The following is a 57,671-nucleotide window of genomic DNA, read 5'->3' as shown; positions in this document are numbered from 1 at the left end:
GTTCCGGGTTCATCTCGCCCAGACCTTTATAACGCTGGATAGCGAGACCGCGACGAGACTCTTTCTGCAGCCATTCCAGCGCCTGCTCAAAGCTGGCCACCGGTTGGCGGCGCTCGCCACGTTCGATAAACGCATCATCTTCGATCAGCCCGCGCAGCTTCTCACCGAGCGTACAAATACGATGGTACTCGCCACCGGTCACAAACTCATGCTCCAATGGATAGTCGGTATCGACACCGTGGGTACGCACTCGGATCACCGGTTCGAACAGGTTCAGTTCAGCGTCTTTACGCACGAAGCTGTTCCAGGTGCTGCCGTGCATTTCGTTTTCATTAAGCACGTTCACCAACTGGGAAACCCAGGCCGTAACTTTCGCTTCATCAGCCAGATCGCCTTCAGCCAGCGTCGGCTGATAAACCAGCTCTTTCAGCAGCGCTTTCGGGAAACGACGCTCCATACGGCCAATCATTTTCTGCGTCGCGTTGTATTCAGAAACCAGTTTTTCTAACGCCTCACCCGCCAGGGCTGGTGCGCTAGCGTTGGTGTGCAGCGTGGCGCCATCCAGAGCGATAGAGATCTGGTATTGATCCATCGCTTCATCGTCTTTGATGTACTGTTCCTGCTTGCCTTTCTTCACTTTGTACAGCGGCGGCTGCGCAATGTAGACATGGCCACGTTCAACAATTTCCGGCATCTGACGATAGAAGAAGGTCAACAGCAGCGTACGGATGTGCGAGCCGTCGACGTCAGCATCGGTCATGATGATGATGCTGTGGTAGCGCAGTTTGTCCGGGTTGTACTCGTCACGACCGATACCACAGCCCAGCGCGGTGATCAGCGTTGCCACTTCCTGAGAGGAGAGCATTTTGTCGAAACGCGCTTTCTCGACGTTAAGGATTTTACCCTTCAGCGGCAGAATCGCCTGGTTCTTACGGTTACGCCCCTGCTTCGCAGAGCCGCCCGCGGAGTCCCCTTCCACCAGGTACAGTTCAGACAGCGCCGGGTCGCGTTCCTGACAGTCCGCCAGCTTGCCCGGCAGACCGGCTAAGTCCAGCGCGCCTTTACGACGGGTCATTTCACGCGCGCGACGTGCTGCTTCACGGGCACGGGCCGCATCGATAATCTTGCCGACGACGATTTTTGCGTCAGACGGGTTTTCCAGCAGGTATTCGCTCAGCAGTTCGTTCATCTGCTGTTCAACCGCCGATTTCACCTCAGAGGAGACCAGTTTGTCTTTGGTCTGCGAGGAGAATTTTGGGTCCGGCACTTTCACGGAAACCACCGCAATCAGGCCTTCACGGGCATCGTCACCGGTGGCGCTGACTTTGGCTTTTTTGCTGTAACCTTCTTTGTCCATGTAGGCGTTCAGGGTACGGGTCATCGCCGCACGGAAGCCTGCAAGGTGAGTCCCGCCGTCACGCTGCGGAATGTTGTTGGTGAAGCAGTAGATGTTTTCCTGGAAACCGTCGTTCCACTGCAGCGCCACTTCAACGCCGATACCGTCTTTTTCGGTGGAGAAGTAGAAGATATTCGGGTGGATCGGTGTTTTGTTTTTGTTGAGATATTCAACAAACGCCTTGATGCCGCCTTCGTAATGGAAATGATCTTCTTTGCCGTCACGCTTGTCGCGCAGACGAATAGAGACACCGGAGTTCAGGAACGACAGTTCGCGCAGGCGCTTCGCCAGGATGTCGTATTCGAACTCGGTCACGTTAGTGAAGGTTTCGTGGCTTGGCCAGAAACGCACCTGGGTCCCCGTAACCTCTGTTTCGCCCGTTACCGCCAGCGGCGCCTGCGGCACACCGTGCACATAAGTTTGCTGATGCACTTTGCCTTCACGACGAATCACCAGCTCCAGTTTCTGCGACAGGGCGTTAACGACGGAGACACCTACGCCGTGCAAACCACCGGAAACTTTATAGGAGTTATCATCGAATTTACCGCCTGCGTGCAGAACGGTCATGATAACTTCCGCCGCCGAAACGCCCTCTTCCGGATGAATACCGGTTGGGATACCACGGCCATCGTCAGTAACAGACACGGAGTTATCAGCGTGAATCGTTACCACGATATCTTTACAGTGACCCGCGAGCGCTTCGTCGATAGCGTTATCTACCACCTCGAATACCATGTGGTGCAGACCGGTGCCGTCATCCGTGTCGCCGATATACATACCCGGGCGCTTACGCACCGCATCCAGCCCTTTCAGGACTTTGATACTGGAGGAGTCATAAGAATTCGACATCAACGTTTCTCGCTCATTTTATCTTGGGTTAATCCGTTATTTTACCCTTTTCCACGGTAAACATCTTCGAATTTTCATCGGACATGTCTATAACGTGTTCAGCGCTGATTGCGCTGACAAAGACCTGTGATTGCGTGGCTTTTAAGCGGCTGGCCAGCAGCCCGCGACGCGCATCATCCAGTTCAGAGGCAAAATCATCTATCAGGTACAGGCAGCGCCGTCCGCTTTCACGGGTCAGGAACTCCCCTTGCGCCAGACGTAAGGCGCACATTAGCAGTTTTAGCTGCCCACGCGACAACGTGTCTTCTACCGGCGCACCGTCGGCACGAATGCGGAAATCCGCCTTATGCGGGCCGTGTGCGGTGTAGGTCAACATGCGATCGCGTTCAAAACTGCGTTCCAGCACCTCGGCATAATCTGTCTCCTTCTCCCAACCACGCTGGAAAGAAAACGAGAGAGAAAACTCGGGAAGAAACTGCTGGCAGGTATCCGCCATATCCTGCGCGATACCCGCGCTGTACTCCGCGCGCCAGGTGCTGATTTGTTCCGCCAGCGGGATAAGTTCTCTATCCCACGGGCGCAGTTGTTCATAACGACTCACCTGACGCAGTGCCGCATTGCGCTGCTTGAGCAGTCGCTTCAGGTTGCTCCAGGCGGTGAAAAATCCGGCTTCATTGTGAAAGCATCCCCAGTCAAGAAATGCTCTTCTGTATTTGGGGCCGCCGTTGAGTAAAGTAAACCCCTCTGGCGTGATCAGCTGCATCGGCATCAGGTGCGCCAGTTCAGCGACCTTGTGCCCGTCAGTGCCATCAATGCGCACTTTGCTGTCGCCCAGTTTGTCTTTCGTCAGACCAATCGACGTCTCACGCTCTTCTCCCTGCAAACGTCCGTGTAAAACAAACGACTCCTGCTCGTGGCGAATCACGCGGCCAATCTGCAAACTGCGAAACGCCCGGCCATGGCCGAGCGTATAGATGGCTTCCAGCACACTGGTTTTGCCGCTGCCGTTCGCGCCAACCAGGAAGTTAAAGCCAGGGGATAAAGCGAGATCCGCGCTTTCGATATTGCGAAAATCGCGGATCAACAGGCGGGTGAGCGACATTACAGTCTCATTGGCATAACAACATAGGCAGCCGACTGTGATGCGGCATCTTCAATCTGTACGCTCGATACGGAATCAGTCAGCAGAATACGCACGTTCTCGCACTTCAGCGCGTTCAGAACGTCCAGCACGTAGCTAACGTTAAAACCGATTTCCAGTTCCGTACCAGGATAGGAGACATCCAGAATTTCTTCTGCTTCTTCCTGCTCCGGGTTGTTGGCGGTGATTTTAAGCTGATTTTCGCTGACATACAGACGCACGCCGCGGAATTTCTCGTTCGAGAGGATCGCCGCACGGGCAAACGCCTGCTTGAGGATATCGCAACCGGCTTCCAGATGTTTGTCCGGATTTTTCGGCAATACGCGGCGATAATCCGGGAAACGACCGTCTACCAGCTTGGAGGTGAAGATGAAATCCCCCACGTGCGCACGAATATTGTTGCTGCCAATCTGCACGCGCAGCGGGTTGTCACCGCCGTCAAGCATACGCATCAGTTCAATCACACCTTTACGCGGTACGATCACCGAATGGCTGGGCAACGGCTGACCGACAGGCATTGAACAAACCGCCAGACGGTGACCGTCGGTCGCCACAGTACGCAGCTCTTCCCCTTCGGTTTCAAACAGCATGCCGTTTAAGTAGTAACGCACATCCTGATGCGCCATCGAAAACTGCGTGGCTTCAATCAGGCGCTTCATTGTGGCCTGCGGCAGGGTGAATTCGACTTCGCTCTGCCAGTCATCCAGATTAGGGAAGTCGGCGGCAGGAAGCGTGGACAGCGAGAAACGGCTGCGACCAGAGCGTACCAGCATGCGGTCGCCTTCCAGTTGAACGGCTATTTCCGCGCCTTCCGGCAACCCGCGGCAAATGTCGAAGAATTTACGTGCCGGAACGGTGGTCGCACCAGGTTCATGGGGCTGGATCAACGCCACGCGCGCCACCATCTCCATTTCGAGATCGGTACCGGTCAGAGAAAGCGCACCGTCAGCGACCTGCAGCAGCAGGTTTCCGAGGATCGGCAGTGTAGGACGTCCACCCAGCGGGCCGCTGACCTGCTGAAGCGGTTTTAATAAATGTTCACGTTCAACGGTAAATTTCATAGCGTCACGAAGATAATGTTCTGATTAAATTGGAGAAATCTTCTTTAATATCATGGCTTTCTTCACGCAACTGCTCAATCTTGCGGCAGGCATGAAGCACGGTAGTATGGTCACGCCCACCAAACGCGTCGCCAATTTCCGGCAGACTGTGGTTGGTGAGCTCTTTTGCCAGCGCCATCGCCATCTGGCGCGGACGAGCTACCGAGCGAGATCGACGCTTTGACAGCAGATCCGCAATTTTGATTTTGTAATACTCCGCCACCGTCTTCTGAATATTGTCGATGGTGACCAGCTTTTCCTGCAAAGCCAACAGATCGCGCAGCGCTTCGCGCACGAAATCGATGGTAATCGCCCGGCCGGTAAAATTGGCGTTGGCGATCACGCGGTTCAGTGCGCCTTCCAGTTCACGCACGTTAGAGCGTAGACGCTTGGCAATAAAGAACGCCACTTCCCCCGGCAGACGAATGTCGTTTTCGTCGGCTTTTTTCATCAGGATCGCCACGCGTGTTTCCAGCTCTGGCGGTTCGATCGCAACAGTCAGCCCCCAGCCGAAGCGGGATTTCAGTCGATCTTCAACACCATTGATCTCCTTCGGATAACGATCCGACGTCAGGATGATCTGCTGATTACCTTCCAGCAGGGCGTTGAAGGTGTGGAAGAATTCTTCCTGTGAGCGCTCTTTGTTGGCAAAGAACTGGATGTCATCGATCAGCAGCGCGTCGACGGAGCGGTAGTAGCGTTTAAACTCTTCGATCGCATTGTTTTGCAGAGCTTTAACCATGTCCTGCACAAAACGCTCGGAGTGCATATACACCACTTTCGCGTTCGGTTTACGCGCCATAATGCCGTTACCGACAGCATGCAACAGGTGGGTTTTACCCAGACCCGTACCACCATAAAGGAATAACGGATTGTAGGCGCCGCCAGGGTTGTCCGCCACCTGACGTGCCGCCGCGCGCGCCAGTTGGTTAGATTTACCTTCAACGAAGTTATCAAACGTATGTTTAACGTTGACGTTAGAGCGATAGGTAGGTTCTGCCGGCGCCGGGACGTTGTCCCAACCAGGGCGCGCCGCAGGAGCAGCACGTTGCGGTTGTACCTGTTGCGCCACATGGGCAGGCGCGACAACATTATTTACCGGCGTCTTCAGCGTTTGCGTGACGGGTTTAGTTCCGACCTCAAAACGCAGCTGTGGGGCATCCGCTCCACAGAAGTTATTTAGTAATCCATTAATATTATTAAGGTATTTGTCCCTTACCCAATCGAGCACAAAACGGTTTGGCGCATACAAAGCCAGCGTGTTATCGCTCAGTTCCGCCTGCAACGGGCGTATCCACATACTGAATTCTGTGGCTGGTAACTCATCCTGCAATCGGGCAAGACACTGCTGCCAAAGCGAAAGTGACACGGCGGACTCCACTCGAACAAAAGTCGATAAATGACAAAGGCTGAAACATTCATGATTGTTGACGCACACCGACAAGACCCTATGCAAAGGGTGACGTGCGAATTGCTATCTGCAATTTTTCCCCGATCAGGATCCATTGAAACGATCGGGACCGCGGATCATAGCGTAAACTGAGAAAGAGATCTTCTGTTTCTCACAGATTCTTCCCGATTTATCCACAGGATGATCCAGAATCGGCTAAGTGTAAACGATCCTGGAGAAGTGCTGCAGGTTTTAGCGCGCATATTGAAAAAATTAATGAGTAAAGATGCTTTACTGCTTAAACGATCTAATAAAGATCCCGGGCGATCCTTGCGCTTTATCCACCAGCCCGTATAATTCTTACCCCCAGCGAGTAACGGTCGCCTTACGGCGTCAACGCTGCCTGTTTTTCACACAAAACCTTGTGGAAAAAAGCGGGAAATAAGGAAAGAGAATTGACTCCGGAGTGTACAATTATTACAATCCGGCCTCTTTAATCACCCACACTGTGGCGTAAGTCGTTCGAAACTCGTTCGGGTATACGCAAAAGTCAGTGAATTTATTCAAGTTTAGGTAGAAATCGCCATGAAACGCACTTTTCAACCGTCTGTACTGAAGCGCAACCGTTCTCACGGCTTCCGTGCTCGTATGGCTAATAAAAATGGTCGTCAGGTTCTGGCACGTCGTCGTGCTAAAGGCCGTTCTCGTCTGACCGTTTCTAAGTAATAAAAGCTAGCCCCTGAGTGGTTAAGCTCGCATTTCCCAGGGAGTTACGTTTGTTAACTCCCACTCATTTCACATTCGTCTTCCAGCAGCCACAACGGGCTGGCACGCCGCAAATCACCATCCTCGGCCGCCTGAATTCGCTGGGGCATCCCCGTATCGGTCTTACCGTCGCCAAGAAAAATGTTAAACGTGCGCATGAACGCAATCGGATTAAACGTCTGACGCGTGAAAGCTTCCGTTTACGTCAGCACGAACTTCCCGCAATGGATTTCGTGGTGGTGGCGAAAAAAGGGGTTGCTGACCTCGATAACCGTGCTCTCTCGGAAGCGTTGGAAAAATTATGGCGTCGCCATTGTCGCCTGGCTCGCGGGTCCTGATAGCCCTCATTCGGGTCTATCAACGCCTGATCAGTCCGCTGCTTGGGCCGCATTGCCGTTTCACTCCAACCTGTTCGAGCTACGGAATTGAGGCATTGCGCAGGTTTGGAGTGATAAAAGGCAGTTGGTTGACGGTGAAACGCGTATTAAAATGCCACCCTTTACACCCTGGTGGTGACGATCCCGTCCCGCCCGGACCATTTGATACCAGAGAACACTAACGATGGATTCGCAACGCAATCTTTTAGTCATCGCTTTGCTGTTCGTGTCTTTCATGATCTGGCAAGCCTGGGAGCAGGATAAAAACCCGCAACCTCAGGCCCAACAGACCACGCAGACAACGACCACCGCAGCGGGTAGCGCCGCAGACCAGGGCGTACCGGCCAGTGGCCAGGGGAAACTGATTACGGTTAAGACTGACGTGCTTGATCTGACCATCAACACCCGTGGTGGTGATGTGGAACAGGCTTCGCTGCCAGCTTACCCGAAAGAACTTGGTTCTACCGAACCGTTCCAGTTACTGGAAACTACGCCACAGTTCATCTACCAGGCACAGAGTGGCCTGACCGGTCGTGACGGCCCGGATAACCCGGCTAACGGCCCACGTCCGCTGTACAACGTCGAAAAAGACGCATTTGTACTGGCAGACGGTCAGAACGAACTGCAGATCCCGATGACCTATACTGACGCAGCGGGTAACACGTTCACTAAAACGTTTGTCCTCAAGCGTGGTGAATATGCTGTCAACGTTAACTACAGCGTGCAGAACGCCGGCGAAAAACCGCTGGAAATCTCCACCTTTGGTCAGCTGAAGCAATCCATCAATCTGCCATCTCATCGCGACACCGGTAGCAGCAACTTTGCGCTGCACACCTTCCGTGGCGCGGCCTACTCCACGCCGGATGAGAAGTATGAGAAATACAAATTCGACACCATTGCTGAAAACGAAAACCTGAACGTCAACGCTAAAGACGGTTGGGTCGCAATGCTGCAACAGTATTTCGCAACGGCATGGGTTCCGCGTAACGACGGTACCAACAACTTCTATACCGCTAACCTGGGTAACGGCATTGCCGCTATCGGCTATAAATCACAGCCGGTACTGGTACAGCCAGGCCAGACTGGTGCGATGACCAGCACCCTGTGGGTCGGCCCGGAAATTCAGGATAAAATGGCGGCCGTTGCACCGCACCTGGATCTGACCGTGGATTACGGCTGGTTGTGGTTCATCTCTCAGCCGCTGTTTAAACTGCTGAAATGGATCCATAGCTTCCTGGGTAACTGGGGCTTCTCCATCATCGTTATCACCTTTATCGTTCGTGGCATCATGTACCCGCTGACCAAAGCGCAGTACACCTCCATGGCGAAGATGCGTATGCTGCAGCCGAAGATTCAGGCTATGCGTGAGCGTCTGGGCGATGACAAACAGCGTCAGAGCCAGGAAATGATGGCCCTGTACAAAGCTGAGAAGGTTAACCCGCTGGGCGGCTGCTTCCCGCTGATCATCCAGATGCCAATCTTCCTGGCGTTGTACTACATGCTGATGGGCTCCATTGAACTGCGCCATGCGCCGTTCGCGCTGTGGATCCATGACCTGTCTGCACAGGACCCGTACTACATTCTGCCGATCCTGATGGGCGTGACGATGTTCTTCATTCAGAAGATGTCTCCGACCACCGTGACCGACCCGATGCAGCAGAAGATCATGACCTTTATGCCGGTCATCTTCACCGTGTTCTTCCTGTGGTTCCCGTCAGGTCTGGTGCTGTACTATATCGTCAGCAACCTGGTAACCATTATTCAGCAGCAGCTGATTTACCGTGGTCTGGAGAAGCGTGGGCTGCATAGCCGCGAGAAGAAAAACTCCTGATTCGGTGTAGGCCGGATTAGGCGAAGCCGCCATCCGGCAAACGGAACATAACGTAAAGGGCGGTCATTAGACCGCCTTTTTTATTGCATCACAAAGAGACATATCATGAGCCATAACGACACCATCGTCGCTCAGGCCACGCCACCGGGACGTGGTGGCGTGGGTATCCTGCGTATCTCCGGCCTGAAGGCACGTGAGGTCGCAGAAACCGTGCTGGGCAAACTGCCAAAACCACGTTATGCCGACTATCTGCCGTTTAAAGACGCGGATGGCAGCGCGCTGGATCAAGGAATTGCCCTGTGGTTCCCCGGTCCAAACTCCTTTACCGGTGAAGACGTTTTAGAACTGCAGGGTCACGGCGGTCCGGTGATTCTCGATCTGCTGTTAAAACGTATTCTGACCATTCCCGGGCTGCGCATTGCCAGACCCGGTGAATTCTCCGAGCGCGCGTTTCTCAATGATAAGCTCGATTTAGCCCAGGCCGAGGCGATTGCCGACCTGATCGATGCCAGCTCGGAGCAAGCGGCTCGCTCAGCGCTGAACTCGTTGCAAGGCGCCTTTTCCGCACGGGTAAATCATCTTGTGGAAGCGCTCACTCACTTGCGCATCTACGTGGAAGCGGCGATTGATTTCCCGGATGAAGAAATCGACTTCCTGTCTGACGGCAAGATTGAAGCGCAGCTCAATAGCGTTATCAGCAACCTTGATGCTGTACGTGCCGAAGCGCGTCAGGGCAGCCTGCTGCGCGAAGGGATGAAGGTGGTGATTGCTGGTCGCCCGAACGCCGGGAAATCAAGCCTGCTAAACGCCCTGGCAGGCCGCGAAGCGGCTATTGTCACCGACATCGCCGGTACCACCCGCGACGTCCTGCGCGAGCATATCCATATCGACGGCATGCCGCTGCACATCATCGACACCGCCGGTCTGCGCGACGCTAACGATGAAGTGGAACGCATTGGGATCGAGCGCGCGTGGCAGGAAATTGAGCAGGCCGACCGCGTGCTGTTTATGGTTGATGGCACCACCACTGACGCTACCGACCCGGCTGACATCTGGCCCGACTTTATTGCCCGTCTGCCCGCCAAACTGCCGATTACCGTGGTGCGTAACAAAGCGGATATTACCGGTGAAACGCTGGGTCTTAGCGAAGTAAATGGCCACTCACTGGTTCGTCTCTCCGCACGTACCGGTGAAGGCGTTGACGTGCTGCGCAATCATCTCAAGCAGAGCATGGGCTTTGAAACCAATATGGAAGGCGGCTTCCTGGCGCGTCGTCGTCACCTACAGGCGCTGGCAGAAGCGGCGGAGCATCTCGAGCAGGGCAAAGCTCAATTGCTCGGAGCATGGGCTGGGGAACTGCTGGCAGAGGAGCTACGCCTGGCTCAGCAGAACCTCAGTGAGATCACCGGTGAATTTACCTCCGACGATCTGCTGGGACGGATTTTCTCCAGCTTCTGTATCGGTAAGTAACCTTGTGTTGCCCGGTAGCGCGATGCTAACCGGGCCTACAGGCCCCGTAGGCCGGAGAAGGCGTTTACGCCGCCACCCGGCAACAACAATTTCCCATGTGGAAATCACTGTTGTCCAAATGGCAACTCGTGCAGTTGACTCTCTGCCCGTATGCTTAGCGCCACATTCCTCATGAGGTCGCTATGACACGCTTTCTAATCTGCAGTTTCGCCCTGGTTCTTCTTTATCCTGCCGGTATTGATATGTATCTGGTGGGGCTGCCCCGCATTGCGGCCGATCTACAGGCCAGCGAGGCGCAACTGCATATTGCGTTTTCGGTTTATCTGGCGGGAATGGCGACGGCGATGCTTTTCGCCGGTAAAATTGCCGACCAGTCAGGCCGCAAACCGGTCGCCATAGTCGGCGCACTCATCTTTATTTTCGCCTCTGCGCTATGTTCTTTCGCCGAGAGCGGTACGCCGTTCCTGGTAGGCCGCTTTATTCAGGGAGTGGGCGCTGGCTGCTGCTATGTGGTGGCTTTCGCTATTCTGCGCGATACGCTCGACGATCGCCGCCGGGCAAAAGTGCTGTCGCTGTTGAACGGAATCACCTGTATCGTACCGGTGCTGGCTCCGGTCATGGGGCATCTGATTATGCTCAAATATCCGTGGCAAAGCCTGTTCTACACGATGATGGGTATGGGTGTAGTCGTATGCCTGCTGTCGGTATTTATCCTGCGAGAATCGCGCCCAGCGACCCTCACGACGTCTACACCAAAGAACCACACCAACGAGTCTTTGGTGAACCGTTTTTTCTTAAGCCGCCTGGCCATAACCACCCTCAGTGTGTCGGTGATCCTGACCTTCGTGAATACCTCTCCGGTGCTGCTGATGGAAGTGATGGGCTTCGACCGTGGTGAATACGCCACGACGATGGCTATGACCGCAGGCATCAGTATGGCGGTCTCTTTCTCGACGCCGTTCGCCCTCAGTGTATTCAAGCCTCGCGTTCTGATGCTGACTTCACAGGCGTTATTTCTGGCAGCGGGCGTAGTGTTAACCCTTGCCGCCTCACACGCAGTAACGCTGTTTGGGCTGACTTTAATCTGCGCCGGGTTCTCGGTTGGTTTTGGTGTCGCCATGAGTCAGGCGCTGGGACCGTTCTCGCTGCGTGCAGGGGTTGCCAGCTCGGCGTTAGGTATTGCGCAGGTTTGCGGTTCATCACTATGGATTTGGCTGGCAGCGGTCCTCGGCCTTGATGCGCTGAATATGCTGATCGGGATTCTGATTGGCTGTAGCATAGTGAGTATCATGCTGATTATCATTGTTGCCCCTAACCGGTCCGCGCCAACTCATGAAGAAATCCCTCAGCAGTCTCGATCTTAATTTGTTGCTCTGCCTGCAACTATTGATGCAGGAACGCAGCGTTACCAAAACCGCCAAACGGATGAACGTCACGCCGTCGGCGGTGAGTAAGTCGCTGTCGAAACTGCGGACCTGGTTTGACGACCCGCTGTTTGTAAATACCCCGCTGGGACTTACGCCGACGCCATTAATGGTCAGCATGGAGCAGAATCTGGCAGAGTGGATGCAGATGAGCAATCAATTGCTGGATAAGCCGCACCATGAGGCTCCGCGCGGGTTGAAGTTTGATCTGGTGGCCGAAACGCCGTTGGTCATGATCATGTTTAACGCCCTCTCCCGGCAGATCTATCAGCGTTATCCCCAGGCGACGATCAAAATACGCAACTGGGACTATGATTCGCTGGATGCGATTATTCGCGGCGAGGTGGATATCGGCTTCACCGGCCGCGAAAGCCATCCGCGTTCGCGAGAACTGCTGAGCCTACTGCCGTTGTCGATCGACCATGAAGTGTTGTTTTCCGATCTCCCTTGCGTCTGGCTACGTGAAGATCATCCGGCATTGCAGGAAGAGTGGAGTCTGGATACATTTCTGCGCTATCCCCACATCAGTATTAGCTGGGAGCAAAGCGATACCTGGGCGCTGGACGATGTGCTTCAGGAGATGGGGCGCACACGCAATATCGCGTTATGCCTGCCAGGTTTTGAGCAGTCGCTGTTTATGGCCGCCCAGCCGGATCATGCGCTGATAGCCACAGCGCCGGTCTATTGTCAGCGTTATAACCAACTCCACCAGCTTCCGCTAGTGGCGCGTCCTATGCCATTTGATGCTGCGCAGTTAGAGAAAATGCGCGTACCGTTCACCCTCCTTTGGCATAAACGTAACAGCCATAATCCGAAGATCGTCTGGCTGAAAGAAACGATCAAGGCTCTGTATCGCGATATGTCCTGACGATCCGCCGCCACAGTGTTGCTTAAATGACCATTCTGGCAACAGAAATGTAAATGTCGCGTAATGTATTCCATTTCCGTTTATTTTTTAGCCGGTAAAACCTGCCTGAACGCCGTGTAAATGTTACTCTGGTTATAATCACGGACCATTAATCACGGAGCGAAAAATGGCGACACATTTTGCCAGAGGGATTCTTACGGAGGGACACCTGGTTTCAGTTCGTCTCCCTACTCCATATCACATTGAAGCAAGTAATCTACCCGCTCACCGTCGAACACGCTTCCTGGCCTCCCGAAGTCTTCTCGCAGAACTAATGTTCATGCTTTACGGCACCAGCACGTTGCCTGAGATTGTTACTGAGGCGAAAGGTAAGCCCGTTTTTCGCGATAAAAACCTGCCGGGATTTTCGATTTCTTATGCCGGAAATATTGTTGGCGTTGCACTGACAACAGAAGGTGTTTGCGGCCTGGATATGGAGCTTCAGCGAGCGACACGCGGTTTTCACAATCCGAATTCAACACAAACCTGGCGCTTCTCCAGTAACGAAAATCTGTGGATCAATAACCAAAACGACCCTAACGAAGCGCGTGCGCAGCTCATTACGTTGCGCCAGAGCGTTCTCAAACTCACCGGCGATGTGTGTAATGACGATCCGCGCGAACTCCAGCTTTTACCCGGCGCAGGGCGTCTGAAATGTGCCCATGTTGCACAGGTTGAAGCCATTTGCGATGCGGAAGATGTGCTGGTGTGGTCGGTTGCGGTTACGCCAACCATTGAAAAACTCAAGGTTTGGGAGTTTGATGGTAAACAGGACTGGAAAAGTTTGCCTGATATCCAGACTCGCGCCAATGAGCCAACGGGTCGCCTGATCCGGTTCTCTCAATTATGCGCAGCGAAAAGCCATACGCTTAACTGATTTAACCTTCATGATGAAACAGGAGTCACCATGTCTGAAACATTGAATGTTGTTACGTTACTGGGAAGTCTGCGCAAAGGTTCGTTTAACGGCATGGTTGCCCGCACGCTGCCTAAAATTGCGCCCGCAGGAATGGAAGTGAGCGCGTTACCGTCGATTGGTGATATCCCGCTGTATGATGCCGACCTCCAGCAGGAAGAAGGTTTCCCGGCCAGCGTAGAAGCGCTGGCAGAGCAAATCAGGAAAGCTGATGGTGTTGTTATCGTGACACCAGAATATAACTATTCTGTTCCTGGCGGACTGAAAAACGCCATCGACTGGCTGTCCCGCCTGCCCGATCAGCCATTATCTGGCAAGCCGGTACTGATTCAGACCAGCTCAATGGGCGCTATTGGCGGCGCGCGCTGTCAGTACCATCTGCGTCAGATCCTGGTGTTCCTCGACGCCATGGTGATGAACAAGCCGGAATTTATGGGCGGCGTCATTCAGAACAAGGTGGACCCGCAGACGGGTGAAGTCATCGACCAAAGCACGCTGGACCATCTTACCGGTCAACTGACCGCATTTGGCGAGTATATTCAGCGCGTGAAAGCGTAAACGAAAAAGCCCGGCGATTTGCCGGGCTTGTCTTTCTAAAACCAAATAAACAGCGATCAGTGCGCGTCGATAAACACAATCTTCAGCACAAACAGCAGCGCGACAACGATGACGCACGGGCTGAGATCGCGCAAACGTCCGGTCCCGATTTTCATCACGCAGTAGGAAATAAAGCCCAGCGCGATACCTTCGGTAATCGAGAAGCTAAACGGCATCATCACGGCGGTAATGAACGCAGGAACCGCTTCTGTCAGGTCATCCCACTTCACGCGCGACAGGCTTGATGTCATCAGCACACCGACGTAAATCAGCGCACCGGCCGCGGCATAGCCCGGCACCATTCCCGCCAGCGGCGACAGGAAGATAACCAGCAGGAACAGCAGGCCGACAACCACGGCGGTAAGCCCAGTACGTCCGCCGACAGAAACCCCGGAAGAAGATTCAATATACGCGGTAACGGAAGAAGTACCGATAAACGCGCCAGTGACAGATGACACGCTATCTACATACAACGCCTGCTTCATACGCGGGAACTTGCCCTTCGCATCCGCCAGACCGGCTTTATCCGTAACGCCAATCAGCGTACCGGAAGAGTCGAACAGGTTGACCAGCATGAATGAGAAAATCACCCCCGCCAGGCCAATATTAAACGAACCGGCCAGATCGACATGGCCAATAACGGACATCACGCTCGGTGGCGCAGAGACGATACCGTTGTAATGAACATCGCCCAGCATCCAGCCCAGTAGCGTGGTCACAATGATGGAGATCAGCACCGCCGCATGAATGTTGCGTGACGCCAGAATCGCGATGATAAAGAAGCCCAGAATACCGAGCAGCACGCTGTGAGACGTCAGGTTGCCGATGGACACCAGCGTGTCTTTGTTCGCCACGATAACACCGGCGTTTTTCAGCCCCATCATGCCGATGAACAGACCAATACCGCTGGTGATCCCCACGCGCAGGCTAACCGGGATATTAGCAATCATCCAGTAACGCACGCGGAAAATCGTCAGCAGCAGCAGACCTACTGCGCCCCAGAAGATAGCGCCCATACCAATCTGCCAGGAGAGGCCCATCGCGCCGACGACCACGAAAGCAAAGAATGCGTTCAGGCCCATTGCAGGCGCAAGTGCGACCGGCAGGTTGGCAAACAGGCCCATCAGGATGCTACCAAAAGCAGCAATAAGACAGGTGGTAACAAAGACGGCGCTGGTATCCATGCCAGCTACGCCAAGAATTTGCGGGTTAACAAAAACGATATACACCATCGTCAGGAAGGTCGTTAAACCGGCGATCACTTCGGTCCGTGCCGTCGTGCCATGTTCGCGCAGTTTGAACACGCGTTCCAGCATCCCCTGGCCAGAAGCCTGGGTTGTGTGTTGTTGACTCATTATCAATTTCCGAACAAGGAGGGAAAATTCGTCGCTATCCTATACCAAAATGCGACAATAGGGTTGGGTTATGAGCAACTTTTTTCATTGATTTTGCTTATACGGCAACGATTGCGTGGCCCAATAATGCATTACGAAAACGTTAAACTTGTTAAAATGGAAATGACATGTCCCAGATAGAAGCCGTATTTTTTGACTGTGACGGTACCCTTGTAGACAGTGAAGTGATTTGTTCTCGCGCGTATATCAGCATGTTCCAGGCGTTCGGCATTACGCTCGATCTTGAAGAAATTTTTAAACGCTTCAAAGGGGTAAAGCTGTACGAGATCATCGACATTATCAACGAAGAGCACGGTGTCGAACTGGCAAAAGCCGATTTAGAACCGGTTTACCGCGCTGAGGTCGCACGTCTGTTCGATACGGAACTGGAAGTGATCGCTGGCGCTAATGCGCTACTGGACAGTATGACGGTGCCCATGTGTGTAGTGTCCAACGGTCCAGTCAGTAAAATGCAGCATTCGCTGGGTAAGCTGGGCATGTTGCACCATTTTCCTGATTTATTGTTCAGCGGTTACGATATTCAACGCTGGAAGCCCGATCCGGACCTGATGTTCCATGCGGCAAAAGCGATGGACGTCAACGTTGAGAACTGCATTCTGGTCGATGATTCCAGTGCCGGCGCGCAGGCGGGGATTGCTGCGGGAATGGAAGTATTCTATTTCTGCGCCGATCCGCACAACAAACCGATCGATCATCCAAAAGTGACGACTTTTACCGATTTGGCACAGTTGCCGGAATTGTGGAAAGCGCGCGGATGGGATATTACGCGTTAACTGAAATGCCGGATGGCGCTAACGCTGATCCGGCCTAGTTTCTACGTTTTTATTACTCTTTCGGATCTTTGCCCGCCAGCAGCTTATCCAGTTCATCTCCACCTACGTGACGGAAATCTTGTCCCTTCACGAAGTAGAAGATGTATTCGCAGATATTCTGGCAACGGTCACCGATACGCTCGATGGAACGGGCGCAAAACAGCGCGGTCAGCACGCTTGGGATAGTACGCGGATCTTCCATCATATAAGTCATCAGCTGACGCACGATGCCTTCATATTCCTGGTCAACTTTCTTATCTTCACGATAAATACGTACCGCTTCGTCCAGATCCATACGCGCAAACGCATCCAGCACGTCATGCAGCATCTGCACAGTGTGGCGGCCCAGTGATTCCAGGCTGACCAGCAGCGGCTGATGCTGATGCGAGAATTTCTCCAGCGCGGTGCGACAAATTTTGTCCGCCACGTCGCCAATACGCTCCAGCTCGGCGATGGTTTTGATAATCGCCATCACCAGGCGCAGGTCGCTGGCGGTCGGCTGACGTTTGGCAATGATACGCACACAGGCTTCGTCGATCGCCACTTCCATCATGTTGACGTTCTTATCGCCTTCAATGACGCGCTTCGCCAGTTCGCTGTCCTGGTTATGCATGGCGGTAATCGCATCAGAAAGCTGCTGCTCGACCATGCCGCCCATGGTCATCACCTGGGTACGGATGCTTTCCAGTTCAGCATTGAACTGGCCGGAAATATGTTTATTAAGGTTAAGGTTATCCACAACAAGCTCCTGAATCAGCCGTAACGACCGGTGATGTAGTCTTCAGTTTGTTTCTTCGCGGGCTTGGTGAACAGATCGTCCGTGTTGCTGAACTCAATCAACTCGCCCAGGTACATAAATGCCGTGTGATCGGAACAACGTGCCGCCTGCTGCATGTTGTGGGTCACGATAACAACGGTGTAATCCTCTTTCAGTTCCGTGATCAGCTCTTCGATACGCCCGGTAGAGATCGGGTCGAGCGCTGAACATGGCTCATCCAGCAGAAGCACTTCCGGGCGAATGGCGATGCCACGCGCAATGCACAGACGCTGCTGCTGACCACCAGAGAGAGAGTACCCACTCTGATGTAATTTATCTTTGGTTTCGTTCCACAATGCGGCCTTGGTCAATGCCCACTGCACACGCTCGTCCATATCCGCACGAGAGAGCTTCTCAAACAGACGCACGCCAAACGCGATGTTGTCGTAGATGGACATCGGGAACGGCGTCGGCTTCTGGAATACCATCCCCACTTTGGCACGCAGCAGCGCGATATCCTGGGTATTGGTGAGAATATTGTCGCCATCCAGCAGGATTTCACCTTCCGCACGCTGTTCCGGGTACAGCTCAAACATTTTGTTGAACGTACGAAGCAGCGTCGATTTACCACAGCCTGACGGCCCGATAAACGCCGTAACCTGGTTTTTAGCAATATCCAGGTTGATGTTCTTCAGGGCATGGAATTTGCCATAGTAGAAGTTCAAATCACGAACCTGAATCTTACCCGGAGCAGTATCAACCATACTCATTTCAATCTATTCCTCATCCGGCGCCGCATCAGCCACGCCGTAAAAATTAACCGTGTTTCTTCTTCGCGAAAATGACGCGCGCCAGAATGTTCAGCAGCAGTACGCACAGGGTAATAATCAGTACCCCAGCCCAGGCCAGTTGCTGCCACTCAGCAAACGGGCTCATCGCAAACTTAAAGATAGTGACCGGCAGGTTGGCGATAGGCTGCATCATGTCGGTGCTCCAGAACTGATTGGAGAGCGATGTAAACAGCAGCGGAGCAGTTTCACCGGCAATACGCGCAATGGCCAGCAGGACACCTGTAATAATGCCCGAGACAGATGCCTTCAGGGTGATCGCAGAAATCATCTTCCACTTCGGTGTACCCAGCGCATAGGCAGCTTCACGCAGGCTGTCCGGCACCAGTTTGAGCATGTTCTCCGTGGTACGAATCACAATGGGCACCTGCAGCAGCGCCAGCGCGATAACGCCCGCCCAGCCGGAGAAGTGTTCCATTTTTGCGACCACAATGGTGTAAACGAACAGACCGACCACAATTGATGGCGCAGAAAGCAGGATGTCATTGATAAAGCGGATGACCTCAGCCAGCCAGGACTTACGCCCGTACTCAGCCAGGTAGATGCCCGCCATAATACCCAGCGGGGTGCCAAACACGGTCGCCCACAGGATCAACAGTCCGCTACCGGCCAGAGCGTTCGCCAGACCACCACCAGCCGTATTCGGCGGCGGCGTCATTTCGGTGAACAGCGCCAGAGACATACCGTCAATACCACGGGTAATCGTGGACATCAGGATCCAGATCAGCCAAAACAGACCAAACGCCATGGTCGCCATAGAGAGCGTGAGCGCGATGCGGTTCTTCAGGCGGCGGCGCGCCTGCATTTTACGGCGGGATTCCGCAAGCGCAGTGGTGTTTTGCATTTCAAGCGTAGCCATTAGCGTGCCCCCTCGTTCTTCGCAAGGCGCATGATCATGAACTTAGACGCAGCCAGTACGATGAAGGTGATCACAAACAGAATCAGCCCCAACTCCATCAACGCAGCAACGTGCAGCCCTGATTCCGCTTCGGCAAATTCATTCGCCAACGCAGAGGTAATACTGTTGCCCGGCATATACAGCGATGCACTGTCGAGCTGATAGGTGTTACCGATGATAAAGGTCACCGCCATGGTCTCACCAAGTGCGCGACCCAGACCCAACATCACGCCGCCGATCACGCCATTTTTGGTGAACGGGAGGACGATGCGCCAGATAACTTCCCAGGTGGTACAACCGATGCCGTAGGCTGACTCTTTCATCAGCACTGGCGTTTGTTCGAACACGTCGCGCATAACCGCCGCAATGTAAGGAATAATCATGATGGCGAGGATCACACCCGCAGCCAGAATCCCAATACCAAACGCCGGACCAGCAAACAGCGCGCCAACAAACGGAATGTTGGAAAGGATGTTACCGACCGGTTCCTGGAAATAAGTCGCAAACAACGGAGCAAAGATAAACAGGCCCCACATGCCGTACACGATACTTGGAATTGCCGCCAGCAGCTCAATGGCGATCCCCAGCGGGCGACGCAGCCAGCCGGGCGCAAGTTCAGTCAGGAACAAGGCAATGCCGAAACTCACCGGAACGGCAATCAGCAGTGCGATAAGCGAGGTGACCAGCGTACCGTAAATCGGTACTAATGCACCGTAGATATCGTTTGGCGCATCCCATTCTTTGGTCCACAGGAAGGAGAAACCAAATTTCTGAATGCTTGGCCAGGAGGAGATAACCAGAGAGACAATGATGCCACCCAACATCAATAGCACAATCAGCGCAGCCAGTTTTACCAGCGCGCTGAATATCATGTCACCCTTTTTACCCGGGGGGTTAAAAGCAGGCTTTGTTGCAGCCATAAATCACTCTTTAAGTTTGGGCCAGGAAGCAAGCATTTTATCGTGCTTCCCGGCTAACGTAATGCCATACCCTAAATAATCCGAGTTGCAGCAAGGCGGCAAGCTTGTGAATCCCCAGAAGCATAGATTCACTATGTGACTGGGGTGAACAAGCACAGCCAACACAGCTGCGGCTCGAAGTATGACGGGTATTTAGTACAGCGCTTTACCGCTGCTGTCTTTCACGTTGGTTTTCCATGCAGCACGAACCTGCTCAACCACGCTGTCCGGCAGGCTGGCATAATCCAGGTCATTAGCCTGTTTGCCGCCATTTTTGTACGCCCAGTCGAAGAACTTCAGCACTTCAGCGCCCTGCTCAGGTTTCTTCTGCTCTTTATGCACCAGGATGAAGGTGGTGGAAGTGATTGGCCACGCATCGTCACCTTTCTGGTTGGTTAGATCCTGAGCGAAGGTTTTGCTCCAGTCAGCACCTTTCGCAGCGTTAGCAAAGTTCTCTTCGGTCGGGCTTACCGGTTTGCCATCGGCAGAAACCAGTTTGGTGTAAGCCAGGTTGTTCTGCTTAGCGTAAGCGTACTCAACGTAGCCGATAGAGCCAGGCAGACGTTGTACGAATGCGGCGATACCGTCATTCCCTTTACCGCCCAGGCCGGTCGGCCAGTTAACGGTAGAACCGGAACCAATTTTCGATTTCCACTCTTCATTCACTTTTGCCAGGTAGCTGGTGAAAACGAACGAAGTACCTGAACCGTCAGCACGGCGCACAACGGCGATATTCTGCGAAGGCAGCTTCAGACCCGGGTTCAGTTTGGTGATGGCTTCATCATCCCACTTCTTAATTTTGCCGAGGTAGATGTCACCCAGCGTTTTGCCGTCAAGCACCAGCTCGCCGGATTTCAGGCCAGGGATATTCACCGCCAGCACTACACCGCCGATCACGGTCGGGAACTGGAACAGGCCTTCTTGATTGAGTTTTTCGTCAGACAGCGGCGCATCTGAGGCACCAAAATCAACGGTATTCGCAGTGATTTGTTTTACACCACCGGAGGAGCCGATACCCTGGTAGTTTACTTTGCTACCGGTCTCTTTCTGATAGGTATCTGCCCATTTGGCATACACTGGCGCAGGAAAAGTTGCACCTGCACCCGTCAGGCTCGCTGCGGCAAAGGCAGAGAACGCGCTCATGGATAAGGTCGCGGCGACAACAGTTGCGACAGTGGTACGCATAACTTTCATAATGTCTCCTGCACGGTTTTCGTAAATTGTTGTTTGAGTTGCTACTGTGAGCAAAATAGGACAAACAGGTGACAGTTAAATGTACGAAATATGACAGTTTTATGACAGATAAAATTAACTTACAACTATTTGAATTTTAAAGATATTTTTAAACATGAAAAACAGAGATGTTAAAGACGTATGACAGCGACTGTCACAAAACAGTCGCCAGGAGATCGGTGTGTGAACGCAATTGTTATTTTGTATATTCAATCGTAAATTCGGAGTCAGCGTTGGCGGTGCCCGGCATGATGGTATCGCTGATAGCAATGTAGCGAGCCATAAATTGCATATCTGCCGTTCCGGCAACAGGATCAATATCAGCGCTCTTAGACGTTGTGTACAATGGCACCTGTGAACCATCGCCCAGATTATAAATGCGGATAGCCACCCCCGACGCGGCAACGGCCTGGCCAGTCCCCGTATAATCGCCAGGGCTTGCCCCAGCAACCGGAGTACCAATCGCCAGATCGCCATTACCGTTAGCCGCTTCTGTACCGTCAAAACGAACCGCCGCTTTATTATAGGTATCAGGGCATTTCTCAAGACGGATATGAAATTCGGTCTGCATCGCGGTAGAACCTATACCTGAAAATGCGGTTCTGTTGACTTTACCTAATGCCACATTCTGATTAGCGGTATCTGCAGTTACTTCACAGGCGCTGTCAATAACTTCACCGAGAAAATGTACGGTGCCATCAGAAGCCAGCGTATTTCCTGCCATAAAAAATGAAGATACCACTAGCGTCGTTTTTAGTATTCCTTTCATCATGTTGATTCCCGTTATTAATAAAATAGGATTAGATTAGTTCGTTATTTCCAGCGTGATCGTTGCGTAGGCTTCAAATGTACCAGGTTGAGGCCGTGCTCCCGTCGCGCTGGCAGGCGCGGCAGAAAAAGTCAAAGAGTTAGTCTCGGCGCCGGCATTATTGACGCCCATATCCATATCCATTTTTCCGCCTGTCACCTTAACCATCTGATCCCATTTGTCATAAATCATAATTCCGACATCATCATTACCCAGGACTTTCATCATATTTGCGCTGGAATCAACGGGATCCGCATTAAATGTTGAATAGACGATATTCTCATCCAACATTCCGGTACATTTCACCTGAACCGTTTTGGTCACTTTATGGCCTGCAGCAGCGGTGCCTTGCGTTGTCGAAAAATCCGCTACGGGGATCTTACCGAAATTCACCTCTATCACCTGGCCGGAATCAATTTCACAACTCTGCGGCGCCACGATATCGCCAACAATTCTGATTTCTGCCAGTTTGTCGGTGCTGGCAACGGAGGAGTTGGCATCAAGCCCCCCGTATAAATTAGCCACAATCGAGCCAGGAATGGCGACCTGACCGACAAACGGTTTATTGATAAGGAAAGAGACAGTGACCTCCGACCCGGTATCTAACGTTGCGAAGCCCCCCTCAACGGTATCGGTATAACATTCGGTCCCCACTTGTACCACATTAGATTCAGCTTCAAAGGGAACCGCAATAAGGCCTCGCCCATGAACCTTAACCGAGGTTGCAATACTTAGGTTATCGTTAAGCGTATAGTACGTGTAACCGTTTTTGGTAGTATCAATGCTCAAAGGCGAACGGGCGGTATAATAGACATTACGAAAAGTCGATGAAAAGTGGGTCAAGCAATCACAACTAATTTCATACGTTTGTGATGATGTTAAATCCTTTAGATCTCTGACTTCAGTACCGGCTTTATTAGCCTCAGCCGGAATCTTGGCACCATTAAGATTAAGATCATAAGTATAAACACCATATCTTGTATGGCAAATACCATCGCCAGCCCGGCAAACAGGCGAAATAAGAACCATAAAGCAAGAAGATAATATTATTGTCCATAAACGCATAATTAAATTCCTTATTGGCAAGTGACGGCTTGCTGCACCAGTTCAGCATTCTCTGGTTTATTACCCAGCGTATAATTAACGGCACATGTTGTTGCTTTATCACCGCCCCAGCTTAGGGTGAAACGACCGTTTTCCGGCATCCCCGACAAATAGAGTTCGCCATTATCGCCGACAATCCCGGTTACCGTTCCGGAATCCAGCTCCGCCGACGCCATCGCGCCAAACGGCGCAGGTTTGCCATTCGCCTGCATCACATTAAACAACACGCGATAACCGACATGCGTCACAAACGCCGCCTTCACCACGGCGCCGCGCGTTGGCACCAGATTGACTACAGTGCTATCCAGCTCAATATTGGCTTTGGCAAAATAGTTGCTGTCAATTGCCACGCGGTTTTCGTCGTACGGGTTAAGCTGCGTTTTCACCGTATAGCCCCGCCAGTCTGTAGCAACCCCAGTCGTGTTTTCTACGGTAAGGCCATCAGCGCCCGGCGCTTCCACCAGCGCGACGGTTTCCCCCAACTCCTGCGAGAAGGTCACACCGCCGCTGTGAACCAGGATGCCGCCGCGCGCACCATAGTTCAGCGTCTGTGAATCACGGCTCCAGGCATAACCGCCGTTTACTGAACTATAAGTACCGTCATATCCCATGCTGGCATTCCCGCTATAGGTATCTTCCGGTGAGCTGGTCCAGGATTCCTGCACGTTATAGGAAAGATTGTGGCCCTCCAGCAACGTGCCGCCAACGCCAGCCTGCATTGTGCTGTCGTTATGATTATTTTGCGTCATCGAGTAGTTAACGTAGCTGCTCTCCATCGCCCCTGAAAGCGGGATGGAAACCGTCAGCATGAATATCTGTTCGTGATCGCTGTCATCGTTGTCGTTTTTATTATTGCTACCGGAAGAACGATTCGCAGAGTCGGTATAGTTCCACGACGCGTTCCACGAAATTCGCCGCCAGCTGTTGCTATAGCCAAACTGCACCAGGCGCTCGACTTCATCCGTTTGCCAGTATTGCTGACGGCTTAATGTCAGATAAATATTGCCAAAACCGGGGCCAAATGATTGCGTCCAGGTTCCTTCCAGGCGGCTACGGCGGTTGCCCGTTACCCAGAAATCAGAGCTGTTGTCCTGCCGCGATGCCCACTCGCCGAGAGTGTAATAGCCTTCCGTGGAATAACGGTACCCCACCAGACGGAAACTGGTGTCGGTATCATCAAAACGTTTGGAGTAGAGAAAACGCCAGGACTGGCCGCTTTCATTATCACCATCGTCAAAGTGTGAACGGGCGTGGGTCACATCAAACGATACGGCCCCGATCGACCCCATATCTTTACCCATACCAAGCGCGGCGGAAGCATAATCTTCCGCAACCTGCGTGCCGCCATAGAGCGTTAATCCCCATGGCAGGCCATGCAACACCTGCGCCTGAACGACGTTAGGGGTAAATCCGCTTTCATCGCGCATTTCACCGACGCTAATATCAAAATCGGTCTGGCCTTCACGCTTCAGTATCGCCAGCGACGCGTACGGCTGGGTAAAGTGCTGCTCGCTACCGTCTTCTTCTTTTATGGTGACATCAAGATCGCCGCCGCCGCTGGTGGTGTTCAGGTCGGTGATCTCGAAAGCGCCCTGCGGCACGGCTGACTGATAAATGACATATTTATTCTGCCGGATGATAACAGTGGCGTTACTTTTCGCCACCCCGCGAACCACTGGCGCAAACCCGTTCTGGCTCGACGGTAGCATGTCATCGTCGGTATAGAGTCTGACCCCGCGGATCTGGGCGCTGTCAAAGACATCACTCGCCGTCCAGGTGTCGCCGACCATAATCTGGGTGCGCAGCGCGGCGATATCGCGCTGGACATAGCTACTGATGGAGTGATATTCCGTGTCGCTGCCAGTAGCGCTTAGCGTACTGTAGTTACGCAACCGCCATGCCCCCAGGTTAATCCCATTACGCAGGTTCAGATAATAAGAGTCATCGTTCCCATTGTCGTAATTAGACTTTACCGTGTGCGATCCGGAAAAATCATAATTGACCATCATCGCATTGATGCCCTCATCCCAGCGTGATGGGCTGATATAGTCATAGGCCGCCGTGTTCAGATAGATCTGTGGAACAGATATATTTAACGCCAGCTTATTTGCATCTAATAACCAGGTAGAGCCACCAATTAACGGAACGGGATTCACGCAGGCTGTATTATCGACATCCTGCAAACCTTTCACTGCGTCTACCTTGACACCATACGACGACAATACCTCCTTAACCGCGACAAAGCAGGGATGCAGGTCGGCATCCGGTTGATCCTGCACAAAGGTCACATCCCGTCGTTCAAACAGTTTCCCGTTAATGACGATATCGACCTTATAATCGCCCGGCGGCAACGCGTTGGAACGGTTAAACTGATGAATATCCACGTCCACGGGGTGATCGATTTCCAGCAAACCAGGGTTAAACAGCGTTTCACTGGCCATTGTCGGGAAAGCGATACTTATATATGCACCTGAAATCAAGACGAGGCAAAGACGAGGGTGAATCATCAAGATATCCTTATCGCAAAACTAAAGCGCTTGCTTAACAGGGCTACTAATCGCGCCATAATCATTAATAAAACGCCAGACTAAAGAGTGACCCGCAACACCAGCAGGTAAATCCAGCGTTAATTTTTCAAAAGGCTTTATCATATTCAATGGAATATCTTTACCATCTACAGAGACATCCATGATATTCATATGAATAGGACTATTATTTTCTACAACCAGTTTACTTCCCTGCCGATACCATTTGACTTTAGCTACCGCTTTTTCAGGGATAAGCGTAATAGAGGCCGGGCGCCAGAATAACTTGATACGCGTTTTAATTGCGATCTCAAGCGTACTGCTATCTTTATTTTTACTGGATGGCGGAATGTTTTTCACGTTAAACCAAAAAACAGATTCACGATCCTTTGGCAACTCACCTGCTGTTTTAATAATGCGCAGCACTTTTTCCTGACTCGGCTCAAGACGAGAAACAGGCGGAATTACGGTAAAAGGTGGTTTGCTCTTATCATCCTTACTGAAAGGATCAACCCATACTTGTATTAGATAAGGCAAATCAACTTCTTTATTGTAAATAGAAATAGTAGAGTCAGGCTCGCTGCCATGAAAGATGACGCGAGTTCCACCGACAACAATACCTGCCAAAGCAGAGGGAAGATTAAGGCACAGGAGTGCCAGAATAAATATTTTTATTCCACGAGCAAACATAAACATACTCATCCCTGGATAAAAAAGACGCCAGACATTTATACAACCACAGTTGTTCATAATGACAGGCGTCAATAAATTAATAAAAGACGATTAAAAAGAACGAATCTTATTTTTGATATTCAACCGTAAACTGAGAATCTGCGTTAGCAGTACCCGCTGTGACGGTTGCGTTAGTGGCAATATAACGAGCGATAAACTTCATGGAAGCCGTACCCGCTGTGGTATCAATCGTGCTGTATGCAGAATCGTTGTACAGTTTAACCTGAGAGTTATCCGCGCGGTTGTAAATACGGATCGCTACGCCAGATGCCGCGATGGCTGCGCCAGTACCTGTGTAATCACCAGGGGTAGAGCCATTAGCTGGGTTACCGATAGCCAGGTCGCCATTACCGTCAGAAGCTTCATTACCATCAAAACGAACGGCAGCCTTGGTATACGTGGCCGGGCACCCGGTCAGATCGATATGGAATTCGGTAGGTGCAGCGGTACTTCCCACGCCAGCAAATGCCGTTTTGTTAACTTTGCCTAAATTAACGTTTTGATCAGCGGTTTGTGGCGTGACCTGACAGGTGCTGTCAACTACTTCGCCAAGGAAGTGAACGGTACCGTCAGATGCAAGAACATTACCAGCAAATACTGTGGAAGACAGAACCAGCGCACCTGCAATTAAATTAAGTTTCATTATAACCCCATTAATAATATTATATCCCTGTGCTTTACTTATATTTCAATAATAAAACACACCATCCTTACGGCGGCGAAGATTACACTTAAGAATAAGGATTACAATAAATTTATTATCAATCCGGGCTGTTATAAATCAATAAATAAATATAAACAATACATCATTTATTAAATATTATTTTTCATGATATACAAAAATGGCTATTTTAAATACATCAGTCTATAAAATTAAGAATTCATCAATATCATTATTCTGCAACAACCTAAAAATGATTATTTCTTGCGCACTTTAACAAATAAAATACATTCACCAGATAAACGCAATTAAGTATAAAGTTATCTAGGCAAATAAATATAAAAAACAGGATGTTTGTAACAAAAAATGACAGGGGAGACAAAGAAATATGACAGACAGATATAAAAAAAGCTGCTGATTTCTCAGCAGCTTTTGTTGGTGAACAATTACTCTACGGTAACCGACTTCGCCAGGTTACGCGGCTGGTCCACGTCGGTACCTTTAATCAGCGCCACGTGATACGCCAGCAGTTGCAGTGGAACGGTGTAGAAGATCGGCGCAATTACCTCTTCCACATGCGGCATCTCGATGATGTGCATGTTTTCGCTACTGGTAAAGCCAGCATCCTGATCGGCAAAGACGTACAGCTGACCGCCACGGGCACGAACTTCTTCAATGTTGGATTTCAGTTTTTCCAGCAGTTCGTTGTTCGGTGCGACCACGATAACCGGCATATCGGCATCGATCAGCGCCAGGGGACCATGCTTCAGTTCGCCCGCAGCATAAGCTTCAGCGTGAATATAAGAGATCTCTTTCAGCTTCAGCGCGCCTTCCAGCGCAATCGGATACTGATCGCCACGGCCCAGGAACAGCGCATGGTGCTTGTCAGAGAAACCTTCCGCCAGAGCGGCAATGCGTTTGTCCTGGGAGAGCATCTGCTCAATACGGCTCGGCAGCGCCTGCAGACCATGAAAGATCTCCTGCTCAATAGACGCATCCAGGCCTTTCAGACGAGACAGTTTCGCCACCAGCATCAGCAGAACGGTCAACTGAGTGGTAAAGGCTTTCGTGGAGGCCACACCGATTTCGGTACCGGCATTGGTCATCATCGCCAGGTCGGATTCGCGCACCAGAGAAGATCCCGGTACGTTACAGATTGCCAGCGAGCCCAGATAGCCCAGCTCTTTAGACAAACGCAGACCCGCCAGGGTATCCGCCGTTTCACCAGACTGGGAAAGGGTGATCATCAGGCTGTTACGACGCACGGCAGATTTGCGATAGCGGAATTCGGAGGCGATTTCGACATCACAAGGAATACCCGCCAGCGATTCAAACCAGTAACGGGACACCATACCGGAGTTGTATGACGTACCACAGGCGATAATCTGGATATGCTCAACCTGAGACAGCAGCTCGTTGGCACGCGAGCCCAGCTCGCTTAAATCCACTTCACCGTGGCTTATGCGCCCGGTCAGCGTATTTTTAATCGCGTTCGGCTGTTCGTAGATCTCTTTCTGCATATAGTGGCGATAAATACCTTTTTCGCCCGCATCGTATTGCAGATTAGATTCGATATCCTGACGTTTCACTTCCGCGCCAGACTTGTCGAAAATAGAGACCGAACGACGGGTCACTTCCGCGATGTCGCCCTCTTCCAGGAAGATAAAGCGACGGGTTACCGGCAGCAGCGCCAGCTGATCGGAAGCGATAAAGTTCTCACCCATACCCAGCCCAATCACCAGCGGGCTACCAGAACGAGCAGCCAGCAGCGTTTCCGGGTTACGGGTATCCATGATCACCGTGCCGTAGGCACCACGCAGTTGCGGAATAGTACGCAGTACGGCTTCACGCAGCGTACCACCCTGTTCCAGCTCCCAGTGCACCAGGTGAGCAATCACTTCGGTGTCGGTTTCAGAAACAAAGGTGTAACCACGCGTTTTCAGCAGTTCACGCAGCGGTTCATGGTTTTCAATGATGCCGTTATGCACCACGACAATGTGTTCAGAAACATGGGGATGCGCGTTCGCTTCTGAAGGTTCTCCGTGGGTCGCCCAACGGGTATGAGCGATACCGGTACCGCCATGCAGCGGATGTTCTTCCGCCGCTGCAGTCAGCATCTGCACTTTACCCAGACGACGCAGGCGAGTCATATTGCCTTCAGCATCGACAACGGCCAGACCAGCAGAGTCATAACCACGATATTCCAGACGACGTAAACCTTCGAGAAGGATTTCAGCTACATCACGCTGCGCGATAGCGCCAACAATTCCACACATATTTTTTGATTCCGAATTTAGGCATTAGCCTGTCGTTGTCGCTGACCTGTTTCCCCTTCGTCTTTCACTCCGTAGCTACGTTGGCTACGCTTGCTCACTAAGGTCACTTACTTTAGTAAGCTCCCGTAGATTCCCAAGCTTGCCGCCTTGCTACAGCGCGAAATACTTTGGGTAATACCCGTATTCCGGGCGCCCCGAGCCTTGTAGAGAGTGGGGTTATTTTTATGGTACTGCTTGTTGAGCGGAGGATTATGTTATCCCCTCGTCTCTTGTCTGCCTGATGGCGCTCACGCTTATCAGGCCTACAGAACGTCACCGCACGCAGGCCACCATCCGGCAAAAACTGAATTACTTTTTCTTCACCGGGCGCTGCCAGCCTTGTTTATGAACCTGAGGCACACGGCTTAATACCAGTTCGTTATCGGCAACATCGCGCGTTACGGTCGTCCCCGCCGCGATGGTGGCGCCTTTACCCACGGTGACAGGTGCCACCAGCTGAGTATCGGAACCGACAAACACATCATCGCCAATAATGGTTTTAAATTTATTCGCGCCATCGTAATTGCAGGTGATCGTACCCGCGCCGATGTTCACGTTATCGCCAATTTCCGCATCGCCCAGATAGGTCAGGTGACCTGCTTTAGAGCCTTTACCCAGACGCGCTTTTTTCATTTCGACGAAGTTACCCACGTGTGCGCCTTCCTGCAGCTCTGCACCAGGGCGCAGACGCGCGAAAGGACCGATGGTGCATGCTGCTTCCAGATGCGCATCTTCCACCACGCTGTACGGACTTAGCTCACAACCATCACCAATCACGCTGTTTTTGATGATGCAGCCAGCGCCAATCTTGACGCGATCCCCAACAGTTACGTTACCTTCAATGATAACGTTAGTATCAATTTCGACATCGCGCCCGTGAATAAGCGTACCGCGAAGATCAAAACGTGCCGGATCGCGCAGCATCACGCCCGCCAGCAGCAGTTTTTCTGCCTGCTCGGACTGATAAACACGCTCTAGACGAGAGAGCTGAAGACGGTTGTTCACCCCTTCCGTTTCACTGATTCGTGCCGGATGTACCGCAGCAATTTCACGCCCTTCCTGATACGCCATCGCAATGATATCGGTGATGTAGTATTCACCCTGCACATTGTTGTTGGTCAGTTTGGACAGCCAACGCTTCAGGTCTGCGCCGTTGGCAATCAGGATGCCGGTGTTGATTTCCTGGATTTGACGCTGCTCGTCAGTGGCATCTTTATGTTCAACAATGCCTGTGACTTTACCGTTATCACGGGTAATACGCCCATAACCGGATGGGTCGTCCAGTTTTACCGTTAACAAGCCGATGCCCCCCTGCGGTTTAGCATCACGCAGGCGACGTAGTGTTTCGGTGGAGATCAGCGGCACATCGCCATAGAGCATTAAAATGTCTTCGTCATCACTAAAGAATGGTGCCGCCTGTTGCATAGCATGACCGGTACCCAACTGCTCGGCCTGCAGGACCCAGTTCAGGTTGCCATCTTTCAGCGTCTGCTTAAGCAAATCACCACCGTGTCCGTAGACCAGATGTACGTGAGTCGCGCCTAATTCATTAGCGGCATCAATGACATGCTGCACCATCGGTTTTCCTGCGAGGGTATGCAGCACTTTAGGGAGATCGGAATACATACGCGTGCCTTTGCCTGCGGCAAGGATCACGACGCTCATAGCATTATTCAACATACACGTCCTGACTGTAATTTGAGAACGAATTTATACCGTTTCACATTGAAAATACTACATTTTTTTCATCGTGAAATGGACCGAAGATAAAACGTTCAATCGGGGAAATTCCCCATCTGATAACTGTCTATTTTCGTCTATATCTACGTATTTTGTCTCCCCAAAACCAGCAGTCTGCTCTTATTAAAGCCTTAGGTGGATGTTTTTGCTATTTTTTTGCCGCATAAATAAAGAATGACATTAGCGAAGGTATGATTTTAGGCATGCGATTCAGTGGGAAGCTGAAAAGGCAAACACGACAATAACGATGTGAGAGAAAAGAGCAGGGGGGAATTTAACAAATGGCGCTAGCTGATAAACCGCATTTCGCATCGCGCCACAGAGCAGGCAGGGAAAGACTAAAAACTCATATTGCTGAACAGGGCGATGATTTTGTTGATCAATTTCATATTGGTATCTCTTTTTTATCTGATTTTATTATGTGATTTACGTCACAAAAAAAGAGTCTACGCCTCATTTTTTAACCAATCAATATTTTTTTGATCTAAATCACGAAATAATAAAACTGCTTTTTATTTTCATTTTTCCTGAAATAAAGCCATAAAAAAAGCCAGCCTGGAAACCAGACTGGCCTTGTGTTTTTCAAGCCGGTGTTACATCGCTTTTTTGGTCAACTCGATAACGCGCAGTTTCGCGATCGCTTTGGCCAGTTCCGCAGATGCCTGAGCGTAATCCACGTCACCATGAGAGCTCTTGATATGCTCTTCAGCCTTACGCTTCGCTTCCAGGGCTCTCGCTTCATCGAGATCCTGTCCGCGAATCGCGGTATCAGCCAGTACGGTCACGCTGCCAGGCTGCACTTCGAGAATGCCGCCGGACAGATAGATAAACTCTTCATGACCGAACTGTTTAACGATGCGGATCATACCAGGCTTAATGGCGGTGAGCAGCGGAGCGTGACCCGGGAAAATACCCAGTTCACCTTCACTACCCGTTACCTGGATTTTTTCGACCAGACCAGAGAACATTTGTTGCTCTGCGCTGACGACGTCCAGGTGGTAAGTCATTGCCATATCACCCTCCGATTAAGGCGTTAAAGTTTTTTGGCTTTTTCCACAGCTTCTTCGATGGAACCAACCATGTAGAACGCCTGCTCTGGCAGGTGGTCGTATTCGCCTTCCATGATGCCTTTAAAGCCACGGATGGTGTCTTTCAGGGAAACGTATTTACCTGGAGAACCGGTGAATACTTCCGCAACGAAGAACGGCTGGGACAGGAAGCGCTGGATCTTACGCGCACGTGCTACCACCAGTTTATCTTCTTCAGACAGTTCATCCATACCCAGGATGGCGATGATGTCTTTCAGTTCCTGATAACGCTGCAGCAGGGACTGTACGCCACGAGCGGTGTCGTAGTGTTCCTGACCAACAACCAGCGGATCCAGCTGACGGCTGGTGGAATCCAGCGGGTCAACGGCCGGGTAGATACCCAGGGATGCGATCTGACGGCTCAGTACCACGGTTGCATCTAAGTGCGCAAAGGTGGTTGCTGGAGATGGGTCAGTCAAGTCATCCGCAGGTACGTATACCGCCTGAACGGAGGTGATAGAACCGGTTTTGGTAGAGGTGATACGTTCCTGCAGAACACCCATCTCTTCCGCCAGGGTTGGCTGGTAGCCTACCGCTGATGGCATACGACCCAGCAGTGCAGATACTTCAGTACCGGCCAGGGTGTAACGATAGATGTTATCAACGAACAGCAGAACGTCACGACCTTCGTCACGGAACTTCTCAGCCATGGTCAGACCGGTCAGCGCAACGCGCAGACGGTTTCCCGGCGGCTCGTTCATCTGGCCATATACCAGGGATACTTTGTCCAGAACGTTGGAGTCGGTCATTTCGTGGTAGAAGTCGTTACCCTCACGAGTACGTTCACCAACGCCCGCAAACACTGAGTAACCGGAGTGTTCGATCGCGATGTTACGGATCAGCTCCATCATGTTTACGGTTTTACCTACACCCGCACCACCGAACAGACCAACTTTACCGCCCTTCGCGAACGGACACATCAGGTCGATAACTTTGATGCCGGTTTCCAGCAGTTCCTGAGAACTGGACAGTTCTTCATAGGTAGGTGCTGCGCGGTGGATAGCCCAACGCTCTTCTTCACCGATATCGCCTTTCATGTCGATCGGATGACCCAGGACGTTCATGATACGACCCAGGGTTGCTTTACCTACCGGGACTTCGATCGGGTGCTCAAGGTCTTTAACTTCCAGACCACGACGCAGACCGTCGGAAGAACCCATGGCGATGGTACGTACGATACCGCCGCCGAGCTGCTGCTGAACTTCCAGCACCAGGCTCTCTTTACCATTCATAACCTCAAGAGCATCGTACACGCGCGGTACGGCATCCTGAGGGAATTCGACGTCAACCACGGCGCCGATTACCTGGACAATTTTTCCAGTAGCCATCTTGAATCCTCTACGAATTAACCTGGTTATACCGCGGATGCACCACCGACGATCTCGGTGAGTTCCTGAGTAATGCTGGCCTGACGAGCTTTGTTGTATACCAACTGCAGCTCTTTAATCAGGCTGCCGCCATTGTCGGTCGCGGCTTTCATCGCCACCATACGTGCGGCCTGCTCGCTGGCCAGGTTTTCTACCACGCCCTGATAAACCTGAGACTCGACATAACGACGCAGCAAGGTATCCAGCAGCGCTTTCGGGTCTGGCTCATACAGGTAATCCCAGGATTTACGCTTCAATTCATCATCATCTGATGCCGGCAGAGGCAGCAGTTGAGTGATGGTTGGCGTCTGAGACATGGTGTTAATAAATTTGTTGCTGACAACGTACAGTTTGTCCAGACGACCTTCGTCGTAGGCCTGCAGCATCACTTTAACCGGACCGATCAGTTCGGACAGGGAAGGGTTGTCCCCCATACCGGTTACCTGAGCAATCACGTTACCACCAACGGAATTAAAGAAAGACACGCCCTTAGAGCCGATCATTGCGATATCGCACTGAACGCCTTTATCGGACCATGTTTTCATATCCGCCAGCAGCTTTTTGAACAGGTTAATGTTCAAGCCGCCGCACAGACCACGGTCGGTCGACACCACCAGGTAGCCCACGCGCTTAACGTCGCGTTCTTCCAGGTAAGGGTGCTTATATTCCAGATTACCGTTCGCAAGGTGACCAATCACTTTGCGCATGGTCTCTGCATAAGGACGGCTGGCCGCCATGCGATCCTGCGATTTACGCATTTTGGAAGCGGCGACCATCTCCATCGCTTTAGTGATCTTCTGCGTGTTCTGGACGCTTGCGATCTTACTACGTATCTCTTTTGCGCCGGCCATGAGCTTCTCCTCAATGCCTTGCGGTCCGCCCTAGGACAGACCGCCAGACGTTACCAGGACTGGGTTGCCTTGAAGGAATCGAGGATAGCTTTCAGCTTGCCTTCGATTTCATCGTTATAGCCACCGGACTGGTTGATCTCTTGCATCAGCGGAGCGTGGTCACGGTCGACGTAAGCCAGCAGAGCGGCTTCGAAGCTACCGATTTTCGCCAGTTCCACATCTTCGAGGTAACCGCGTTCAGCCGCAAACAGCACCACACCCTGCTGTGCAACAGACATTGGCGCATACTGTTTCTGCTTCAGCAGTTCAGTTACTTTCTGACCGTGGCTCAGCTGCTTACGCGTAGCTTCATCCAGGTCGGAAGCGAACTGAGAAAACGCTGCCAGTTCACGATACTGCGCCAGCGCGGTACGAATACCACCGGACAGTTTCTTGATGATCTTGGTCTGCGCTGCGCCACCTACACGAGATACGGAGATACCCGGGTTAACTGCCGGACGAATACCGGAGTTGAACAGGTTGGTTTCCAGGAAGATCTGACCATCGGTAATGGAGATTACGTTGGTCGGAACGAACGCAGAAACGTCACCCGCCTGGGTTTCGATAATCGGCAGGGCGGTCAGGGAGCCGGTTTTACCTTTAACTTCACCGTTGGTGAACTTCTCTACGTATTCCGCGTTTACGCGGGATGCGCGTTCCAGCAGACGGGAGTGGAGGTAAAATACGTCGCCCGGGAATGCTTCACGTCCTGGCGGACGACGGAGCAGCAGGGAAACCTGACGATAAGCAACAGCCTGTTTAGACAGGTCGTCGTAAACGATCAGTGCATCTTCACCGCGGTCACGGAAGTATTCGCCCATTGCGCAACCAGCATATGGCGCCAGGTATTGCAGTGCAGCAGATTCAGACGCGGTCGCCACAACAACGATGGTGTTGGACAGTGCGCCGTGTTCTTCCAGTTTACGAACTACGTTAGAAATGGTGGACGCTTTCTGGCCGATAGCCACGTACACACATTTGATGCCGGAATCACGCTGGTTGATGATGGCATCGATTGCCATCGCGGTTTTACCTGTCTGACGGTCACCGATGATCAGCTCACGCTGGCCACGACCGATTGGGATCATGGCATCAACAGATTTATAACCAGTCTGCACTGGCTGGTCGACGGACTGACGTTCGATTACGCCCGGTGCGATAACTTCGATTGGCGAGAAGCCATCGTTATCAACCGGACCTTTACCGTCAATCGGGGAACCCAGAGTGTTCACCACACGACCCAGCAGGCCACGGCCAACCGGAACTTCCAGAATACGACCCGTACACTTAACCTTCATGCCTTCGGCGAGGTCAGCGTATGGACCCATCACAACAGCACCTACAGAGTCGCGCTCCAGGTTCAGTGCGATAGCGTAACGGTTACCCGGCAGGGAAATCATCTCACCCTGCATACAATCGGCCAGGCCGTGAATGCGGATAACACCGTCACTTACAGAAACAATAGTACCTTCGTTGTGAGCTTCGCTCACAACACTGAACTGAGCAATGCGCTGCTTGATCAGTTCGCTGATTTCGGTGGAATTCAGTTGCATGCTCCAGTCCCCTTAAGACTGCAAGACGTCTGCAAGGCGCTCAAGACGGCCGCGTACGCTGCCATCAATGACCATATCACCCGCTCGGATGATTACGCCTGCCATTACAGACTTATCGATTTTGCAATTCAGCTTAACTTTGCGTGACAGACGTTTTTCCATCGCTGCACTAATCTTCGTAAGCTGTTCATCACTCAGTGCATTGGCAGAAGTGACTTCTACCTCAGAGATAGCCTCACTGGCTGCACGCAGATGAATAAACTGCTCAAGAACATCCGGGAGCGCATTCAGACGGTTATTTTCAGCCATTACCCTAATCAGGTTTTGGCCGCTTTCGTCCAGCTGCTCACCGCACACGGCGATAAACGACTCAGCGAGCGTTTCTGGCGCCAACGCGCCAGAGAGAAGCTCTGCCATTTGTTCGTTTTTCGTCACCTCAGCGGCGAAAGTCAGCATATCCTGCCAACGGTCAACGCTTTGGTGCTCAACGGCAAAGTCAAAAGCTGCTTTGGCGTAGGGGCGAGCTACCGTAATAAATTCAGACATCAGCCCCTCCCTCCTTACAGTTCAGCGACAAGTTTGTCCACGATGTCGCTATTAGCAGCTTCATCCACGGAACGTTCGATGATCTTCTCGGCGCCAGCAACAGCCAGGATAGCAACTTGCTTACGCAGCTCTTCGCGAGCACGTTTACGCTCGGCTTCAATTTCCGCCTGCGCCTGTGCCACGATTTTAGTACGTTCCTGCTCTGCTTCAGTTTTAGCTTCGTCCAGGATCTGAGCACGGCGTTTGTTCGCCTGCTCGATGATTACCTGAGCTTCCGCCTTCGCTTTTTTCAGCTGGTCGGTCGCGCTGGCCTTTGCAAGGTCAAGATCCTTATGTGCTCGTTCTGCAGAAGCAAGGCCGTCAGCAATTTCTTTTTGACGTTTTTCGATGGCAGCCATTAACGGCGGCCATACATACTTCATGCAGAACAGAACGAACAGGACAAACGCGATGGCCTGGCCGAGGATTGTTGCGTTAAGATTCACAGCACAATGCCTCTATCTAGTTAACGTTCTGATATTGCTCTTAATTCAAGCAACGCTTACTACGCGACAGCAAACATCACGTACAGACCCAGACCTACAGCGATCATTGGGATTGCATCCACCAGACCCATAACGATAAAGAACTGAGTACGCAGCAGAGGAATCAGATCCGGTTGACGCGCTGCGCCTTCCAGGAATTTACCCCCGAGGATGCCGATACCGATCGCAGCACCGATTGCCGCCAGACCCATCATCACAGCGGCAGCAATGTACAGCAGATCCATATTCAGGTTTTCCATGACAGTCTCCAGTTTGTTTCAGTTAAAACGTAGTAGTGTTGGTAAATTAATGCTCTTCAGATGCCATCGACAGATAGACAATCGTCAGAACCATAAATATGAAGGCTTGCAGCGTGATAATCAGTATGTGGAAAATGGCCCACGGCACATTCAGAATCCACTGTGACCACCACGGCAACAGACCAGCAATCAGAATGAAAATCAGCTCACCAGCGTACATGTTACCGAACAGTCGCAGACCAAGAGAGATTGGTTTGGACAGCAGGCTTACCCCTTCAAGGATTAAGTTGATAGGGATGAACGCCCAGTGATTGAACGGCTGCAGCGTCAACTCTTTCGCGAAGCCACCGATGCCTTTCATTTTGATGCTGTAGAACAGAATAAGGATAAATACGCCCAGCGCCATCGACAGGGTGATGTTCACGTCAGCGGACGGAACCACACGCAGAGCCGGCAGGCCAAAGATATGCTCACCGATGTACGGCAGCAGGTCGATAGGCAGCAAATCCATAAAGTTCATCAGGAATACCCAGACGAAAATCGTCAGGGCCAGCGGAGCAATCAGCTTGCTTTTGCCATGGTACATGTCTTTCACGCTACCATGCACAAAGCCGATTATCAGCTCAATCGCAGTCTGAAATTTACCTGGTACGCCACTGGTCGCCTTTTTGGCAACACTACGGAACATTAACAGGAACAACAGACCCAGAACCACCGAGAAGAAAATGGAGTCAATATTGAGCGTCCAGAAGGTGGCTGGGGGGTTGTGCGGATCCACCAGCGAGAATGTACGTAGGTCCAACTGAAGGTTATTCAGATGGTGTCCTATGTAATCCTGCGGCGTCATATTTTCTGAAGCCATGATGCCTTTACCCTTTGTTGTTAATTACAGCCGGCGCCAGTATCTGAACCACCAGCACCAAAACCCACGTAACGATCAGCGGCACGAATACCGCTTTCAAAACAGCCAACGCCACCACCAGCAACACCAGCATCGCTAACACCTTGAAGGCTTCGCCGAAAGCGAATGTCCAGGCTACCCGACCTTTCGCTGGTGTATGCACCTGGTGACGCCAGGCGAATATCATAAACAACACGTTGGGCAGTAACACTGCCAATCCTCCGCACAGTGCGGAGATGCCCCAGAAGGGGTCTTTGAGGCTAAACAGCAATCCACTTGCTATTACCGCCAGAAGCTGTGTGAGCAAAAGCTTACGAGCAACGTTTCGACTCAAGAGCGACATAGACATCACGTGTTTACTCCTGCTCCCTTCGAGGTATGCCGCGTGTCGTATAAAACGTTCTTTATGGCTTAGAGTCAAGCATCAAAAAGCGGTCAAATTATACGGTGCGCCTTCGTGATTTCAAACAATAAGTAGCTAAAAAGTGAATAAATGTTTAAATATTTTTCGCTGCGCCACATTTATTACTTTTTGGCAAACTGTGAACGATCATGCAAAACTGCAAATGCCGCGAAAACACTGGCGTTAAAGCGTGCACCAGATCACATATTGAACATATTCCCCTTCGCATAATTTATTTACGTGGCAAATGGTGCCATTTCATCTTTTTGATATTTAAGCGTAAAAAGCGACACTATTTCAAAAACAACGCCTAACAACAAAAGAACCACTGATTGACATTTATAATAAAAAATTAACACAAGCGGTGGTTCTTAGGTTCTATTTTTAGCAGACTGATATTTTCACAGTTGACTTGTTTCGCTTTTAACAAAAAACGGTACGTTATAGTTATGATGCAAAACCGTAAGGTAGAGGTGAAATGTGACAGCATTTCGCCACACTACCCTCTATAACTTTTAACACCTGAATAGACGTTTTTTCTCTATTTTTTTTGATAAAAATTAAATTTTGTTTGGCTTAATAACCACCAAATGACGTTCGCCATCCAGTTGCGGAACGCGCAATTTTTCAACTGACTCGACGCAAAATTCTGCAGGCAACGAGGCTATTTCATCTTCAGGCAACTGCCCTTTGAGTGCATAAAAGCGTCCGTTCTGGCCAGGCAAGTGATGACACCAGCTCACCATATCATTGAGGGACGCGAAAGCACGGCTAATCACCCCATCAAATGGCGGCTCTGAAGGAAATTCTTCAACCCGACTTTGCACAGGCGTGATGTTAGTAAGGCCAAGCTCATGCTGCACCTGACGTAAGAAACGGACCCGTTTTCCCAGGCTATCCAACAGTGTGAAATGCGCTTCAGGCCGCACGATAGAGAGTGGAATTCCCGGCAGACCCGGTCCCGTGCCAACATCAATAAAGCGCTCGCCCTTCAGATAAGGCGCAACAACAATGCTGTCCAGAATATGGCGCACCAACATTTCGTTGGGATCCCGCACCGACGTCAGGTTGTATGCTTTATTCCATTTATGCAGCATATCGACATACGCAATCAGCTGATTTTTCTGGTGATCGGTAAGAGAAATACCGGCATCAGCCAGAAGACGAGAGAGTTTGTTGAGCACGGTCATTACCTGTTAATAATCAAATGCCCGATGCGCTTTCGCTTATCGGGCCTACAAATTTGTAGGGCGGGTAAGCGAAGCGCCCCCGCCAAATTAGTGTTATCAAGCGCTGCGACGCAGCATGCCTTGTTTTTTCAGCCATACCAGCAGAATGGAAATGGCGGCAGGCGTTACGCCAGAAATGCGCGATGCCTGGCCGATCGATACCGGTTTGTGATCGTTCAGTTTGGCGATGACTTCATTCGACAAGCCCGAGACCTGGCGATAATCCAGCGTTGCAGGCAACAGGGTATTCTCATTACGCTGTTGTCTTTCGATTTCTTCCTGCTGACGAGCGATATACCCTTCGTATTTCACCTGAATCTCAACCTGTTCTGCGGCCTGAGCATCGTCAAGCGCCGGTGCGAATGCAGATAAAGAGGTCAACTGAGCATAGGTCATATCCGGGCGACGCAACAGATCCTCACCGCTGGCCTCACGAGATAAAGGTGTTGCCAGGTGAGCGTTCACTTCTGCTGCAGATTCCGCTAATGGGTTTACCCAGGTTGATTTGAGACGCTGGCGTTCCTGTTCGATGCGCTCCAGCTTCTCGTTGAAGCGAGCCCAACGCTCATCGTCCACCAGACCGAGTTCACGGCCAATTTCGGTCAGACGCAGGTCGGCGTTATCTTCACGCAGCATCAAGCGATATTCAGCGCGTGAGGTAAACATGCGGTACGGTTCTTTGGTTCCCAGGGTGCAGAGATCGTCAACCAGCACGCCAAGGTAAGCCTGATCGCGACGCGGCGCCCAGCCGTCTTTCTCAGCAGACAAGCGTGCGGCGTTGAGACCTGCCAGCATGCCTTGCGCGGCGGCTTCTTCGTAACCGGTTGTACCGTTGATCTGGCCAGCAAAGAACAGACCGCGGATGAATTTGCTTTCCAGCGTCGGTTTCAGGTCGCGCGGATCGAAGAAATCGTACTCAATCGCATAGCCAGGACGGACGATTTTCGCGTTTTCCATCCCTTCCATTGAACGAACAATTTGCATCTGCACATCGAACGGCAGGCTGGTGGATATACCGTTCGGATAAATTTCGTTAGAAGTTAGTCCTTCCGGTTCGAGGAAGATCTGATGCTGGTTGCGATCGGCAAAGCGCATTACTTTGTCTTCGATCGACGGGCAGTAGCGCGGGCCAATACCTTCGATCACGCCAGCGTACATTGGGCTACGATCGAGGTTATTGCGGATCACGTCATGGGTTTTCTCATTGGTATGCGTGATGTAGCACGGCATCTGGCGCGGATGCTGAGAAGCGTCGCCCAGGAATGAGAAGACCGGCATTGGGTTGTCGCTGTTTTGCTGACCCAGAACGCTGAAATCAATCGTGCGTGCATCAATACGCGGCGGCGTACCGGTTTTCAGGCGGCTGACGCGCAGCGGCAGTTCACGCAGACGGCGTGACAGCGGAATAGACGGCGGATCGCCAGCACGGCCGCCGCTGTAGTTGTCCAGACCAATATGAATTTTTCCGTCGAGGAAAGTCCCCACGGTTAATACGACCGCTTTGGCACGGAACTTCAGTCCCATTTGGGTTACCGCACCCACAACACGATCGTTTTCAACAATCAGATCTTCAACCGCCTGCTGGAAGATCATCAGGTTGGGTTGATTCTCCAGCGCGGTGCGTACCGCCTGACGATAAAGCACACGATCGGCCTGAGCTCGGGTAGCGCGAACGGCTGGCCCTTTGCTTGCGTTTAGTATCCTAAACTGAATGCCGGCATGGTCGATCGCTTTTGCCATCAATCCACCAAGCGCATCCACTTCTTTTACCAGGTGTCCCTTCCCAATACCGCCAATCGCCGGGTTGCAGCTCATCTGCCCCAGAGTATCGATATTGTGTGTCAAAAGCAGGGTTTGTTGTCCCATTCGCGCCGCGGCCATTGCGGCTTCGGTGCCTGCATGACCCCCGCCAATGATGATGACGTCAAAAGGATCCTGATAAAACATGGTAATTGCCTCGCATAACGCGGTGTGAAAATGGATTGAAGCCCGGGCCGTGGATTCTACTCAACTTTAGTCGATCGAGAAAGACCTGGGATCCTGGGTATTAAAAAGAAGATCTTTTTACTTAGAGATCTGTTTTATTGTGATCTCTTATTAGGATCGCCACTCTCTGTGGATAAGAGCGATCCTTTGAATAAGATCAACAGGTTGCTGAGGATCATTAGCTGTGAATGATCGGTGATCCTGGTCCGTATAAGCTGGGATCAGAATGAAGGGTTATACACAACTCAAAAACTGAACAGCCGTTATTCTTTGGATAACTACCGGTTGATCCAAGCTTTTAACCAGAGTTATCCACATAAAAAAGTGCGATCTTTACAAATCTCTGAGCAATGGATACCAGGATCCCAACCAAATTTCAGCCGGATCTTCCGGAATTTCATGTTCCAGCACGTTGATCTTCAGCGTTTCGCCGATCTGTTTTGCCCCACAGGCTTTCAGTTCTGCTTCCAGCTTGTCGATTGCGCCGCAAAAGGTGTCATATTCACGACTGCCGATGCCGATTGCGCCGAAGTGTACTTGTGACAGGTCCGGTTTTTGCTCGCGTAATGCTTCATATAAAGGTTGCAGGTTGTCAGGAATGTCTCCGGCACCGTGTGTGGAGCTGATCACCAGCCAGATCCCTTCAGCCGGAACCTCATCCAGCATTGGGCCGTGCAGTATTTCGCTGGAAAAACCGGCGTCGTCCAGCTTTTCTGCCAGATGTTCTGCTACATATTCCGCACTGCCAAGCGTGCTGCCGCTGATAAGAGTGATGTCTGCCATGCTCGCCCACCTTTATAAAGAAGGCGCATTGTACGCTGTGAGCGAGCTGGGATCTACCTGTGGAAAAATGTGGGATTAAAAAAAACGATCACGGCTTGATGGTACGCATGATCGGGTTCTGCAGGACGATCAGGGTTTCAGTGGACTGAATTTCATCAATTGTTTGGATCTTGTTGATAAGTACCTGTTGCAGCGCGTCGATCGACTTGCACATCACCTTAATAAAGATGCTGTAGTGTCCGGTGGTGTAATACGCTTCGGTCACTTCATCAAGACTTTCCAGCCTGGCCAGCGCTGACGGATAGTCCTTCGCGCTTTTCAGGATGATGCCGATAAAGCAGCCGACGTCATAACCCAATTGTTTGGGACTGACATCAATACGCGCACCGGTGATGATCCCGGCCTGCTTCATCTTCTCTACGCGAACGTGAATTGTCCCCGGACTAACGCCAAACTGTTTGGCCAATTCGGCGTAGGCGGTGCGGGCATTTTCCATCAGGGCATCAAGAATGCCGCGGTCCAGATTGTCGATCTGATAATTTTCCATAGGTTTTTCTTATGTAGATTAATGATTCCTTCTATTTTAGACGCTAATTTTAACGAATCAAAATCGAAGTTGGCTTTTTGTTTGTTGATTATTGAATATTACCTCCATTCTGTTGCTTAATCATAGGCAACAGGACACAGGAGTACACATAATGAAAACCGCTTACATTGCCAAACAACGTCAAATTAGCTTCGTAAAATCTCATTTTTCTCGCCAGCTGGAAGAGCGTTTAGGTCTGATCGAAGTTCAGGCTCCGATCCTCAGCCGCGTAGGAGATGGCACGCAGGATAACTTGTCTGGCTGTGAAAAAGCGGTGCAGGTGAAGGTTAAAGCATTGCCAGACGCTCAATTCGAAGTGGTTCATTCACTGGCGAAGTGGAAGCGTCAAACGTTAGGACAACACGACTTTAGCGCAGGCGAAGGGCTGTACACGCACATGAAGGCCCTGCGTCCCGATGAAGATCGCCTCTCCCCACTGCACTCAGTGTATGTTGACCAGTGGGACTGGGAGCGCGTGATGGGCGACGGTGAGCGTCAATTCTCCACTCTGAAAAGCACGGTAGAGGCTATCTGGGCGGGAATTAAGGCCACCGAGGCTGCGGTTAGCAAAGAGTTTGGTCTGGCACCGTTCCTGCCAGAGCAGATCCACTTTGTTCATAGCCAGGAGCTGTTATCTCGTTATCCAGATCTTGACGCGAAAGGTCGTGAACGTGCGATCGCAAAAGAACTGGGCGCAGTATTCCTGGTAGGGATCGGCGGCAAGCTCAGTGACGGTCACCGTCATGATGTACGCGCACCGGATTATGACGACTGGAGTTCGTCCTCCGAGCTGGGTCATGCCGGGCTGAACGGTGATATTCTGGTGTGGAACCCGGTTCTGGAAGATGCGTTTGAACTGTCTTCTATGGGGATCCGTGTGGATGCCGACACCCTGAAACACCAGCTTTCTTTGACCGGTGATGAAGATCGCCTGAGTCTGGAATGGCACCAGGCGCTGCTGCGCGGTGAAATGCCACAGACAATTGGCGGCGGGATTGGGCAGTCGCGTCTGACCATGCTATTGTTGCAATTACCACATATCGGTCAGGTTCAGTGTGGTGTATGGCCGGCACAGGTACGTGAAAGCGTTTCTTCCCTGTTGTAAGAATTAACGCCGCCAGCGTCTGAGCAGGCGGCTTCGCATCCCGGTATCAAAGCGCCAGATATGATCGAAAATGCGCATGATGCCGGGTTTGCCGTGTGCTGACATCGCCACCGCATGAAAACGATGCTGGTGCAATCGCTGTAATTCCCCCACTTTATTGACGACCTCATCGGGCAATCGCTGAGCGATAAAATCAGAGATCACCACCGCATCGGCATCAAACCATTCCCGGCCCTGCATGCGCTCAATAATGGCGCGAAAGCAGCTGGCAATATCGGTACCGCCGCGAAAACGCTGGCTTAAAAAACGGATCGCTTGTTCAATACCTTCCGGGCCAGACAGCTCATAGCGGACCACTTCTGTTGAAAACAGCATAATGAAACAGCGCCGGTTATCGGCCAGGGCGACGCGCATTAGCGCCAGGCAAAAGGCTTTCGCACACTGCTCATTAAACCCGCCCATTGATCCAGACGTATCTACGCAAACAATAAAAGGTCCGCGCGGCTGCTCATCAAAATCCTGATGCACCACCGGACGTTCCGTTACTTTCTCGCGCCATGCCTCGCCGTGCAGACGATAGGTCAACAGCTGCTTTTCCACCAGCCGTCGGTAGAATTCGTATTCCAGTTCAGTAATACCCAGTGTGGCCAGTTCCGGCGGCAACAGGCGCAGGATGTCATCGCTTTGCTGGATGCCATCCACCTGTTCCGGGACGGTGGCGGGTTCCCGCACAAGGGTACGGAAGGTCTCCATGGGCGCATCTTTACGCGGCACTGATTTCGCTTCTCTGGAACGGCCTAACTGTTCAGCCAGACGCTGGAGTTCGGGTTGTTGCGTCAGGAATTCGCCATATTTCACCATCAGTTGATAATCGCCGCGCTTGATTTGACCTGCGCTCATATCCCATAACCGGCCTGCGGCGTTGTCGTTTTCTGCCAGAACGGGTTCCAGTTGCCCGCTGAGAGTCATCCGCTCCTGGACTTCACTAAGTAAATGTTCACGCTCATCTTCCAGCAGTTGCTGATTTAGCGTTGTGGTTTGCACTACCAGACTCAGGCGCCAGCGCTGGAGAAAAAGCGTATGCAGGGCGGGCGTAAAGGTACTGTTGTCATCAACCAGTTGCTGAGCTTGCCCGGCCCACGGCGAATGGAGGCGGTGTAATAGCGCCAATATTTGCGGGAGCTGGACTATAAACTGCGCATGTGAGAGGAGCTGGCTTTGTTGGTAACAAATGACCTCTTCCATCAACTCCGGCGGTACATGGGTATCTTTGAGACGACTGCGCAATGATTCACGCCAACGGGGGATATCGTCAGTAATCGCTTTTTTAAGGCGAGGAAACTTTTTAAAAAACACCACCATCTTTGGAGAAGCCAGCAGGGCGACGATCATCTCTTCGATCATCGCCTCTTCACTGACTGCCAGCATGATATTGAGCGTATCAAGGGTTAGCATTGTTGCGCCTGGCGGATTTGTGCCCCGACATCCTGCAGGCTGGCCTCAATGCGGGCTAACCAGTCGCTATGAATAAACAGACATTTTTGCTGGTCGCTGAATGCGCTGTGCTGCTGGTGCCACTCGTTATCAAGTGCTTCAAGCTGCTGTTTTATCTCATCAGGCATACTCTCTTGCGATGCGCCGGGCAGCGCCAGACGAGAGCCTTGCAAACTGACGTCGCGCACAACCAGATGCTGTGCGCTATCGACTTCCATGTTCAGCGTTTGGGCGAAGCCGATCCCGTTTAATTTTCCGCGGATCTCACCGCCTTTGGTCAGCCACATTTCCAGCGCACTACGTTCAAAAGCAATATGGATAACTTCCATATCATGCAGCTTTAAAGGCTTTTGCAGCAGTAATGTTACGACTGAAGATGTGGCTTCCGGGGGTAAATCATAATGAGGACGACGGCTGAACATGCCACCCTGACGGATCACCGTGAATGCCGTTTTGTCGCTTTGCTGCTGCTGGAGCTGGATGCGGCGCTGCACAATGCTGGCCAGACGCGTCAGCATGGCTTGCTGCTGCCAGGCGTGTCCGGTCATCAAAATTTCGAGCTGCTGTTGCATCAGATTCAGGCTTTGCGCGTCGTACCACAAGCAATCTTTCAGCAGGATCAGGTCGATAGGCACAACCGCATCACGTCCGCTGAAGAAGGCGCTGGCCTGAAGTAAGCGGATAGCTTTTTTCCAGCGACGATCGGAGACATAAGGGGCATTCGGTAATGCGTCTAACTGCTGGCGCAGCGTGAAAATAAGCTCAAAGACGCGATCGGGCAGCTTGATGGCGCCAATGTCCTTTTGCCACTGGTAATACTCTTCATCCGTCACCTGTAACGACGTCGGAACCGGGTTGTCACTTTCATCCTGCTGGCTTAACAGCATGGAGCGGAAGTTGGCCTTGTCCTGAACTTTATCCAGCCACAGGCGGATGAGCATACGGTCATACAGGGCTTCCAGACTGCTGTCTGCTTCAGGCAGTTCGTTGGAGGCGGCCACCAGCAGACGCATCGGGATTTTCTCTTCATGCGCGCCGTTACGAAAATGCCGTTCGTTAATGGCGGTCAGCAGGGTGTTGAGAATGGCCGGGCCTGCTTTCCAGATTTCATCGAGAAAGACAATTTCAGCTTCGGGTAAGTAGCCCGCCGTTAAGCGTTCATAGCGACCTTCGTCTTTCAGCGCCTGGATTGACAGTGGGCCAAACACCTCTTCTGGCGTAGAGAAGCGCGTCATCAGATATTCGAAAGCACGGGCGTTTTGAAAGGCGAACTTCAGTCGACGGGCGATTAAGCTTTTTGCGATCCCTGGAGGACCTAATAAGAATACGCTCTCGCCGCTTAGAGCAGCCAGCAGGCAAAGGCGAATGGCGTGGCTACGTTCATAAAGTCCCTTTTCCAGCGCATTGCTCAGACGGGAAATTCTTTCCGCTAATAAATGTGGGTGAGCCATAATGAAGTGGCGTCCTTTCGCCAAATGTACTGCGTAAACTGCGAGTATAGATGCTTCACACCAGTGCAGTAATAGACTGAAGGTGCGCTTATTTTTCTTTGAGCCAGATTAATCTGGTCTCATTTAGGGGTACGATTTTATGATTAATCGTGCATACTGTGCGCCTTTTTGTGGGCCAAGGGACGACGCACACATTTCTTATATATACACCATATCAATCATACTGCACCAAGGCGGCAATGGAGTTTTCTTCTGGGATGGGGGGAATAACGAATGCAGCCCACACGGAGTGGCTTGAGTGATGATGTGTATAAACGAAAGACGAGTCTATGAGCACTGATAATAAACAATCATTGTCTGCGATTACCCTTGCGGCCATTGGGGTTGTCTACGGTGATATTGGTACCAGCCCACTTTATACGCTTCGTGAATGTTTGTCTGGCCAGTTTGGTTTTGGCGTTGAACGTGATGCTGTGTTTGGTTTTCTCTCGCTGATTTTCTGGCTGCTGATCTTTGTTGTCTCCATTAAATATCTGACGTTTGTCATGCGTGCGGATAACGCCGGGGAAGGTGGGATCCTGACGTTGATGTCATTGGCCGGGCGCAATACCTCGGCACGAACAACCTCGATGCTGGTTATCATGGGGTTGATTGGCGGCAGCTTCTTCTATGGTGAAGTGGTGATTACGCCAGCCATTTCAGTGATGTCGGCGATTGAAGGTCTGGAGATCGTTGCTCCGCAACTGGATACCTGGATTGTTCCGCTCTCGATTATCGTGCTGACCCTGCTGTTTATGATTCAAAAACACGGTACCGGCATGGTTGGTAAACTGTTTGCGCCGATTATGCTGCTGTGGTTCCTGACGCTCGCGGTATTAGGCGTGCGCAGTATTATTGGTAATCCGGAGGTACTGCAGGCGCTCAATCCGTATTGGGCGGTGCATTTCTTCCTCGAATTCAAAACGCTGTCCTTTATAGCGCTGGGTGCGGTGGTGCTATCGATTACCGGTGTTGAAGCGCTGTATGCGGATATGGGCCACTTCGGTAAATTGCCGATTCGTCTGGCGTGGTTCTCCGTGGTATTGCCTTCGCTGGTACTGAACTATTTTGGGCAGGGCGCGTTGCTGTTAAAGCATCCTGAAGCGATCAAAAACCCGTTTTTCCTGCTGGCGCCGGACTGGGCATTAATTCCACTCCTGATCCTCGCCGCACTGGCAACGGTTATCGCTTCGCAGGCGGTTATTTCCGGTGTCTTCTCGCTGACGCGTCAGGCCGTGCGTCTGGGGTATTTGTCGCCGATGCGGATCATTCATACTTCGGAAATGGAATCGGGTCAGATCTACATCCCCTTCGTTAACTGGATGCTCTATTTTGCGGTAGTTATCGTGATTGTGAGCTTTGAACACTCCAGTAATCTGGCCGCGGCGTACGGGATTGCGGTAACGGGAACAATGGTACTGACGTCTATTCTGTCTACCACCGTGGCGCGCAAAAACTGGCACTGGAATAAATATTTCGTTTTCCTGATCCTGGTGGCGTTCTTATGCGTCGATGTTCCGCTGTTCTCCGCGAACCTCGATAAACTGATTTCCGGCGGTTGGCTGCCGCTGACGCTGGGTCTGGTGATGTTCACCATCATGACCACGTGGAAAAGCGAACGTTTCCGTCTGCTGCGTCGCATGCATGAGCACGGCAACTCTCTGGAGGCGATGATTGCCTCTCTGGAGAAATCCCCACCGGTACGCGTGCCGGGAACGGCGGTATATATGTCGCGTGCGCTGAACGTCATCCCGTTTGCGCTTCTGCATAACCTCAAGCATAACAAGGTGCTGCATGAACGTGTGATTCTGCTGACGCTGCGTACGGAAGATGCGCCATACGTGCACAACGTGCGTAGGGTGCAGATTGAGCAGTTATCGCCCACCTTCTGGCGCGTAGTGGCCAGCTACGGCTGGCGTGAAACGCCGAACGTTGAGGAAGTGTTCCATCGCTGCGGTCTGGAAGGCTTAAGCTGTCGAATGATGGAAACCTCTTTCTTTATGTCGCACGAGTCGCTGATTGTCGGCAAACGACCATGGTATTTGCGTCTGCGCGGCAAGCTATATCTGCTGCTCCAGCGCAATGCGCTGCGCGCGCCGGACCAGTTTGAAATCCCGCCAAATCGGGTTATTGAGCTCGGTACTCAGGTAGAGATTTAAGGTAATCGACGCCCTCTTTCATCACGAAAGGGGGCGTTTTGTTTTGTCCCTCCCAGTTTTCATTTCATCGAATGATAATCCTTGCGAAACGTTTCGATGGCGATCACATTTTCGTAACGTCGCGGTGGTTTTCTGTCCACTCTTCGCACTACACTTATCGTCAGCGAAACGTTTCGCTAGTGGGGAAAGAAAATGAAGAAAGGCACGGTACTCAACTCTGAAATTTCAACGGTGATCTCCCGTCTGGGGCATACCGATACGCTGGTGGTGTGTGATGCAGGTTTACCCATCCCGAACAGCACAACGCGTATTGATATGGCATTAACCCAGGGCGTACCTTCTTTTATGCAGGTACTGGATGTGGTTACACGTGAAATGCAGGTCGAGGCGGCCATTCTCGCGACGGAAATTAAACAACATAATCCGCAACTCCACGAAACGTTGCTCAGCCACATTGAGCAACTGCAACAACACCAGGGAAACACCATAGAAATTCGTTACACCACGCATGAACAATTCAAAAAACAAACCGCAGACAGTCAGGCGGTAATTCGCAGCGGAGAGTGTTCTCCGTATGCGAATATTATTCTCTGTGCTGGCGTCACGTTCTGAGGCCATCATGAACGCATTACTGCAACTCAAAGGGATCGATAAAGCGTTCCCGGGCGTAAAAGCGCTATCCGGCGCTGCGCTGAATGTCTATCCAGGCCGCGTAATGGCGCTGGTGGGCGAAAACGGCGCGGGCAAATCTACCATGATGAAAGTGCTGACCGGGATCTACACCCGTGATGCTGGCTCTTTATTGTGGCTGGGGAAAGAGACCACCTTTAACGGTCCAAAATCCTCTCAGGAAGCCGGCATTGGTATCATCCACCAGGAACTTAACTTGATCCCGCAACTCACTATCGCTGAGAACATTTTTCTTGGCCGTGAGTTTGTGAATCGCTTTGGCAAAATTGACTGGAAGAAGATGTACGCCGAAGCCGATCTGCTGCTCGCCAAACTCAATCTACGCTTTAAAAGCGACAGGCTGGTCGGTGAGCTGTCGATTGGCGATCAGCAAATGGTCGAAATTGCTAAAGTGCTGAGCTTTGAATCGAAGGTCATCATTATGGATGAGCCGACGGATGCGCTCACCGATACCGAAACCGAATCTCTGTTCCGAGTTATCCGCGAGCTGAAATCGCAGGGGCGCGGCATTGTCTATATCTCCCACCGTATGAAAGAGATCTTCGAAATCTGTGATGACGTGACCGTCTTCCGTGACGGGCAGTTTATTGCCGAGCGTGAAGTCGCAACGCTGACCGAAGACTCGCTGATTGAAATGATGGTGGGACGTAAGCTGGAAGATCAGTACCCGCGTCTGGAAAAAGCGCCGGGTGATATCCGTCTGAAGGTTGATAATCTGTGCGGCCCTGGGGTAAACGATGTTTCGTTCACGCTGCGTAAAGGCGAGATCCTTGGCGTATCGGGGCTGATGGGCGCCGGACGTACCGAGCTGATGAAAGTGTTGTATGGCGCATTGCCGCGCACCAGCGGCTACGTCACGCTTGATGGGCATGAAGTTGTCACCCGTTCGCCACAAGATGGCCTTGCAAACGGCATCGTCTATATTTCTGAAGACCGTAAACGTGATGGCTTAGTGCTGGGCATGTCGGTGAAAGAGAATATGTCACTGACCGCGCTGCGCTATTTCAGCCGCGCCGGTGGAAGCCTGAAGCATAAAGATGAGCAGCAGGCGGTAGGTGATTTTATTCGTCTGTTCAATGTTAAAACGCCATCGATGGAACAGGCTATCGGCCTGCTCTCAGGCGGTAATCAGCAGAAAGTGGCCATTGCGCGCGGTCTGATGACCCGACCAAAGGTCCTGATCCTCGATGAGCCAACGCGCGGCGTCGACGTTGGGGCTAAGAAAGAAATTTATCAGCTTATCAACCAGTTTAAGGCCGATGGGCTGAGCATCATTCTGGTCTCCTCTGAGATGCCAGAAGTATTGGGCATGAGCGATCGTATTATCGTTATGCATGAAGGGCATCTCGGCGGTGAGTTCACTCGCGAGCAGGCCACTCAGGAAGTATTAATGGCTGCCGCTGTGGGCAAGCTTAATCGCGTGAATCAGGAGTAAAAAAGATGACTACCCAGGCTGTTTCTGGTCGCCGTTATTTCACTAAAGCATGGCTTCTGGAGCAAAAGTCGCTCATCGCTCTGTTAGTGCTGATCGCGATTGTTTCCACCATGAGCCCCAACTTTTTTACCGTTAATAACCTGTTCAACATTCTCCAGCAAACGTCGGTAAACGCCATCATGGCCGTCGGCATGACGCTGGTCATCCTGACGTCGGGTATCGATCTGTCCGTCGGTTCCTTGCTGGCGCTTACCGGTGCGGTTGCAGCGTCCATTGTCGGTATTGAAGTCAATGCGCTGGTAGCCGTTGCCGCTGCTCTGGCGCTCGGCGCTGCCATTGGCGCAGTAACCGGGGTCATTGTCGCGAAAGGCCGCGTGCAGGCGTTTATCGCCACGCTGGTGATGATGCTGCTACTGCGTGGTGTGACCATGGTGTACACCAACGGCAGTCCGGTAAATACCGGGTTTACTGACAATGCCGATCTGTTTGGTTGGTTTGGTATTGGTCGTCCGTTAGGCGTCCCTACGCCTGTGTGGATCATGGGGATTGTCTTCCTGGCGGCGTGGTACATGCTGCATCATACGCGTCTGGGTCGTTATATCTACGCGTTGGGCGGTAACGAAGCGGCGACGCGTTTGTCCGGTATCAGCGTGAGTAAAATCAAAATTATCGTTTACTCCCTGTGCGGTCTGCTGGCATCGCTGGCGGGTATCATTGAAGTGGCTCGCCTCTCCTCTGCGCAGCCGACGGCAGGTACTGGCTATGAGCTGGATGCTATCGCTGCGGTGGTGTTAGGCGGTACCAGCCTGGCGGGCGGTAAAGGACGTATTGTTGGGACGCTGATCGGCGCATTGATTCTTGGTTTCCTCAATAATGGTTTGAATTTGTTAGGTGTATCCTCCTATTACCAGATGATCGTCAAAGCGGTGGTGATTTTGCTGGCGGTACTGGTAGACAACAAAAAGCAGTAACAACGATTACAGGACATCTTAAATATGAACATGAAAAAACTGGCTACCCTGGTTTCTGCTGTTGCGCTGAGCGCCACCGTGAGCGCGAATGCGATGGCGAAAGATACCATTGCGCTGGTGGTCTCCACCCTCAATAACCCGTTCTTTGTGTCGCTGAAGGATGGCGCGCAAAAAGAGGCCGATAAACTGGGCTATAACCTGGTGATTCTGGATTCACAGAACAACCCGGCGAAAGAGCTGGCTAACGTTCAGGACTTAACGGTTCGTGGAACTAAAATTCTGCTGATTAACCCGACTGACTCTGATGCCGTGGGTAACGCCGTGAAGATGGCTAACCAGGCGAAGATCCCGGTTATTACCCTGGATCGTCAGGCTACAAAAGGTGATGTGGTGAGCCACATTGCGTCTGATAACGTGCTGGGCGGTAAAATTGCGGGGGATTACATCGCGAAGAAAGCAGGTGAAGGCGCGAAGGTTATCGAACTGCAGGGGATTGCCGGTACTTCAGCGGCGCGTGAGCGTGGCGAAGGTTTCCAGCAGGCCGTTGCGGCACACAAATTTAACGTACTGGCCAGCCAGCCGGCAGACTTCGACCGCACCAAAGGTCTGAACGTCATGCAGAACCTGCTGACCGCGCATCCTGACGTGCAGGCCGTATTTGCCCAGAACGATGAAATGGCGCTGGGTGCGCTGCGCGCACTGCAAACCGCAGGTAAATCTGATGTGATGGTGGTTGGATTTGACGGCACGCCAGATGGCGAAAAAGCAGTAAATGATGGCAAACTGGCTGCGACCATTGCTCAGTTGCCGGATCAGATCGGCGTGAAAGGCGTGGAAACTGCGGATAAGGTTCTGAAAGGCGAGAAGGTTCAGGCTAAATATCCGGTTGATCTGAAGCTGGTCATCAAGCAGTAATACCGATTCAGGTCGCTCGCGGCCTGATGGAGACATAAATACGCCATCCCTGGGCCTGGTTCTAAGGATGAAAGCGTAAAAAGAAAAGCAGGGCACGCGCCACCCTAACCCGGTGGCGCACTTTACTGGACACTCCGAACATGAAAACCGCAGGCAACCTCGTCGTTCTTGGCAGCATCAATGCCGATCACATCCTCAACCTTAAATCTTTCCCAACGCCTGGTGAAACCGTAACCGGTAGCCATTATCAGGTCGCATTTGGCGGAAAAGGCGCTAATCAGGCTGTTGCTGCGGGTCGTAGTGGCGCGAACATCGCGTTCATTGCCTGTACGGGGGATGACGATATTGGCGAAAGTGTGCGTAAACAGTTGGCCAAAGATAATATCGATATTGCGCCGATCAGCGTCATTTCGGGGGAATCGACCGGTGTGGCACTGATTTTTGTTAATGGTGATGGCGAGAACGTCATTGGCATTCACGCCGGTGCAAACGCAGCCCTTTCTCCTGCGCTGGTGGAAGCACAGCGCGATCGCATTGCGCAGGCCTCCGCCTTACTGATGCAGTTAGAGTCGCCGATCGAAAGCGTGCTGGCTGCGGCAAAAATTGCCCAGCAAAATAAGACTACGGTCGCCCTTAACCCGGCTCCGGCGCGTGAACTTTCTGACGAGCTGTTGGCGCTGGTGGATATTATTACCCCGAATGAAACCGAGGCTGAGAAGCTGACGGGGATCCGGGTAGAAAACGATGAAGATGCGGCCAAAGCAGCGCAGGCATTACACGCGAAAGGGATCCATACTGTACTGATTACTTTAGGTAGTCGCGGAGTGTGGGCCAGCGTGAATGGTGAAGGTCATCGAGTGCCTGGTTTTAAAGTGGACGCCGTTGATACCATCGCTGCCGGGGATACCTTTAACGGCGCATTAATTACAGCGTTACTGGAAGAGACACCGCTGCCTGAAGCGATCCGTTTTGCCCATGCAGCTGCGGCGATTGCGGTCACCCGTAAAGGTGCGCAGCCTTCCGTTCCATGGCGCGAAGAAATAGAAGCGTTTTTAAGTCAACAGAGGTAACGCTTGGCTACAATGAAGGACGTCGCCCGCCTGGCGGGTGTTTCTACGTCGACGGTTTCTCACGTCATCAATAAAGATCGCTTTGTCAGTGAGTCTGTCACTGACAAAGTTGAAGCGGCAATTAAAGAGCTTAACTACGCGCCTTCCGCGCTGGCGCGTAGCCTCAAGTTAAACCAGACCCGCACCATCGGCATGTTAATCACTGCCAGTACCAATCCTTTTTATTCCGAGCTGGTTCGCGGCGTTGAACGTAGCTGTTTTGAACGCGGCTACAGCCTGGTGTTATGCAATACCGAAGGCGATGAACAGCGCATGAACCGCAATCTGGAAACGTTGATGCAAAAACGGGTGGATGGCTTGCTGCTGCTCTGCACGGAAACACATCAGCCTTCCAGAGAGATAATGCAACGCTATCCTTCTATTCCTACCGTGATGATGGACTGGTCGCCCTTTGATGGCGAAAGCGATTTGATTCAGGATAACTCCCTGTTAGGCGGGGACTTAGCCACTCAGCATCTTATCGATAAAGGTTTTACCCGCATTGCCTGTATTACCGGGCCGCTGGATAAAACACCGGCGCGTTTACGTCTGGAAGGATATCGGGCGGCTATGAAGCGAGCGGGCTTGCCGGTCCCGGAAGGTTACGAGATCACTGGTGACTTTGAGTTCGGCGGTGGTTTTGAAGCTATGCAAACGTTGTTATCACATAAACAGCGACCGCAGGCCGTTTTCACAGGGAACGACGCAATGGCCGTCGGCGCGTATCAGGCATTGTATCAGTCAGGATTGCGCATTCCGCAGGATATGGCGGTGGTGGGTTATGATGATATCGAACTGGCACGCTATATGACGCCACCGCTGACGACCATCCATCAACCCAAAGATGAATTGGGCGAACTGGCCATCGATGTGTTAATCCACCGGATGGCGCAGCCCGCATTGCAGCAGCAACGCCTGCAACTTACTCCTGTTTTGATGGCGCGGGGGTCGGTTTAGGCTTGTGCCGATCTTTGATCAGGTTACGTCCATCTTTGGCTTTTAGCAGCATAAACATCAGCGCAGAGACAATAGTGATCGCGCCCATGGTTATGAAGGTGTAATGGAACTGTTCAACCGTATTGGTACCTTCCATGCCTTCATAGATACGCAGGACGGCGGCGCTGATAGCGACCCCTAAACTGATCGACAGTTGCTGCGTAACGGCCAGCACGCTGTTACCGCTGCTGGCGTTCTCATCGGTCAGGTCCGCCAGAGTGATGGTATTCATTGAGGTAAACTGGGTGGACATCGCCATACCTAAAATAAACAACGGTAGGATCAACATCCAGACCGGCATGGCAGGAGATTGCAAAGCGAATTGCGCAATCATCAGGCCGATAAACACCGTAACACCCACCAGTGTCGTTCTGTAGCCGAGTCGGCGTAGTACCTGTGTCACCATCGATTTTGCCAGTATTGAGCCCAGCGCCGTTGGCGCCATCATGCAACCAGCAATTAGCGCCGGATATCCAAAGCCTACCTGCAGCATCAGCGGCATTAAGAACGGCACACATCCTGTACCCAGACGCGTGGCAAGGTTTCCAGCGATCCCGACGGAAAAGGTTCTGGTCTTAAATATTGGAAGCGATATAAGCGGCATTGGGTGACGACGCGCGTGACGAATGTAGGCAAGCAGCAACAGAATACTGGTCACAATAATGCTGAGTGCGACCCAGGTAGCGACAAGCTTCTCACCAAACAGCTCAACACCACTGGAAAACAACACCAGACTCAGGCCAAAGAGGAAGAAACCTGTCATATCAAAGCCGCGGCGCGGCGTGGTGAAGTTCGGCATATATTTGCGTGCATAGAAGATACCCGCCACGCCAATGGGAATACTAATCAGGAAGATCCAGTGCCAACTGGCCCACGTCACCAGAACACCGCCCAATACCGGACCTAAAATTGGGCCCACAAGACCCGGCATGGTCACGAAGTTAAGCACTGGGAGTAGTTCGCTGCGTGGGTAAGCTCGCAATAAAGCCAGACGGGCAACAGGCATCATCATCGCGCCGCCGATGCCCTGGATGACGCGGAAAACTACCAGTTCACTTAAGGAACTGGATAGCGCGCAGGCCAGCGATCCCAGCGTAAACAGGCTCACGGCAATCATAAAGACGCGTCGGGTACCGAACCTGTCTGCCAGCCATCCACTCACCGGGATCAGCATGGCGACCGTCAGGGTATAACTGATAATAGCCGACTGCATGGCGAGTGGAGAGCGGTTAAGGCTGTGCGCTATTGCGGGTAAAGCGGTATTGAGGATAGTGGCGTCTAATGCCTGCATAAAAAAGGCCATGGCTGCTATCCATGGCAGCCCGGCCATACTGCGAGATTTCTTTTCTGACATATTATTTATCCGGTAGCACGTTCGGTGCTATCAGCAATGCCTGACAGGCGGTGAAGGCGCGATCGCCATCGCTATCCTCTATTGCATCGACAATAGCCTGGTGCAAATCCAGCTTCACCACATCGTTATAGGTAATAGAGGTAAAGTAGGTCTGGTAGACGGAATGGAACAGTGATGCAAAGGAGATAAGGAACGGATTCGCACTCATTTCATAGATGTGCTCATGCCAGGCGATATCAACTTCTATCCAACGGTCGCGCCGGAAATTTCTTTTCAGCTCGACCATCTCTTCCATCAGTGTATTGAGATGCGCTTTCTGTTCTGCCGTCCCGATAGTCGCCGCCAGCAAACAGGCTTGTGGCTCCAGGCTGATACGCATCACCAGAAAATGTTTTATGACCTGAGGGAAATTATCTTCCGTCATCCACCAGGTAAGCAGCTCCTGGTCGAGGAAGTTCCAGTTTGCCTGAGGCATGACGCGAGTGCCAATACGCGGGCGTGGTAATACCATACCTTTTGCCGTTAACGTTTTTACCGCTTCTCTTACTGCGGTACGACTCACGCCAAACTGATCGCCCAGCTCTATTTCACCGGGCAGGATAGCGCCCGGTGCGTATTCACCTTTTAATATTCGCTGGGCTAGCTTTTCGGCCAGAACGTAGGACAGATTCTTCTGTGCGGCTAGCTGTTGGGCATTTAAAGGCATGAATGTTATTCCTTACTCTTTTTCTTATTCATTAGTATGCCACCAGGAAGTGTGATTGCGGCTGCAAAAACGGCAAATTGCTTATTTTATGGCATGTTAATGGTGTTTTTGGTGAAAAAATACGCACTCGGAAAGTTATTTTAAATTTCCCCTTGTCAGCC

General features: G+C 51.8%; 53 protein-coding genes (1 of these 53 running past the window's edge). 19 read left to right on the top strand and 34 right to left on the bottom strand.

Features of this window, described 5'->3' with window-relative positions:
• The 4 genes in view from gyrB to dnaA are tightly spaced (at most 28 nt apart) and all read right to left on the bottom strand, a layout consistent with a single transcriptional unit that may run on beyond the window.
• Positions 1–2,245: the 5' portion of a DNA topoisomerase (ATP-hydrolyzing) subunit B gene (gyrB, locus tag FDW92_RS20370; RefSeq protein ID WP_042311438.1), read on the bottom strand. Its footprint begins 170 nt before the window's first position; only the first 2,245 of its 2,415 coding nucleotides appear in the window; it begins with the start codon at positions 2,243–2,245; its stop codon lies off the left edge, out of view.
• 28 nt (positions 2,246–2,273) lie between these two features.
• The gene (recF, locus tag FDW92_RS20365; protein ID WP_038635725.1) at positions 2,274–3,347 is read right to left on the bottom strand and encodes a DNA replication/repair protein RecF; all 1,074 of its coding nucleotides are present in this window, start codon (positions 3,345–3,347) and stop codon (positions 2,274–2,276) included.
• A complete protein-coding gene (gene dnaN, locus FDW92_RS20360; protein WP_005121477.1) occupies positions 3,347–4,447 on the bottom strand; it encodes a DNA polymerase III subunit beta in 1,101 nt (366 codons plus the stop codon). The genes recF and dnaN overlap by 1 nt, the downstream gene beginning before the upstream one ends.
• Before the next feature lie 4 nt (positions 4,448–4,451).
• Positions 4,452–5,855: a chromosomal replication initiator protein DnaA gene (dnaA, locus tag FDW92_RS20355; protein ID WP_003827078.1), complete on the bottom strand. Its 1,404-nt coding sequence runs from the start codon at positions 5,853–5,855 to the stop codon at positions 4,452–4,454.
• Between the two features lie 606 nt (positions 5,856–6,461).
• On the opposite strand from dnaA, the gene rpmH reads away from it, so the two are divergent.
• From rpmH to FDW92_RS20310, 9 genes are all read left to right on the top strand, one after another.
• Positions 6,462–6,602 carry a 50S ribosomal protein L34 gene (gene rpmH, locus FDW92_RS20350; RefSeq protein WP_003023858.1) on the top strand — a complete coding sequence of 47 codons (141 nt, stop codon included), beginning with the start codon at positions 6,462–6,464 and terminating at the stop codon, positions 6,600–6,602.
• 17 nt (positions 6,603–6,619) lie between these two features.
• On the top strand, positions 6,620–6,979 hold the full coding sequence (rnpA, locus tag FDW92_RS20345) for a ribonuclease P protein component (protein ID WP_003844432.1): 360 nt from the start codon (positions 6,620–6,622) through the stop codon (positions 6,977–6,979).
• Positions 6,943–7,200: a membrane protein insertion efficiency factor YidD gene (gene yidD, locus FDW92_RS20340; RefSeq protein ID WP_003023846.1), complete on the top strand. Its 258-nt coding sequence runs from the start codon at positions 6,943–6,945 to the stop codon at positions 7,198–7,200. Before rnpA ends, yidD begins: the two co-directional genes overlap by 37 nt.
• A gap of 2 nt (positions 7,201–7,202) precedes the next feature.
• Positions 7,203–8,849 (top strand): membrane protein insertase YidC, encoded by a 1,647-nt coding sequence (gene yidC, locus FDW92_RS20335; protein WP_006687746.1) that lies wholly within the window; start codon positions 7,203–7,205, stop codon positions 8,847–8,849.
• Between the two features lie 105 nt (positions 8,850–8,954).
• Positions 8,955–10,319, top strand: a complete 1,365-nt coding sequence (gene mnmE / locus FDW92_RS20330) for a tRNA uridine-5-carboxymethylaminomethyl(34) synthesis GTPase MnmE (protein WP_042311434.1) — start codon at positions 8,955–8,957, stop codon at positions 10,317–10,319.
• Between the two features lie 182 nt (positions 10,320–10,501).
• A complete protein-coding gene (locus FDW92_RS20325; RefSeq protein WP_042311432.1) occupies positions 10,502–11,683 on the top strand; it encodes an MFS transporter in 1,182 nt (393 codons plus the stop codon).
• Entirely contained in the window at positions 11,652–12,611 is a 960-nt protein-coding gene (gene yidZ, locus FDW92_RS20320) for an HTH-type transcriptional regulator YidZ (protein ID WP_042311429.1), read from the top strand. The genes FDW92_RS20325 and yidZ overlap by 32 nt, the downstream gene beginning before the upstream one ends.
• A 166-nt stretch (positions 12,612–12,777) precedes the next feature.
• On the top strand, positions 12,778–13,527 hold the full coding sequence (locus tag FDW92_RS20315) for a 4'-phosphopantetheinyl transferase superfamily protein (protein ID WP_042311427.1): 750 nt from the start codon (positions 12,778–12,780) through the stop codon (positions 13,525–13,527).
• Positions 13,528–13,557: 30 nt separating this feature from the next.
• Positions 13,558–14,124 carry an NADPH-dependent FMN reductase gene (locus tag FDW92_RS20310; protein ID WP_042311425.1) on the top strand — a complete coding sequence of 189 codons (567 nt, stop codon included), beginning with the start codon at positions 13,558–13,560 and terminating at the stop codon, positions 14,122–14,124.
• A 56-nt stretch (positions 14,125–14,180) separates the two neighbouring features.
• Here FDW92_RS20310 and adeP read toward each other — a convergent pair whose 3' ends face one another.
• Complete coding sequence (gene adeP / locus FDW92_RS20305; RefSeq protein WP_006687753.1) at positions 14,181–15,518, bottom strand: adenine permease AdeP; 1,338 nt, start codon at positions 15,516–15,518, stop codon at positions 14,181–14,183.
• Between the two features lie 167 nt (positions 15,519–15,685).
• Between adeP and yieH the strand changes: the two genes are divergently transcribed.
• The gene (gene yieH, locus FDW92_RS20300; protein WP_042311423.1) at positions 15,686–16,351 is read left to right on the top strand and encodes a 6-phosphogluconate phosphatase; all 666 of its coding nucleotides are present in this window, start codon (positions 15,686–15,688) and stop codon (positions 16,349–16,351) included.
• 52 nt (positions 16,352–16,403) lie between these two features.
• On the opposite strand, the gene phoU is transcribed toward yieH, so the two are convergent.
• The 12 genes from phoU to glmU form a co-directional block, all read right to left on the bottom strand.
• The gene (gene phoU, locus FDW92_RS20295; RefSeq protein WP_038635754.1) at positions 16,404–17,129 is read right to left on the bottom strand and encodes a phosphate signaling complex protein PhoU; all 726 of its coding nucleotides are present in this window, start codon (positions 17,127–17,129) and stop codon (positions 16,404–16,406) included.
• Between the two features lie 14 nt (positions 17,130–17,143).
• On the bottom strand, positions 17,144–17,917 hold the full coding sequence (gene pstB / locus FDW92_RS20290; protein WP_003023821.1) for a phosphate ABC transporter ATP-binding protein PstB: 774 nt from the start codon (positions 17,915–17,917) through the stop codon (positions 17,144–17,146).
• A gap of 46 nt (positions 17,918–17,963) precedes the next feature.
• Positions 17,964–18,854 carry a phosphate ABC transporter permease PstA gene (gene pstA / locus FDW92_RS20285; protein WP_003827037.1) on the bottom strand — a complete coding sequence of 297 codons (891 nt, stop codon included), beginning with the start codon at positions 18,852–18,854 and terminating at the stop codon, positions 17,964–17,966.
• On the bottom strand, positions 18,854–19,813 hold the full coding sequence (gene pstC / locus FDW92_RS20280; RefSeq protein ID WP_038635761.1) for a phosphate ABC transporter permease PstC: 960 nt from the start codon (positions 19,811–19,813) through the stop codon (positions 18,854–18,856). Before pstC ends, pstA begins: the two co-directional genes overlap by 1 nt.
• A gap of 192 nt (positions 19,814–20,005) precedes the next feature.
• Positions 20,006–21,046, bottom strand: a complete 1,041-nt coding sequence (pstS, locus tag FDW92_RS20275; RefSeq protein ID WP_042311421.1) for a phosphate ABC transporter substrate-binding protein PstS — start codon at positions 21,044–21,046, stop codon at positions 20,006–20,008.
• Positions 21,047–21,281: 235 nt separating this feature from the next.
• A complete protein-coding gene (locus FDW92_RS20270; RefSeq protein WP_061380858.1) occupies positions 21,282–21,857 on the bottom strand; it encodes a chaperone-usher fimbrial major subunit in 576 nt (191 codons plus the stop codon).
• Positions 21,858–21,890: 33 nt separating this feature from the next.
• A complete protein-coding gene (gene stgD, locus FDW92_RS20265) occupies positions 21,891–22,958 on the bottom strand; it encodes a fimbrial protein StgD (protein ID WP_042311417.1) in 1,068 nt (355 codons plus the stop codon).
• A gap of 11 nt (positions 22,959–22,969) precedes the next feature.
• Entirely contained in the window at positions 22,970–25,504 is a 2,535-nt protein-coding gene (locus FDW92_RS20260; RefSeq protein ID WP_042311415.1) for a fimbria/pilus outer membrane usher protein, read from the bottom strand.
• 21 nt (positions 25,505–25,525) lie between these two features.
• Entirely contained in the window at positions 25,526–26,212 is a 687-nt protein-coding gene (locus FDW92_RS20255) for a fimbrial chaperone (RefSeq protein ID WP_077949306.1), read from the bottom strand.
• 109 nt (positions 26,213–26,321) lie between these two features.
• Entirely contained in the window at positions 26,322–26,897 is a 576-nt protein-coding gene (locus FDW92_RS20250; protein WP_042311410.1) for a chaperone-usher fimbrial major subunit, read from the bottom strand.
• Positions 26,898–27,361: 464 nt separating this feature from the next.
• The gene (glmS, locus tag FDW92_RS20245) at positions 27,362–29,191 is read right to left on the bottom strand and encodes a glutamine--fructose-6-phosphate transaminase (isomerizing) (RefSeq protein ID WP_042311409.1); all 1,830 of its coding nucleotides are present in this window, start codon (positions 29,189–29,191) and stop codon (positions 27,362–27,364) included.
• A 348-nt stretch (positions 29,192–29,539) separates the two neighbouring features.
• On the bottom strand, positions 29,540–30,910 hold the full coding sequence (glmU, locus tag FDW92_RS20240) for a bifunctional UDP-N-acetylglucosamine diphosphorylase/glucosamine-1-phosphate N-acetyltransferase GlmU (RefSeq protein ID WP_042311407.1): 1,371 nt from the start codon (positions 30,908–30,910) through the stop codon (positions 29,540–29,542).
• Between the two features lie 341 nt (positions 30,911–31,251).
• Between glmU and FDW92_RS23085 the strand changes: the two genes are divergently transcribed.
• Positions 31,252–31,395, top strand: coding sequence for a hypothetical protein (locus tag FDW92_RS23085; RefSeq protein ID WP_156107323.1), 144 nt, complete (start codon positions 31,252–31,254; stop codon positions 31,393–31,395).
• A 168-nt stretch (positions 31,396–31,563) separates the two neighbouring features.
• On the opposite strand, the gene FDW92_RS20235 is transcribed toward FDW92_RS23085, so the two are convergent.
• The 13 genes from FDW92_RS20235 to asnC form a co-directional block, all read right to left on the bottom strand.
• Complete coding sequence (locus FDW92_RS20235) at positions 31,564–31,983, bottom strand: F0F1 ATP synthase subunit epsilon (RefSeq protein ID WP_003023809.1); 420 nt, start codon at positions 31,981–31,983, stop codon at positions 31,564–31,566.
• 20 nt (positions 31,984–32,003) lie between these two features.
• Positions 32,004–33,386 (bottom strand): F0F1 ATP synthase subunit beta, encoded by a 1,383-nt coding sequence (gene atpD, locus FDW92_RS20230; RefSeq protein WP_006687764.1) that lies wholly within the window; start codon positions 33,384–33,386, stop codon positions 32,004–32,006.
• A 26-nt stretch (positions 33,387–33,412) separates the two neighbouring features.
• A complete protein-coding gene (gene atpG / locus FDW92_RS20225; protein WP_006687765.1) occupies positions 33,413–34,276 on the bottom strand; it encodes a F0F1 ATP synthase subunit gamma in 864 nt (287 codons plus the stop codon).
• Between the two features lie 50 nt (positions 34,277–34,326).
• A complete protein-coding gene (gene atpA, locus FDW92_RS20220; protein ID WP_003827026.1) occupies positions 34,327–35,868 on the bottom strand; it encodes a F0F1 ATP synthase subunit alpha in 1,542 nt (513 codons plus the stop codon).
• 12 nt (positions 35,869–35,880) lie between these two features.
• On the bottom strand, positions 35,881–36,414 hold the full coding sequence (gene atpH / locus FDW92_RS20215) for a F0F1 ATP synthase subunit delta (protein WP_006687767.1): 534 nt from the start codon (positions 36,412–36,414) through the stop codon (positions 35,881–35,883).
• 14 nt (positions 36,415–36,428) lie between these two features.
• Positions 36,429–36,899 carry a F0F1 ATP synthase subunit B gene (gene atpF / locus FDW92_RS20210; protein ID WP_003023796.1) on the bottom strand — a complete coding sequence of 157 codons (471 nt, stop codon included), beginning with the start codon at positions 36,897–36,899 and terminating at the stop codon, positions 36,429–36,431.
• 59 nt (positions 36,900–36,958) lie between these two features.
• Positions 36,959–37,198 carry a F0F1 ATP synthase subunit C gene (atpE, locus tag FDW92_RS20205; protein WP_003023794.1) on the bottom strand — a complete coding sequence of 80 codons (240 nt, stop codon included), beginning with the start codon at positions 37,196–37,198 and terminating at the stop codon, positions 36,959–36,961.
• A gap of 46 nt (positions 37,199–37,244) precedes the next feature.
• Positions 37,245–38,060 carry a F0F1 ATP synthase subunit A gene (atpB, locus tag FDW92_RS20200; protein ID WP_042311404.1) on the bottom strand — a complete coding sequence of 272 codons (816 nt, stop codon included), beginning with the start codon at positions 38,058–38,060 and terminating at the stop codon, positions 37,245–37,247.
• A 7-nt stretch (positions 38,061–38,067) separates the two neighbouring features.
• Positions 38,068–38,448, bottom strand: coding sequence for a F0F1 ATP synthase subunit I (gene atpI, locus FDW92_RS20195; RefSeq protein WP_042311402.1), 381 nt, complete (start codon positions 38,446–38,448; stop codon positions 38,068–38,070).
• Positions 38,449–39,062: 614 nt separating this feature from the next.
• Positions 39,063–39,686 (bottom strand): 16S rRNA (guanine(527)-N(7))-methyltransferase RsmG, encoded by a 624-nt coding sequence (gene rsmG, locus FDW92_RS20190; protein WP_042311979.1) that lies wholly within the window; start codon positions 39,684–39,686, stop codon positions 39,063–39,065.
• A 102-nt stretch (positions 39,687–39,788) separates the two neighbouring features.
• Positions 39,789–41,678, bottom strand: a complete 1,890-nt coding sequence (gene mnmG / locus FDW92_RS20185; protein WP_042311400.1) for a tRNA uridine-5-carboxymethylaminomethyl(34) synthesis enzyme MnmG — start codon at positions 41,676–41,678, stop codon at positions 39,789–39,791.
• Between the two features lie 372 nt (positions 41,679–42,050).
• The gene (gene mioC, locus FDW92_RS20180; protein WP_042311398.1) at positions 42,051–42,500 is read right to left on the bottom strand and encodes an FMN-binding protein MioC; all 450 of its coding nucleotides are present in this window, start codon (positions 42,498–42,500) and stop codon (positions 42,051–42,053) included.
• 88 nt (positions 42,501–42,588) lie between these two features.
• Entirely contained in the window at positions 42,589–43,047 is a 459-nt protein-coding gene (gene asnC / locus FDW92_RS20175) for a transcriptional regulator AsnC (RefSeq protein WP_003023780.1), read from the bottom strand.
• Positions 43,048–43,198: 151 nt separating this feature from the next.
• On the opposite strand from asnC, the gene asnA reads away from it, so the two are divergent.
• Positions 43,199–44,191, top strand: a complete 993-nt coding sequence (asnA, locus tag FDW92_RS20170; protein ID WP_042311395.1) for an aspartate--ammonia ligase — start codon at positions 43,199–43,201, stop codon at positions 44,189–44,191.
• Positions 44,192–44,194: 3 nt separating this feature from the next.
• Here the strand turns inward: asnA and viaA are convergent, their stop codons facing one another.
• Positions 44,195–45,646: an ATPase RavA stimulator ViaA gene (gene viaA / locus FDW92_RS20165; protein WP_042311394.1), complete on the bottom strand. Its 1,452-nt coding sequence runs from the start codon at positions 45,644–45,646 to the stop codon at positions 44,195–44,197.
• The gene (gene ravA, locus FDW92_RS20160) at positions 45,640–47,136 is read right to left on the bottom strand and encodes an ATPase RavA (protein ID WP_042311392.1); all 1,497 of its coding nucleotides are present in this window, start codon (positions 47,134–47,136) and stop codon (positions 45,640–45,642) included. Before ravA ends, viaA begins: the two co-directional genes overlap by 7 nt.
• 329 nt (positions 47,137–47,465) lie before the next feature.
• On the opposite strand from ravA, the gene kup reads away from it, so the two are divergent.
• The 7 genes from kup (at position 47,466) to rbsR (ending at position 55,411) form a co-directional block, all read left to right on the top strand.
• On the top strand, positions 47,466–49,334 hold the full coding sequence (gene kup, locus FDW92_RS20155) for a low affinity potassium transporter Kup (protein WP_042311390.1): 1,869 nt from the start codon (positions 47,466–47,468) through the stop codon (positions 49,332–49,334).
• 192 nt (positions 49,335–49,526) lie between these two features.
• The gene (gene rbsD / locus FDW92_RS20150) at positions 49,527–49,946 is read left to right on the top strand and encodes a D-ribose pyranase (RefSeq protein WP_038635798.1); all 420 of its coding nucleotides are present in this window, start codon (positions 49,527–49,529) and stop codon (positions 49,944–49,946) included.
• Between the two features lie 7 nt (positions 49,947–49,953).
• The gene (gene rbsA, locus FDW92_RS20145) at positions 49,954–51,459 is read left to right on the top strand and encodes a ribose ABC transporter ATP-binding protein RbsA (RefSeq protein ID WP_016157825.1); all 1,506 of its coding nucleotides are present in this window, start codon (positions 49,954–49,956) and stop codon (positions 51,457–51,459) included.
• Between the two features lie 5 nt (positions 51,460–51,464).
• On the top strand, positions 51,465–52,430 hold the full coding sequence (gene rbsC / locus FDW92_RS20140; protein WP_003023762.1) for a ribose ABC transporter permease: 966 nt from the start codon (positions 51,465–51,467) through the stop codon (positions 52,428–52,430).
• 24 nt (positions 52,431–52,454) lie between these two features.
• The gene (gene rbsB, locus FDW92_RS20135; RefSeq protein ID WP_137400693.1) at positions 52,455–53,345 is read left to right on the top strand and encodes a ribose ABC transporter substrate-binding protein RbsB; all 891 of its coding nucleotides are present in this window, start codon (positions 52,455–52,457) and stop codon (positions 53,343–53,345) included.
• A gap of 140 nt (positions 53,346–53,485) precedes the next feature.
• Entirely contained in the window at positions 53,486–54,415 is a 930-nt protein-coding gene (gene rbsK / locus FDW92_RS20130; RefSeq protein ID WP_042311386.1) for a ribokinase, read from the top strand.
• A 3-nt stretch (positions 54,416–54,418) separates the two neighbouring features.
• On the top strand, positions 54,419–55,411 hold the full coding sequence (rbsR, locus tag FDW92_RS20125; RefSeq protein WP_087857265.1) for a ribose operon transcriptional repressor RbsR: 993 nt from the start codon (positions 54,419–54,421) through the stop codon (positions 55,409–55,411).
• On the opposite strand, the gene mdtD is transcribed toward rbsR, so the two are convergent.
• Complete coding sequence (gene mdtD / locus FDW92_RS20120) at positions 55,377–56,804, bottom strand: multidrug transporter subunit MdtD (protein WP_137400692.1); 1,428 nt, start codon at positions 56,802–56,804, stop codon at positions 55,377–55,379. The genes rbsR and mdtD overlap by 35 nt on opposite strands.
• Before the next feature lies 1 nt (position 56,805).
• A complete protein-coding gene (locus FDW92_RS20115; protein WP_042311382.1) occupies positions 56,806–57,510 on the bottom strand; it encodes a FadR/GntR family transcriptional regulator in 705 nt (234 codons plus the stop codon).
• Positions 57,511–57,671: the final 161 nt, after the last annotated feature.

It is taken from the genome of Citrobacter sp. wls706, assembly GCF_005281305.1.
Lineage (GTDB): Bacteria > Pseudomonadota > Gammaproteobacteria > Enterobacterales > Enterobacteriaceae > Citrobacter > Citrobacter werkmanii.
The sequence above is the reverse complement of the archived record's forward strand: the minus strand, read 5'-3'. Positions and strand labels throughout refer to the sequence as shown.

Excerpts from the sequence above, each read along its gene's own strand:
- viaA (WP_042311394.1), bottom strand. The coding sequence starts at position 45,646 with ATGCTAACCCTTGATACGCTCAATATCATGCTGGCAGTCAGTGAAGAG.
- atpG (WP_006687765.1), bottom strand. The coding sequence starts at position 34,276 with ATGGCCGGCGCAAAAGAGATACGTAGTAAGATCGCAAGCGTCCAGAAC.
- FDW92_RS20115 (WP_042311382.1), bottom strand. The coding sequence starts at position 57,510 with ATGCCTTTAAATGCCCAACAGCTAGCCGCACAGAAGAATCTGTCCTAC.
- atpA (WP_003827026.1), bottom strand. The coding sequence starts at position 35,868 with ATGCAACTGAATTCCACCGAAATCAGCGAACTGATCAAGCAGCGCATT.
- atpE (WP_003023794.1), bottom strand. The coding sequence starts at position 37,198 with ATGGAAAACCTGAATATGGATCTGCTGTACATTGCTGCCGCTGTGATG.
- yieH (WP_042311423.1), top strand. The coding sequence starts at position 15,686 with ATGTCCCAGATAGAAGCCGTATTTTTTGACTGTGACGGTACCCTTGTA.
- FDW92_RS20270 (WP_061380858.1), bottom strand. The coding sequence starts at position 21,857 with ATGATGAAAGGAATACTAAAAACGACGCTAGTGGTATCTTCATTTTTT.
- FDW92_RS20315 (WP_042311427.1), top strand. The coding sequence starts at position 12,778 with ATGGCGACACATTTTGCCAGAGGGATTCTTACGGAGGGACACCTGGTT.
- rbsA (WP_016157825.1), top strand. The coding sequence starts at position 49,954 with ATGAACGCATTACTGCAACTCAAAGGGATCGATAAAGCGTTCCCGGGC.
- FDW92_RS23085 (WP_156107323.1), top strand. The coding sequence starts at position 31,252 with ATGGCGCTAGCTGATAAACCGCATTTCGCATCGCGCCACAGAGCAGGC.
- pstC (WP_038635761.1), bottom strand. The coding sequence starts at position 19,813 with ATGGCTGCAACAAAGCCTGCTTTTAACCCCCCGGGTAAAAAGGGTGAC.
- asnA (WP_042311395.1), top strand. The coding sequence starts at position 43,199 with ATGAAAACCGCTTACATTGCCAAACAACGTCAAATTAGCTTCGTAAAA.
- pstA (WP_003827037.1), bottom strand. The coding sequence starts at position 18,854 with ATGGCTACGCTTGAAATGCAAAACACCACTGCGCTTGCGGAATCCCGC.
- rpmH (WP_003023858.1), top strand. The coding sequence starts at position 6,462 with ATGAAACGCACTTTTCAACCGTCTGTACTGAAGCGCAACCGTTCTCAC.
- rbsK (WP_042311386.1), top strand. The coding sequence starts at position 53,486 with ATGAAAACCGCAGGCAACCTCGTCGTTCTTGGCAGCATCAATGCCGAT.
- kup (WP_042311390.1), top strand. The coding sequence starts at position 47,466 with ATGAGCACTGATAATAAACAATCATTGTCTGCGATTACCCTTGCGGCC.
- pstB (WP_003023821.1), bottom strand. The coding sequence starts at position 17,917 with ATGAGTATGGTTGATACTGCTCCGGGTAAGATTCAGGTTCGTGATTTG.
- FDW92_RS20325 (WP_042311432.1), top strand. The coding sequence starts at position 10,502 with ATGACACGCTTTCTAATCTGCAGTTTCGCCCTGGTTCTTCTTTATCCT.
- rbsB (WP_137400693.1), top strand. The coding sequence starts at position 52,455 with ATGAACATGAAAAAACTGGCTACCCTGGTTTCTGCTGTTGCGCTGAGC.
- mdtD (WP_137400692.1), bottom strand. The coding sequence starts at position 56,804 with ATGTCAGAAAAGAAATCTCGCAGTATGGCCGGGCTGCCATGGATAGCA.
- recF (WP_038635725.1), bottom strand. The coding sequence starts at position 3,347 with ATGTCGCTCACCCGCCTGTTGATCCGCGATTTTCGCAATATCGAAAGC.
- mnmG (WP_042311400.1), bottom strand. The coding sequence starts at position 41,678 with ATGTTTTATCAGGATCCTTTTGACGTCATCATCATTGGCGGGGGTCAT.
- dnaN (WP_005121477.1), bottom strand. The coding sequence starts at position 4,447 with ATGAAATTTACCGTTGAACGTGAACATTTATTAAAACCGCTTCAGCAG.
- glmU (WP_042311407.1), bottom strand. The coding sequence starts at position 30,910 with ATGTTGAATAATGCTATGAGCGTCGTGATCCTTGCCGCAGGCAAAGGC.
- yidC (WP_006687746.1), top strand. The coding sequence starts at position 7,203 with ATGGATTCGCAACGCAATCTTTTAGTCATCGCTTTGCTGTTCGTGTCT.
- ravA (WP_042311392.1), bottom strand. The coding sequence starts at position 47,136 with ATGGCTCACCCACATTTATTAGCGGAAAGAATTTCCCGTCTGAGCAAT.
- yidD (WP_003023846.1), top strand. The coding sequence starts at position 6,943 with ATGGCGTCGCCATTGTCGCCTGGCTCGCGGGTCCTGATAGCCCTCATT.
- FDW92_RS20260 (WP_042311415.1), bottom strand. The coding sequence starts at position 25,504 with ATGATTCACCCTCGTCTTTGCCTCGTCTTGATTTCAGGTGCATATATA.
- atpI (WP_042311402.1), bottom strand. The coding sequence starts at position 38,448 with ATGTCTATGTCGCTCTTGAGTCGAAACGTTGCTCGTAAGCTTTTGCTC.
- FDW92_RS20250 (WP_042311410.1), bottom strand. The coding sequence starts at position 26,897 with ATGAAACTTAATTTAATTGCAGGTGCGCTGGTTCTGTCTTCCACAGTA.
- mioC (WP_042311398.1), bottom strand. The coding sequence starts at position 42,500 with ATGGCAGACATCACTCTTATCAGCGGCAGCACGCTTGGCAGTGCGGAA.
- FDW92_RS20310 (WP_042311425.1), top strand. The coding sequence starts at position 13,558 with ATGTCTGAAACATTGAATGTTGTTACGTTACTGGGAAGTCTGCGCAAA.
- atpD (WP_006687764.1), bottom strand. The coding sequence starts at position 33,386 with ATGGCTACTGGAAAAATTGTCCAGGTAATCGGCGCCGTGGTTGACGTC.
- adeP (WP_006687753.1), bottom strand. The coding sequence starts at position 15,518 with ATGAGTCAACAACACACAACCCAGGCTTCTGGCCAGGGGATGCTGGAA.
- rbsD (WP_038635798.1), top strand. The coding sequence starts at position 49,527 with ATGAAGAAAGGCACGGTACTCAACTCTGAAATTTCAACGGTGATCTCC.
- yidZ (WP_042311429.1), top strand. The coding sequence starts at position 11,652 with ATGAAGAAATCCCTCAGCAGTCTCGATCTTAATTTGTTGCTCTGCCTG.
- stgD (WP_042311417.1), bottom strand. The coding sequence starts at position 22,958 with ATGCGTTTATGGACAATAATATTATCTTCTTGCTTTATGGTTCTTATT.
- pstS (WP_042311421.1), bottom strand. The coding sequence starts at position 21,046 with ATGAAAGTTATGCGTACCACTGTCGCAACTGTTGTCGCCGCGACCTTA.
- FDW92_RS20255 (WP_077949306.1), bottom strand. The coding sequence starts at position 26,212 with ATGTTTGCTCGTGGAATAAAAATATTTATTCTGGCACTCCTGTGCCTT.
- rbsC (WP_003023762.1), top strand. The coding sequence starts at position 51,465 with ATGACTACCCAGGCTGTTTCTGGTCGCCGTTATTTCACTAAAGCATGG.
- mnmE (WP_042311434.1), top strand. The coding sequence starts at position 8,955 with ATGAGCCATAACGACACCATCGTCGCTCAGGCCACGCCACCGGGACGT.
- atpH (WP_006687767.1), bottom strand. The coding sequence starts at position 36,414 with ATGTCTGAATTTATTACGGTAGCTCGCCCCTACGCCAAAGCAGCTTTT.
- FDW92_RS20235 (WP_003023809.1), bottom strand. The coding sequence starts at position 31,983 with ATGGCAATGACTTACCACCTGGACGTCGTCAGCGCAGAGCAACAAATG.
- glmS (WP_042311409.1), bottom strand. The coding sequence starts at position 29,191 with ATGTGTGGAATTGTTGGCGCTATCGCGCAGCGTGATGTAGCTGAAATC.
- asnC (WP_003023780.1), bottom strand. The coding sequence starts at position 43,047 with ATGGAAAATTATCAGATCGACAATCTGGACCGCGGCATTCTTGATGCC.
- atpB (WP_042311404.1), bottom strand. The coding sequence starts at position 38,060 with ATGGCTTCAGAAAATATGACGCCGCAGGATTACATAGGACACCATCTG.